General features: G+C 41.8%; 54 protein-coding genes. 36 read left to right on the forward strand and 18 right to left on the reverse strand.

The window, feature by feature from the left end; genetic code table 11:
* The first annotated feature begins 53 nt into the window (after window positions 1-53).
* Window positions 54-641, forward strand: coding sequence for a ribosomal protein S5-alanine N-acetyltransferase (gene rimJ, locus LDO51_RS15155; RefSeq protein WP_036954560.1), 588 nt, complete (start codon window positions 54-56; stop codon window positions 639-641).
* 78 nt (window positions 642-719) lie between these two features.
* Entirely contained in the window at window positions 720-2,258 is a 1,539-nt protein-coding gene (murJ, locus tag LDO51_RS15160) for a murein biosynthesis integral membrane protein MurJ (RefSeq protein ID WP_225575223.1), read from the forward strand.
* A gap of 80 nt (window positions 2,259-2,338) precedes the next feature.
* Here murJ and amtB read toward each other — a convergent pair whose 3' ends face one another.
* The 3 genes from amtB to argS all read right to left on the reverse strand — a co-directional run bounded on the left by amtB (window position 2,339) and on the right by argS (window position 5,971).
* The gene (gene amtB / locus LDO51_RS15165) at window positions 2,339-3,631 is read right to left on the reverse strand and encodes an ammonium transporter AmtB (RefSeq protein ID WP_225575224.1); all 1,293 of its coding nucleotides are present in this window, start codon (window positions 3,629-3,631) and stop codon (window positions 2,339-2,341) included.
* 12 nt (window positions 3,632-3,643) lie between these two features.
* Window positions 3,644-3,982, reverse strand: coding sequence for a P-II family nitrogen regulator (locus LDO51_RS15170; protein WP_225575225.1), 339 nt, complete (start codon window positions 3,980-3,982; stop codon window positions 3,644-3,646).
* Between the two features lie 258 nt (window positions 3,983-4,240).
* On the reverse strand, window positions 4,241-5,971 hold the full coding sequence (argS, locus tag LDO51_RS15175; protein ID WP_225575226.1) for an arginine--tRNA ligase: 1,731 nt from the start codon (window positions 5,969-5,971) through the stop codon (window positions 4,241-4,243).
* A gap of 175 nt (window positions 5,972-6,146) precedes the next feature.
* Here argS and LDO51_RS15180 point away from each other — a divergent pair, with 175 nt between their 5' ends.
* From LDO51_RS15180 to LDO51_RS15190, 3 genes are all read left to right on the forward strand, one after another.
* Window positions 6,147-6,701 carry a VOC family protein gene (locus LDO51_RS15180; RefSeq protein WP_225575227.1) on the forward strand — a complete coding sequence of 185 codons (555 nt, stop codon included), beginning with the start codon at window positions 6,147-6,149 and terminating at the stop codon, window positions 6,699-6,701.
* Window positions 6,702-6,877: 176 nt separating this feature from the next.
* Complete coding sequence (cutC, locus tag LDO51_RS15185; protein WP_225575228.1) at window positions 6,878-7,639, forward strand: copper homeostasis protein CutC; 762 nt, start codon at window positions 6,878-6,880, stop codon at window positions 7,637-7,639.
* 300 nt (window positions 7,640-7,939) lie between these two features.
* Window positions 7,940-8,368 carry a hypothetical protein gene (locus LDO51_RS15190; protein ID WP_225575229.1) on the forward strand — a complete coding sequence of 143 codons (429 nt, stop codon included), beginning with the start codon at window positions 7,940-7,942 and terminating at the stop codon, window positions 8,366-8,368.
* Window positions 8,369-8,469: 101 nt separating this feature from the next.
* Here LDO51_RS15190 and cmoB read toward each other — a convergent pair whose 3' ends face one another.
* From cmoB to LDO51_RS15215, 5 genes are all read right to left on the reverse strand, one after another.
* Window positions 8,470-9,441: a tRNA 5-methoxyuridine(34)/uridine 5-oxyacetic acid(34) synthase CmoB gene (cmoB, locus tag LDO51_RS15195; RefSeq protein WP_225575230.1), complete on the reverse strand. Its 972-nt coding sequence runs from the start codon at window positions 9,439-9,441 to the stop codon at window positions 8,470-8,472.
* Window positions 9,438-10,193, reverse strand: coding sequence for a carboxy-S-adenosyl-L-methionine synthase CmoA (cmoA, locus tag LDO51_RS15200; protein WP_225575231.1), 756 nt, complete (start codon window positions 10,191-10,193; stop codon window positions 9,438-9,440). Before cmoA ends, cmoB begins: the two co-directional genes overlap by 4 nt.
* Window positions 10,194-10,334: 141 nt before the next feature.
* Window positions 10,335-10,733, reverse strand: coding sequence for an MAPEG family protein (locus LDO51_RS15205; RefSeq protein WP_225575232.1), 399 nt, complete (start codon window positions 10,731-10,733; stop codon window positions 10,335-10,337).
* 105 nt (window positions 10,734-10,838) lie between these two features.
* Window positions 10,839-11,243, reverse strand: coding sequence for an NUDIX hydrolase (locus LDO51_RS15210; protein ID WP_225575233.1), 405 nt, complete (start codon window positions 11,241-11,243; stop codon window positions 10,839-10,841).
* A 72-nt stretch (window positions 11,244-11,315) separates the two neighbouring features.
* Window positions 11,316-11,654: a DUF4377 domain-containing protein gene (locus tag LDO51_RS15215; protein WP_224060994.1), complete on the reverse strand. Its 339-nt coding sequence runs from the start codon at window positions 11,652-11,654 to the stop codon at window positions 11,316-11,318.
* A 457-nt stretch (window positions 11,655-12,111) separates the two neighbouring features.
* Between LDO51_RS15215 and aspS the strand changes: the two genes are divergently transcribed.
* From aspS to ruvB, 6 genes are all read left to right on the forward strand, one after another.
* Window positions 12,112-13,881, forward strand: a complete 1,770-nt coding sequence (aspS, locus tag LDO51_RS15220; RefSeq protein WP_225575234.1) for an aspartate--tRNA ligase — start codon at window positions 12,112-12,114, stop codon at window positions 13,879-13,881.
* Window positions 13,881-14,315 carry a dihydroneopterin triphosphate diphosphatase gene (gene nudB / locus LDO51_RS15225; protein ID WP_225575235.1) on the forward strand — a complete coding sequence of 145 codons (435 nt, stop codon included), beginning with the start codon at window positions 13,881-13,883 and terminating at the stop codon, window positions 14,313-14,315. The genes aspS and nudB overlap by 1 nt, the downstream gene beginning before the upstream one ends.
* 30 nt (window positions 14,316-14,345) lie before the next feature.
* Window positions 14,346-15,089 (forward strand): YebC/PmpR family DNA-binding transcriptional regulator, encoded by a 744-nt coding sequence (locus LDO51_RS15230; protein WP_224060997.1) that lies wholly within the window; start codon window positions 14,346-14,348, stop codon window positions 15,087-15,089.
* Between the two features lie 225 nt (window positions 15,090-15,314).
* Window positions 15,315-15,836, forward strand: a complete 522-nt coding sequence (gene ruvC / locus LDO51_RS15235) for a crossover junction endodeoxyribonuclease RuvC (protein ID WP_036948281.1) — start codon at window positions 15,315-15,317, stop codon at window positions 15,834-15,836.
* 84 nt (window positions 15,837-15,920) lie between these two features.
* Window positions 15,921-16,538, forward strand: coding sequence for a Holliday junction branch migration protein RuvA (gene ruvA / locus LDO51_RS15240; RefSeq protein WP_132495865.1), 618 nt, complete (start codon window positions 15,921-15,923; stop codon window positions 16,536-16,538).
* Window positions 16,539-16,554: 16 nt separating this feature from the next.
* Window positions 16,555-17,565: a Holliday junction branch migration DNA helicase RuvB gene (gene ruvB, locus LDO51_RS15245; RefSeq protein WP_225575236.1), complete on the forward strand. Its 1,011-nt coding sequence runs from the start codon at window positions 16,555-16,557 to the stop codon at window positions 17,563-17,565.
* A gap of 134 nt (window positions 17,566-17,699) precedes the next feature.
* On the opposite strand, the gene znuB is transcribed toward ruvB, so the two are convergent.
* A complete protein-coding gene (gene znuB / locus LDO51_RS15250) occupies window positions 17,700-18,485 on the reverse strand; it encodes a zinc ABC transporter permease subunit ZnuB (protein ID WP_225575237.1) in 786 nt (261 codons plus the stop codon).
* The gene (gene znuC, locus LDO51_RS15255) at window positions 18,478-19,245 is read right to left on the reverse strand and encodes a zinc ABC transporter ATP-binding protein ZnuC (RefSeq protein WP_154638204.1); all 768 of its coding nucleotides are present in this window, start codon (window positions 19,243-19,245) and stop codon (window positions 18,478-18,480) included. The genes znuB and znuC overlap by 8 nt, the downstream gene beginning before the upstream one ends.
* Before the next feature lie 73 nt (window positions 19,246-19,318).
* Here znuC and znuA point away from each other — a divergent pair, with 73 nt between their 5' ends.
* The 8 genes from znuA to LDO51_RS19790 all read left to right on the forward strand — a co-directional run bounded on the left by znuA (window position 19,319) and on the right by LDO51_RS19790 (window position 28,729).
* Window positions 19,319-20,278, forward strand: a complete 960-nt coding sequence (gene znuA, locus LDO51_RS15260; protein ID WP_225575238.1) for a zinc ABC transporter substrate-binding protein ZnuA — start codon at window positions 19,319-19,321, stop codon at window positions 20,276-20,278.
* 29 nt (window positions 20,279-20,307) lie between these two features.
* Window positions 20,308-21,627, forward strand: coding sequence for a murein DD-endopeptidase MepM (mepM, locus tag LDO51_RS15265; protein ID WP_225575239.1), 1,320 nt, complete (start codon window positions 20,308-20,310; stop codon window positions 21,625-21,627).
* A gap of 117 nt (window positions 21,628-21,744) precedes the next feature.
* The gene (gene lpxM / locus LDO51_RS15270; RefSeq protein WP_225575240.1) at window positions 21,745-22,719 is read left to right on the forward strand and encodes a lauroyl-Kdo(2)-lipid IV(A) myristoyltransferase; all 975 of its coding nucleotides are present in this window, start codon (window positions 21,745-21,747) and stop codon (window positions 22,717-22,719) included.
* Between the two features lie 167 nt (window positions 22,720-22,886).
* Window positions 22,887-23,744 (forward strand): LysR family transcriptional regulator, encoded by an 858-nt coding sequence (locus LDO51_RS15275; protein WP_225575241.1) that lies wholly within the window; start codon window positions 22,887-22,889, stop codon window positions 23,742-23,744.
* A 186-nt stretch (window positions 23,745-23,930) separates the two neighbouring features.
* Entirely contained in the window at window positions 23,931-24,452 is a 522-nt protein-coding gene (locus LDO51_RS15280; protein ID WP_225575242.1) for a fimbrial protein, read from the forward strand.
* 54 nt (window positions 24,453-24,506) lie between these two features.
* Window positions 24,507-25,181, forward strand: a complete 675-nt coding sequence (locus tag LDO51_RS15285) for a fimbrial biogenesis chaperone (RefSeq protein WP_225575243.1) — start codon at window positions 24,507-24,509, stop codon at window positions 25,179-25,181.
* Between the two features lie 3 nt (window positions 25,182-25,184).
* On the forward strand, window positions 25,185-27,698 hold the full coding sequence (locus LDO51_RS15290) for a fimbria/pilus outer membrane usher protein (protein ID WP_225575244.1): 2,514 nt from the start codon (window positions 25,185-25,187) through the stop codon (window positions 27,696-27,698).
* Window positions 27,699-27,706: 8 nt separating this feature from the next.
* Window positions 27,707-28,729 (forward strand): fimbrial protein, encoded by a 1,023-nt coding sequence (locus tag LDO51_RS19790; RefSeq protein ID WP_225575245.1) that lies wholly within the window; start codon window positions 27,707-27,709, stop codon window positions 28,727-28,729.
* 93 nt (window positions 28,730-28,822) lie between these two features.
* Here the strand turns inward: LDO51_RS19790 and pyk are convergent, their stop codons facing one another.
* On the reverse strand, window positions 28,823-30,265 hold the full coding sequence (gene pyk, locus LDO51_RS15300) for a pyruvate kinase (RefSeq protein WP_225575246.1): 1,443 nt from the start codon (window positions 30,263-30,265) through the stop codon (window positions 28,823-28,825).
* A gap of 201 nt (window positions 30,266-30,466) precedes the next feature.
* On the reverse strand, window positions 30,467-31,312 hold the full coding sequence (locus LDO51_RS15305) for a MurR/RpiR family transcriptional regulator (RefSeq protein WP_224061010.1): 846 nt from the start codon (window positions 31,310-31,312) through the stop codon (window positions 30,467-30,469).
* 458 nt (window positions 31,313-31,770) lie between these two features.
* Between LDO51_RS15305 and zwf the strand changes: the two genes are divergently transcribed.
* On the forward strand, window positions 31,771-33,246 hold the full coding sequence (gene zwf, locus LDO51_RS15310) for a glucose-6-phosphate dehydrogenase (RefSeq protein WP_225575247.1): 1,476 nt from the start codon (window positions 31,771-31,773) through the stop codon (window positions 33,244-33,246).
* 61 nt (window positions 33,247-33,307) lie between these two features.
* Here the strand turns inward: zwf and LDO51_RS15315 are convergent, their stop codons facing one another.
* Both LDO51_RS15315 and pdxK read right to left on the reverse strand, forming a co-directional pair.
* Window positions 33,308-33,571: a hypothetical protein gene (locus LDO51_RS15315; protein WP_225575248.1), complete on the reverse strand. Its 264-nt coding sequence runs from the start codon at window positions 33,569-33,571 to the stop codon at window positions 33,308-33,310.
* Between the two features lie 170 nt (window positions 33,572-33,741).
* Window positions 33,742-34,590 carry a pyridoxine/pyridoxal/pyridoxamine kinase gene (pdxK, locus tag LDO51_RS15320; protein ID WP_225575249.1) on the reverse strand — a complete coding sequence of 283 codons (849 nt, stop codon included), beginning with the start codon at window positions 34,588-34,590 and terminating at the stop codon, window positions 33,742-33,744.
* Between the two features lie 654 nt (window positions 34,591-35,244).
* On the opposite strand from pdxK, the gene mdtJ reads away from it, so the two are divergent.
* The 3 genes from mdtJ (at window position 35,245) to LDO51_RS15335 (ending at window position 38,777) form a co-directional block, all read left to right on the forward strand.
* Window positions 35,245-35,673 (forward strand): multidrug/spermidine efflux SMR transporter subunit MdtJ, encoded by a 429-nt coding sequence (gene mdtJ / locus LDO51_RS15325; RefSeq protein WP_225575250.1) that lies wholly within the window; start codon window positions 35,245-35,247, stop codon window positions 35,671-35,673.
* A gap of 1 nt (window position 35,674) precedes the next feature.
* Window positions 35,675-36,007, forward strand: a complete 333-nt coding sequence (gene mdtI / locus LDO51_RS15330; RefSeq protein ID WP_225575251.1) for a multidrug/spermidine efflux SMR transporter subunit MdtI — start codon at window positions 35,675-35,677, stop codon at window positions 36,005-36,007.
* 538 nt (window positions 36,008-36,545) lie between these two features.
* Entirely contained in the window at window positions 36,546-38,777 is a 2,232-nt protein-coding gene (locus tag LDO51_RS15335) for an autotransporter domain-containing protein (protein ID WP_225575252.1), read from the forward strand.
* A 91-nt stretch (window positions 38,778-38,868) separates the two neighbouring features.
* Here the strand turns inward: LDO51_RS15335 and LDO51_RS15340 are convergent, their stop codons facing one another.
* Window positions 38,869-39,216 (reverse strand): RidA family protein, encoded by a 348-nt coding sequence (locus LDO51_RS15340; RefSeq protein WP_036948225.1) that lies wholly within the window; start codon window positions 39,214-39,216, stop codon window positions 38,869-38,871.
* A 148-nt stretch (window positions 39,217-39,364) separates the two neighbouring features.
* On the opposite strand from LDO51_RS15340, the gene LDO51_RS15345 reads away from it, so the two are divergent.
* The 9 genes from LDO51_RS15345 to LDO51_RS15385 all read left to right on the forward strand — a co-directional run bounded on the left by LDO51_RS15345 (window position 39,365) and on the right by LDO51_RS15385 (window position 52,890).
* Window positions 39,365-41,290, forward strand: coding sequence for an ATP-dependent DNA helicase (locus tag LDO51_RS15345; protein WP_225575253.1), 1,926 nt, complete (start codon window positions 39,365-39,367; stop codon window positions 41,288-41,290).
* A 103-nt stretch (window positions 41,291-41,393) separates the two neighbouring features.
* Complete coding sequence (tsaB, locus tag LDO51_RS15350) at window positions 41,394-42,134, forward strand: tRNA (adenosine(37)-N6)-threonylcarbamoyltransferase complex dimerization subunit type 1 TsaB (RefSeq protein WP_225575254.1); 741 nt, start codon at window positions 41,394-41,396, stop codon at window positions 42,132-42,134.
* Between the two features lie 235 nt (window positions 42,135-42,369).
* Window positions 42,370-42,972, forward strand: coding sequence for a Slp family lipoprotein (locus tag LDO51_RS15355; protein ID WP_225575255.1), 603 nt, complete (start codon window positions 42,370-42,372; stop codon window positions 42,970-42,972).
* A 332-nt stretch (window positions 42,973-43,304) separates the two neighbouring features.
* Window positions 43,305-44,993 carry a long-chain-fatty-acid--CoA ligase FadD gene (gene fadD / locus LDO51_RS15360; RefSeq protein ID WP_225575256.1) on the forward strand — a complete coding sequence of 563 codons (1,689 nt, stop codon included), beginning with the start codon at window positions 43,305-43,307 and terminating at the stop codon, window positions 44,991-44,993.
* Window positions 44,994-45,120: 127 nt separating this feature from the next.
* Window positions 45,121-46,242 carry a ribonuclease D gene (gene rnd / locus LDO51_RS15365; RefSeq protein WP_225575257.1) on the forward strand — a complete coding sequence of 374 codons (1,122 nt, stop codon included), beginning with the start codon at window positions 45,121-45,123 and terminating at the stop codon, window positions 46,240-46,242.
* 518 nt (window positions 46,243-46,760) lie between these two features.
* Window positions 46,761-47,513: a Slam-dependent surface lipoprotein gene (locus LDO51_RS15370; RefSeq protein ID WP_225575258.1), complete on the forward strand. Its 753-nt coding sequence runs from the start codon at window positions 46,761-46,763 to the stop codon at window positions 47,511-47,513.
* Between the two features lie 64 nt (window positions 47,514-47,577).
* The gene (locus LDO51_RS15375) at window positions 47,578-49,011 is read left to right on the forward strand and encodes a surface lipoprotein assembly modifier (protein WP_225575259.1); all 1,434 of its coding nucleotides are present in this window, start codon (window positions 47,578-47,580) and stop codon (window positions 49,009-49,011) included.
* Window positions 49,012-49,029: 18 nt separating this feature from the next.
* Complete coding sequence (locus tag LDO51_RS15380) at window positions 49,030-52,059, forward strand: TonB-dependent receptor domain-containing protein (RefSeq protein ID WP_225575260.1); 3,030 nt, start codon at window positions 49,030-49,032, stop codon at window positions 52,057-52,059.
* Between the two features lie 51 nt (window positions 52,060-52,110).
* The gene (locus LDO51_RS15385) at window positions 52,111-52,890 is read left to right on the forward strand and encodes an energy transducer TonB (RefSeq protein WP_225575261.1); all 780 of its coding nucleotides are present in this window, start codon (window positions 52,111-52,113) and stop codon (window positions 52,888-52,890) included.
* A gap of 73 nt (window positions 52,891-52,963) precedes the next feature.
* Here the strand turns inward: LDO51_RS15385 and minE are convergent, their stop codons facing one another.
* From minE to minC, 3 genes are read right to left on the reverse strand one after another with little or no spacing between them, the layout of a single operon-like run.
* Window positions 52,964-53,260 (reverse strand): cell division topological specificity factor MinE, encoded by a 297-nt coding sequence (minE, locus tag LDO51_RS15390; RefSeq protein ID WP_225575262.1) that lies wholly within the window; start codon window positions 53,258-53,260, stop codon window positions 52,964-52,966.
* A 3-nt stretch (window positions 53,261-53,263) separates the two neighbouring features.
* Complete coding sequence (gene minD, locus LDO51_RS15395; RefSeq protein WP_154603880.1) at window positions 53,264-54,079, reverse strand: septum site-determining protein MinD; 816 nt, start codon at window positions 54,077-54,079, stop codon at window positions 53,264-53,266.
* Window positions 54,080-54,102: 23 nt separating this feature from the next.
* Entirely contained in the window at window positions 54,103-54,828 is a 726-nt protein-coding gene (gene minC / locus LDO51_RS15400; RefSeq protein ID WP_225575263.1) for a septum site-determining protein MinC, read from the reverse strand.
* Window positions 54,829-54,957: 129 nt separating this feature from the next.
* Here minC and LDO51_RS15405 point away from each other — a divergent pair, with 129 nt between their 5' ends.
* The 4 genes from LDO51_RS15405 to LDO51_RS15420 are packed head-to-tail and all read left to right on the forward strand — an operon-like array spanning window position 54,958 to window position 57,518.
* Window positions 54,958-55,227, forward strand: a complete 270-nt coding sequence (locus tag LDO51_RS15405) for a YcgL domain-containing protein (RefSeq protein ID WP_036948197.1) — start codon at window positions 54,958-54,960, stop codon at window positions 55,225-55,227.
* 49 nt (window positions 55,228-55,276) lie between these two features.
* Window positions 55,277-56,380: a lytic murein transglycosylase gene (locus LDO51_RS15410; protein ID WP_225575264.1), complete on the forward strand. Its 1,104-nt coding sequence runs from the start codon at window positions 55,277-55,279 to the stop codon at window positions 56,378-56,380.
* 20 nt (window positions 56,381-56,400) lie between these two features.
* Complete coding sequence (locus LDO51_RS15415) at window positions 56,401-57,057, forward strand: fumarylacetoacetate hydrolase family protein (RefSeq protein ID WP_154603877.1); 657 nt, start codon at window positions 56,401-56,403, stop codon at window positions 57,055-57,057.
* A 20-nt stretch (window positions 57,058-57,077) separates the two neighbouring features.
* Entirely contained in the window at window positions 57,078-57,518 is a 441-nt protein-coding gene (locus LDO51_RS15420) for a YcgN family cysteine cluster protein (RefSeq protein ID WP_225575265.1), read from the forward strand.
* The last annotated feature ends 153 nt before the right edge of the window (window positions 57,519-57,671 follow it).

Here is a 57,671-nt window from a genome sequence, read left to right on the forward strand (position 1 = left end):
ATAATTCAAGCATCGAAAGTAAGACTGGTAACACTACTAATTAAGGGCTAACGATGTTTGGTTATCGTTCAAATGAACCCAAAGTGCGTCTAATGACTGACAGAATGATTATCCGTTTAGCCTATGAACGAGATAATTACCGACTTGCAGACTATTACAGCTTAAACAAAGAATTCCTGACGCCATGGGAACCCACCCGTGACAACTCCCATTTTAACCCTTCAGGCTGGAATAACCGACTACATGCTATGAGCGAAATGCATCGCCAAGGCAGTGCGTTTCATTTCCTTTTACTGGATAAAGATGAAAACGAAGTGATTGGCGTCGCGAATTTTAGCAATATTTTACGTGGCTCCTTCCACGCGTGCTATCTGGGCTATTCGCTGGGTGAAAAATGGCAGGGGCAGGGGCTGATGTATGAAGCTCTAACCCAAATTATTCGTTACATGCAAAAACACCAAGGTATGCATCGCATCATGGCAAATTATATGCCCCATAATATGCGCAGCGGTAACTTGTTAACTCGCCTTGGTTTTGAACGTGAAGGTTATGCAAAGCAGTATCTCGAAATTAATGGAGAATGGCGCGACCACGTATTAACGGCATTGACTGACAACGAATGGAAGTCGACTAAAGCCTAAACATTTACTCTACAATCGTAGTCAGTCTTGCCATCCGCTGTTAAACTGCTGCGATTGTCTTCTTTTAGTCTAGCAATCATGAATTTATTAAAATCTTTAGCGGCAGTCAGCTCGATGACGATGATGTCACGGGTTTTAGGCTTCATTCGTGACGCCATTATTGCCCGTGTATTTGGTGCTGGGGCGGCTTCCGATGCCTTCTTTGTTGCCTTCAAACTCCCTAATTTATTACGCCGAATTTTCGCAGAAGGGGCATTTTCTCAAGCGTTTGTTCCCATTCTTGCCGAATATAAAAACCAGCAAGGCGAAGAAGCTACGCGAACGTTTGTGGCCTATATTTCGGGGATGCTTACGTTGGCATTAGCGATTGTGACGGTTGTCGGCATGTTTGCTGCGCCATGGGTCATTTATGTGACGGCGCCGGGTTTTACCACGGATGCAGATAAATTTGCGCTAACGACAGATTTATTGCGTGTGACGTTCCCTTATATTTTCTTGATTTCATTAGCATCATTAGCGGGTGCGATCCTTAATACGTGGAACCGTTTTTCGGTACCGGCGTTTGCACCGACATTATTAAACGTCAGTATGATTTTCTTTGCAGCGTTTGCTGCGCCATATTTTGACCCGCCGATTATGTCTCTGGCTTGGGCGGTTCTTGTCGGTGGTGTGCTGCAATTGGGTTATCAATTACCGCATTTAAAGAAAATTGGTATGTTGGTGTTACCGCGTTTATCGTTCCACGATAGTGGTGTTTGGCGAGTGATGAAGATGATGGGACCGGCGATTATCGGGGTGTCCGTTGCGCAAATTTCATTAATTATCAATACGATTTTCGCCTCGTTCCTGCAATCAGGTTCGGTATCATGGATGTATTATGCTGACCGCTTAATGGAGTTACCTTCTGGGGTGCTTGGTGTCGCGCTGGGTACTATCTTACTACCCTCACTCTCTAAAAGTTTTACCAGCGGAAATCACCAAGAATATCGCCATTTAATGGATTGGGGATTACGTTTATGTTTATTACTGGCGCTGCCATGTGCGGTGGGGCTAGCGATATTATCTGAAGCGTTAACGGTTTCACTTTTTCAATATGACAAATTTACCGCTCACGATTCTTTGATGACCCAGTATGCATTAATGGCCTATTGTGTGGGCTTAACGGGAATGATCTTAGTGAAGATTTTGGCGCCAGGCTTCTATTCTCGCCAAGATATTCGTACTCCGGTAAGAATTGCGATAGTCACTTTGATCTTGACTCAGTTAATGAACTTAGCGTTTATTGGGCCTCTGCAACATGCAGGTTTAGCGCTGTCTATTGGGCTGGCAGCGTGTTTTAACGCAGGTGTTCTGTATTGGCAATTACGCAAGCAAGATATTTTTCAGCCGTTAGCAGGCTGGCGTGCTTTCTTAGTTAAATTGTTTGTTGCCTTAGCGGTGATGGTGGTGGTGCTATTTGGTGTGCTGTACTTTATGCCTCCGTGGCAAGACGGCAATATGCTGATGCGCATGTTACGTTTGATAGGGGTGGTGATTGTGGGAGCAGGGAGCTACTTTGTGGCGCTGTATCTATTAGGCTTCCGCCCACGTGACTTTATGAAGCGTAGTATTGCGTAGTGCTTAATCTCTGCATCTGAATTTAATGTATTAGCCTTATATCGAACAAACTCCCCCCTCAATCGAGGGGGAGTAGACAATTACGGATGATAAGCGGACTCGCCATGAGTGGTAATATCTAATCCATCGCACTCTTCTTCTGGGGAAACCCGCAGACCAACTAGCTTATCTGCCAGTTTAAAGGCGATAAATGCCACAACACCCGACCAGACAATGGTGACCACAATGCTCTCAAGCTGAACAAAGACTTGGTGGGATAACGTGACGTTGTCACGATAACCGAGTCCCCCAAATAGTGTTGAGGTAAATACGCCTGTGAGTATGCAGCCAACAATACCGCAGGTGCCATGGATACCAAAAACATCACACACATCATCGGCTTTTAACCAACGTTTTAAGACGACAACCCCCCAAAGCCCAATAATTCCCCCGACAATACCAATAATCAGTGCACCAATAGGACCAACTGTACCCGCCGCTGGCGTAATAGCGACTAAGCCTGAGATACAACCGGAGCAGCTTCCGAGCATGGAGGGCTTTCCTCGCAATAACCATTCAGTGAATGTCCATGAAAGGATAGCGCCAGCCGTTGCAATCACCGTGTTGATAAGCGCCAGTGCAGCAATATTATTGGCACTGCCAGCAGAACCTACGTTAAAGCCAAACCACCCAATGTACAGCACGGCGGTACCCATAAAGACCATCGGTAAGTTATGGGGCTTTAGCACCACTTGGCTGTAGTCACTGCGTTTACCCAGTAAATAGGCGCCAACCAGAGCCGCGACAGCGGCATTAATGTGCACTACGGTTCCCCCTGCAAAATCGAGGGCGCCATCATCGAACAGCCATCCGCCTTCAGCCCATACCATATGTGCGATAGGCACATAGGAGAAGGTAAACCAAATCACAGTAAAAATAAGAAGTGCAGAGAAACGTACTCGTTCGCCCAGCGCTCCGACAATTAACGCGAGGGTAATAACCGCAAATGAACCTTGGAAGGCAACATGAATATATCGGTTAATGGAACCCGATAAATCATCGATGGACATCGCACTGAGAAACGTTAAAGAGCCATCCCCAAAGATTTTATTTCCGGCTGTGAAGGCGAGGCTGTAACCAAACACAAACCAAAGAATAATCACCACACTAAAAATCAGCATCACTTGGGTGATCAGCGATAACACGTTTTTGCTGCGTAATAATCCGCCATAAAACAGCGCAATGCCGGGGATGGTCATAAAAAATACCAATGCCGTACAGATCAACATAAAGGCGTTATCGGCTTTATCAACGGCATTCACTTCCGATGCATAGGCGGGAAGTGCGAAATAACTTAAGGCGAAGAGTGCGGCAGGTAACCAGAGTCGTCTCATCGTTTATCTCCCTTAGAGTGCGTCATCGCCGGATTCGCTGGTACGAATGCGAACGGCCTGTAGAAGTTCAAAAACAAATAGCTTTCCATCCCCCACTTTCCCCGTATCTGCGGTACGGATAATCGCATCGAGGACTGGCTCCAGTAGGTCATCGCTGATAGCGATTTCCATTTTGGTTTTGGGTAGAAAACTCACTTCATATTCCGCACCACGGTAAAGCTCTGAATGACCTTTCTGTCTGCCATATCCTTTAACTTCACAGATAGTCATTCCTTGAATTCCTAATTCAGTGAGTGCTTCACGAACATCTTCTAATTTGAACGGTTTAATAATTGCGATGATGTACTTCATAAATTCCCCTGTCTTTTTGAAAAGGCAAAAGAGATAAAGCAAGCATCGTGCCAAATGTTAATCTTTTGTTTTTAGGGAGTAATACATTGAAATGCGAGAAATAATGAGAGGTTGCTCACCAAATAAGTGCAAATCGTATATCAATTACAATAAATTGTTCGAAAATAGTGCAGGCAAGAAAGTGAAAAAGGGAAGTGGGGAGTGGGGAGTGAAAAGCAAAAAGCCCAGCAAAGTGGGCTTTAAGCAAAATAATAAAACTTACATTCTTTCGACGGTTTCGATACCTAACGTATCCAGACCCGCTTTTAACGTTTTTTGCGTTAATAAGGCCAGTTTTAAACGGCTTTGACGTTGTGCATCTGTGTCTGCCGACAAAATAGGGCAATGCTCATAGAAGCTAGAGAACAGACCCGCTAAGTCATACAGATAAGCGCACATAACGTGTGGCGTACCTTCACGTGCAACAGTCAAGATAGTCTCTTCAAACTGCATTAAACGTGTTGCTAATGCCATTTCATGTGGCGCTTCTAACACGATTGGTAAGGTTAAATCCGCTTCGGTAATGTCTGCTTTCTTGAAGATAGAGGCAACGCGGGTATAGGCATATTGCATATATGGCGCGGTGTTACCTTCAAAGGCTAACATATTGTCCCAATCGAAAATGTAGTCAGTAGTACGATTTTTAGACAAGTCAGCATATTTAACTGCACCAATACCCACGACATTCGCAAGATTCAGTAATTCATCTTCAGCCATATCCGGGTTTTTCTCACGGATTAGCGTTTGGGCACGTTCAACGGCTTCATCTAACAGGTCAGACAGACGAACAGTACCCCCTGAACGGGTTTTGAATGGCTTACCATCTTTTCCTAACATCATTCCGAACATATGGTGTTCAAGCGCCATAGATTCTGGGATATAGCCAGCTTTACGGACGATAGTCCAAGCTTGCATTAAATGTTGATGCTGGCGGGAGTCGATGTAATACAAGGAGCGGTCAGCATGTAAGGTTTCATAACGGTATTTAGCGCAGGCGATGTCGGTGGTGGTGTATAGGAAACCGCCATCTTTCTTCTGGACGATAACGCCCATCGGTTCGCCTTCTTTGTTTTTGAATTCATCAAGGAAAACCACCGTTGCGCCTTCACTTTCTACGGCTAAACCTTTGGCTTTCAGGTCGGCAACGATGCCTGGCAGCATACTGTTGTATAGGCTTTCACCCATCACATCGTCTTCCGTCAAGGTGACGTTTAAACGGCGGTAGGTTTCTTGGTTTTGTTGCATGGTGATATCAACCAGTTTACGCCACATTTTACGGCAGTATTCATCACCAGATTGTAATTTCACCACGTAACCACGGGCACGAACGGCAAAGTCTTCGTCTTCGTCGTAATGTTTTTTCGCTTCACGGTAGAATTCTTCGAGGTCTGAAAGTGCCATATCGCTGGCATCTTCATTTTGCACTTTTTCTAAATAAGCAATCAGCATCCCGAACTGTGTGCCCCAGTCACCTACGTGGTTAGCGCGGATCACTTTGTGACCGATAAATTCTTGGGTACGAGCGGCTGCATCACCAATAATCGTGGAGCGTAAATGACCGACGTGCATCTGTTTTGCAACGTTAGGCGCGGAGTAGTCAATAACGATGGTTTCGGCTTTGACAGGTGCTAGCCCTAAACGGTCACTGGTCAGCGCGTTTTCTGCGTGAGTGGCAATCCATGCAGGGTCGATAAAAATATTGATGAAACCGGGACCGGCGATTTCAATTTTTGATGCGATACCTTCGAGATCTAATTGGCTGACAATTTGCTCGGCCAGTTGTCGTGGAGGCAGACCCATTTTTTTCGCAGCTCCCATCACGCCGTTAGCCTGATAGTCACCAAATTGCGCTTTAGCTGATTGACGAACAAGGGCGTCACAGCCTTCTGGAGCTCCCGCTGCTAGCATTGCAGCACTGATTTTATCTGAAAGAATAGCCTGAATATTCACCGGATTACCTTAAATAACGAACATAGTTACCGCATTGTGCCATTTCATGGGCGTAACTAAAAGGTGGAAGAGAAAAAACGGCAGGTTTTATACCATATTTTGGGGGAGTCGTGCTACAGTCTGGCGCTTGTTTCACTTTTTATTATCTTTGTTTTTTATCTATAGAGTTATATGAATGTTAGATTTCGATAAAATCCCTCAGTTAAATGATTTATGGTGTGACCTGCCTAATTTTGAAAAAAACGTGACGGCAATGGCGCATACACTTGGCTTGTCTCTGACAGATTATGTGATTGACCATATTTCCGTGCGTTGCCATCATCAGGCAACGGCGGAGCGTTGGCATGATGGGCTATTACAATGCGCCGAGTTACTTTCTGATAACGTGATCAACGGCCGCCCAATTCGTCTTTATGACCTGAAAAATCCCATTCAAGTCGCTGGGCAAGATGTTTATATTATTGAGCTGCCTTTTCCAAAAGATAAAATCTATCCTCAAGAGAGCTGGGAACATATTGAAATGGTGATTGAGGTCGCGCCAGAATTATTGCCAGAGATAGCCCGCCGTTTATTACCGGATACCTTACCTGAAGGGTACTCTTATAAAGTAAGTCAACCTAAAGGTCAGCAAGAAAGACTGCCAAATCCGACTTTAGCCGTGACAAACGGCTTGATTACCCTCAAATATCATCCATTTTCCCTTAGAAACATCGTTGAAAGCGAAAAATAAGTGATGCGATTAACGTTATTGATCATTATTCAGAGTCAACTCTAAATGGTGTGATATCACGCAGATAACATTTAACAAAAAATGGCATAGTTAGTTGAATGCCTAATAAAAAGCACGTTTTAACCCTCAATTTCAGCTCATATTCTACTGAGCTTATGACCATTTTGGAGATCTTCATGGCGAAACTGGAAATTTGCTGTTTTGGTATAGAATGCGCCCAAGTTGCGCAAGAATATGGTGCAGATCGTATTGAGCTCTGTTCGGGGGCAGCAGATGGAGGGCTAACACCAAGTTACGGCTATTTAAAACGGGCGAGAGAGAAACTTCACATTCCTGTTCATCCTATTATTCGTCCACGTGGTGGCGATTTTTGCTATAACGTGAGTGAATTTGATGTGATCCGTGAAGATTTACAGATGATCAAGGAGATGGGGTTTCCCGGCGCAGTAGTGGGGATCTTAGATACAGAAGGGCGCATTGATATCGAACGGATGCAGACCTTAATGGAAATTGCGAATGGAATGGAAATTACTTTCCATCGTGCTTTTGATATGTGTATCAATCCATTACTGGCATTAGAGCAACTTAAAAACCTTGGAGTGGCGCGTATTTTAACATCCGGTCAGCAGCAAAGTGCTGAATTAGGTTTGCCACTATTGAAAGAGTTACACGAAAAAAGTCGCGAAATTAATGGCCCAATCATTATGGCTGGCGCGGGAGTCCGGTTGGCGAATATAACCAAGTTTATGGAAATTGGTCTAACGGAAGTGCACAGCTCCGCAGGGAAAACCGTCCCTTCCAGTATGAATTACCGCAAAGTCGGTGTCACGATGGCATCGAACAGCGAAACCGATGAGTTCACGCACTACTGTGTAGATGGACCAACGGTGGAAGCGATGATGGACTTTATTTCTATAACGGAAAAAGTACCTGCATAAATCATAAATTCAGAATAGGACTGACTGAATTTATGATAGGGAGAGTTAAGATAGGGAGGCTAAATACCTCCCTGAGGTTGATGACAAAGAGGGATAAAAGCGTGGTTTTTCCCTCTTTGTGTTATCAGGCGAAAATCAATGAATTGATTTTCCTTGTTAATTTTACAACCCCAAAAGAGCCATTTCCAAACCTGATGGGTTTGTCAATGTTCTAAGGGAGGCTAAATACCTCCCTTTGTTTTTAGATTTTTGAACTGAATAAAAACTAAAAACAGCTAAATGAATTTTAAGGAAAAAATCATGCTGAAAAAAATTGTATTAACGTCATCACTTTTGCTCATCACAACTTCCTCGTTTGCGTTTTCATTAGCTGAAAAAGAGAAGCATCAAAAATATGAAACGGAAGTTTCCTCTCAAATCACGACATTAAATAAAACCTGTGGGTCCGACATTAAAGCGAATTTTGACTGGGCTACCTTTTCAAAAGAGCAACTCGAAACCATGGGTATCGATGGTTATAGTAAAGAGATGCTTAAGGGGATAGCGAATGTCTGTGAACACTCTGAACTCGCAAAACAGTCAGTCGGTGAGAAAATCAAAAACATTACCTATTCCTATACCAAGCCTAGAGCGATTGAGTTAAAAGATGGCACGCTATCGTTAGGAATGGATTTTGATTCTGCGAATGATGCAAAAGCCGTTGAAGAGTATTTGATGAGTAATTTGTAGTCGTTATTTTTGTGGCACAACAATGAAACCCCCCGCGAGTTGTCGATGAACTTTTAGGGGGTTTGTCATGTACGGTCTGTGAGAATTGCCGCCTGACAATATTACGGTTTTTTCGCCACTAAAATCGCACGTAGAGGGGCTGGATAGCCTTCGATGGTTTTGGTTTGATCGTTAGGGTCTAAAAATTCCGCTAACGAATCCGTTTGCATCCATTCAGTGCGACGCTGTTCGTCTAACGAGGTCACGGCTTGGTCAACAATGCGTACGTCTACAAAACCGCATTTCTCTAGCCACACTTTGAGCATTTTGGCGGAAGGAATAAAATAAACGTTGCGCATTTGTGCATAGCGGTCGCCGGGGATCAGGCATTGGAATTCATCACCTTCAATCACCAAACTTTCTAACACTAATTCTCCTTCACTGACTAATTGATCTTTTAATTGATATAAATGGTCGAGTGGGGAGCGACGATGATACAGAACGCCCATCGAGAATACGGTATCAAAGGCTTTTAAGGCAGGCAGTTGTTCAATACCTAATGGTAATAAATGTGCGCGTTGGTCATCACCTAACAGTTTTCTAACTGCTTCAAACTGACATAAAAACAGTTCAGTAGGATCGATGCCGACAACAAACTGTGCTTCTTCGCCCAGCATACGCCACATGTGATAACCACTTCCGCAGCCCACATCTAACACATGACGACCTTTTAATGGGGAAATATGTGGCAGAACGCGATCCCATTTCCAATCTGAGCGCCATTCGGTATCGATATTGACGCCATATAGAGAAAATGGGCCTTTACGCCATGGTTTCAATTGCCCCAAGATATTGTTTAAACGGCGAGTTTCGCCTTCGGTTAATTCTGGGTCGCGCGTCGCAGTAACGCTATTTTTAATATCTAACTGGGTCGGCGTCATGACAGGCAGGTTATCTAACATTTTCTCCCATGAAGAGAACCCACCGTGTAGTCCTTCTTTCTTCCAGGCTGCCAGTTGAGCAGGCAAGGTTTCTAACCAATGGCTAAGAGGGCCAACGGCAATTTGTTGATAAAAACGACCGAAATCGATCATTGCAGCCCCTCTTTTAATGCTAATAATGAACCGAAGTTAAAACATTGGAACCAGACTTCACAATGTGTGAATCCGACGCGTTTTAGGCGAGTTTTATGCGCTTCAACAGAGTCGGTGAGCATGACGTTTTCGAGCATGCTGCGTTTTTGGCTGATTTCGAGTTCGCTATACCCATTGGCGCGTTTGAAATCATGGTGCATGTTGAATAGTAACTCACCAATTTGCTTATCTTCAAAATTGAACTTCTCAGATAACACTAAAATCCCGCCGGGTAATAACCCTTGGTAAATTTTAGTGAGTAATTTCTCGCGATCATCGGGGTTTAAAAACTGCAATGTGAAGTTAAGGATAACCATAGACGCATTTTCAATATGAATATCGCGAATATCTCCTTCGATAACCTCGACGGGCGTTTGTGCTTTATACGCATCAATATGACGGCGGCAGCGTTCGACCATGGCGGGTGAATTATCGACAGAAATGATTTTGCAGTTTTCCACTGAAATATTTCGACGAACAGACAGGGTGGCGGCACCAAGGGAACATCCCAGATCATAGACTTGGCTATTTGGTGTCACAAAACGCCCCGCTAGCATCCCAATCATGGTGATGATATTGGAGTAACCCGGTACGGAACGTTGGATCATATCGGGGAAAACTTCAGCTACTTTTTCATCAAACTTCCAGTCACCTAAATTGGCGATTGGCGCGGAGAAAAGGCTGTCTTTATGGTTTGGATCCTGACTTGACATAGACTTGTATTAATTAGCAGAACAAAAGTAGTGGCGGATTGTAGCAGAAAGCCATATAACCTGAAAACAACATAACTTGAAAACAATATAACTTGAAAACAATAGAACCTGAAAACCAATCCGCACAGAAGGAAGGGAAAATTAAAAGGTGAACGACACCATTTGTACCCATGGTAGATAATAGGCATTGGCCATGATCATTAAGGTGAGTGCCAGATACGTTCCCATCATTCCCATTCGTCGTTGTGAATAGTCATGGTTTTTTAAACCGTAAGAGTGGAGCATGCGGCTTACAATCAGTAGAATGCCGCAAACATGGATCATCCAAACTTTGGCGCCATTCATCTCCATTAACAGTAATAAAATTAATGAAACTGGAATGTATTCGATGGCATTGCCATGCACACGGATAGCGGTTTGCAGTTCAGAAAAACCACCATCACCAACAGAAACACGGTACTGATTTCTTAGCTTTACGACATTGAGTGATAGTTTCAGTATCAGTAAGGCCCCTAGTACAGCGTATAAAGAACTGACCATTTTTTATTCTACCTCTATGGAGATAAATTAAATTTTCTAAATTTTAAGACCTAATCAGTAAATCTACAAATAGAAATATATCGCTATTGATAATTCATTTTTGAATTACTTAATGAGGTTATCCGCTTTAAGTTGCGCCAAGACAGCAATGGCGGTGATAGAGCAGCGGTCTGCATCATTGGAATCCAACCACACTAATTCAGCAATTTCAGCCGCAGGTTGAGGGATGCCGTCGTAATCGGCTTGGTAGCAACGAATACAAACTTGCGTACCATCTTGTTTGCCATCAGCCAATCCGGTGAATTCTCCGTAGAACCGGATAGATTCAGGGAGTAAGGTTAATGTGAGTTCCTCATCGATTTCGCGAGAAAGCGCCTGTTGGTCAGTTTCACCCTGCTCACGTTTTCCGCCAGGAATATAAAATAGGGTTTTATTATGGGAACGAACCATGGCAACTTTGCCATTTTGAATGGTAATTAAACCTAATTTATCAATGATTTTAGTGCTCATCTTTTACCTTAACCTGTTAGAGGTTACTGTCAATCATAGAAAAAAGCTGGTGGTTTTACACCTGCGTCGACATTATTTTTTCTCGATAACTTTGACTAACTCATAACGGATGCTTGGGGCATCGGCGGGTGGGTTAGGCACATCAAATTGTTGAACCTCTAACACGTAGTTATAGCCCGGCTCGTAGCTGAATCCTTGAATAGATGAGTAAAAATATTGCCAATCATCAGTTGGTTTTTCTTTAACTTTCATGCATTTCATAGGTGCAACGCCGACACAGTCAGCCAGAGAGGAGTCAATATAAAAGATTTTATTGTTGCTGTTGGTGGGCTTCATCGTGTTGGTATTATTTCCGTTTTGGCATCCTGCAAGCAGAACAAAAAGGGATGATGCGAGTAGAATTTTTTTCATAAAGGTTCCTCTAGTTTCAGGCAAAAGTGTCTGAATGAGAGTAATTATAGCAAAATGAGACGGGTAATTATTCCCAAAAAAATTATGATCTAACAAACAATCAAATTTGAAGTCTCAATTGGGCGTATGATTTTTTTAGATTAGTTGAGATCATTTTAATAGATAAGAACCATTTTTATTGATTGGAGATGGTTTTTTTGTATCAATTTCGCAGTTAAGCTGTATAGCAAACTGTTTGTCTAACAGAATTTCCTATATAATGTCTGCCTTTTTTGACATTCTGAATTTTCAGCTCTGTGTTTTGCAAATTCAATGTTTCTAAACATGAGGTTAAGCAAACACACCGTTTAGCAAATGGGTTCAGCAAAATGCCAAATTCCCGCAGCAAACCACAGCACAGTATGCTGAGTAAATAAATTACGCTGGGTAAACAACAAGCTGAGTAAAAGGATAGAGTATGCGTACTAATTATTGTGGGCAATTAAATATCGCTCATGAAGGCCAGAAGGTCACTCTTTGTGGATGGGTAAACCGCCGTCGTGACTTAGGTGGTTTGATTTTTATCGATATGCGTGACCGCGAAGGCATCGTTCAAGTTTTCTTTGATCCAGAGCGTAAAGACATATTTGAGAAAGCGTCAGAACTGCGTAACGAGTTCTGCATCCAAATCACAGGTACAGTACGTGCGCGCCCAGATAGCCAGAAAAACAAAGATATGGCAACGGGTGAAATTGAAATCTTTGCTGAAGGTCTGGAAGTCTTTAACAAATCTGAACCTCTGCCGCTAGACAGCAACCAAACTAATACAGAAGAGCGTCGCTTAAAATACCGCTATTTAGATTTACGCCGTCCGGAGATGTCAGATCGTCTACGTACGCGTGCGAAAATCACCAGCTTTGTTCGTAATTTTATGGACAAAGAAGGCTTTATGGACGTTGAAACGCCAATGCTAACCAAAGCGACGCCAGAAGGGGCGCGTGACTACTTAGTACCAAGCCGAGTTCATAAAGGTAAGTTCTATGCACTGCCGCAATCCCCACAGCTGTTCAAACAACTGCTGATGATGTCTGGCTTTGATCGTTACTATCAAATCGTAAAATGCTTCCGTGACGAAGATTTACGAGCTGACCGTCAACCTGAATTTACCCAAATCGATGTGGAAACCTCGTTCATGAGCGCGGAACAAGTTCGCGAAGTGATGGAGCGTATGATCCGCAACCTATGGCTTGAGGTGAAAGGCGTTGATTTAGGCGATTTCCCAATCATGACCTTTGCAGAAGCGATGCGTCGTTACGGTTCAGATAAACCAGACCTGCGTAACCCAATGGAATTGGTTGATGTTGCTGATATTGTTAAAGATGTTGAGTTTGCAGTATTTGCGGGTCCAGCAAATGACCCTAAAGGTCGTGTTGCAGCGCTGAAAGTGCCAGGTGGCGCAGCAATGACCCGTAAACAAATTGACGAATACGGCAATTTCGTGGGCATCTATGGTGCGAAAGGCTTAGCGTGGATGAAAATCAACGAACGCGCGAAAGGCTTAGAAGGTATTCAAAGCCCAGTTGCGAAGTTCCTAAGCTTAGACATTATCGAGCAAATTATTGAACGTACTGGCGCAGCTGATGGCGATATCATCTTGTTTGGTGCGGGTGCAAAAAATGTGGTGACTGACTCAATGGGCGCATTACGCCTGAAAGTGGGTCGTGACTTCGAGCTGACAAACTTAAATAGCTGGCAGCCACTATGGGTTATCGACTTCCCAATGTTTGAAGAAAATGGCGAAGGTGGTTTAACAGCAATGCACCACCCATTTACTTCACCGAAAGATTTTACACCGGAAGATCTGGCGAAGAACCCTGAAGATGCTGTTGCGAATGCCTACGATATGGTTATTAATGGCTACGAAGTAGGTGGTGGTTCTGTCCGTATTCACCGTAGCGAAATGCAACAAACCGTATTCGGTATTTTAGGTATTAATGAAGAAGAACAACGTGAGAAGTTCGGCTTCCTGTTAGATGCACTGAAATACGGTACGCCACCACATGCAGGTTTAGCATTTGGTTTAGACCGCTTAGTCATGTTGTTAACTGGAACTGATAACATCCGTGATGTTATTGCATTCCCGAAAACCACCGCAGCGGCATGTTTAATGACCAATGCACCAAGTCATGCAAACCCTGATTCACTGACTGAATTAGCGATTGCAGTTGTGGCGAAAGAAGAAGAGTAATGAAAAGTTATAAGCGCCCAGAATCGATATTAGTCATTATGGTGGCTGAAAAAACGGGGCGGGTGCTTATGATGCGGCGTAAAGATGATCCAGACTTCTGGCAATCAGTAACTGGAAGTTTGGAACTTCATGAAACCAGTGCTGCGGATGCAGCGCTTCGCGAAATCAAAGAAGAGACGGGGTTTAACCCGCAACCAAGTCAGTTACATGATTTGTCGAAAAGTATCATCTTTGAAATTTTCCCGCATTTCAGGCATCGTTATGCACCAGATGTAACCCACTGTAAAGAACATTGGTTTAAATTGGTGCTGAGTGATGAACAAACGCCATTACTGACTGAACACACTGAATTTTGTTGGCTTGAACCGCAACAGGCAGCAGAGCTGACAAAATCGTGGAGCAACAGCCAGGCTATTTTAGAATTTGCTGTTTAATTATTTTATTGACGTTTTTGGAGATATTTCATGGCAGGTCATAGTAAATGGGCCAACACCAAACACCGTAAAGCGGCGCAAGACGCAAAGCGCGGTAAGATTTTCACTAAAATTATTCGTGAGCTGGTCACTGCAGCGCGTTTAGGCGGCGGCGATGTCGCAACTAACCCACGTTTGCGTGCTGCTGTGGATAAAGCATTATCAAACAACATGACTCGCGATACATTAAACCGTGCGATTGCGCGTGGTGTGGGTAATGATGACAACGATAATATGGAAACCATCATTTATGAAGGTTACGGTCCTGGCGGTACAGCTGTTATGGTTGAATGTTTAAGTGACAACCGTAACCGTACCGTTTCTGAAGTTCGCCACGCGTTTACTAAAACGGGCGGTAACTTAGGGACTGATGGCTCTGTATCTTATTTATTCACCAAACGTGGCGTGATCACTTACGCACCGGGCGTGGATGAAGATGCGCTGATGGAAGCTGCACTTGAAGCGGGTGCTGACGACGTTGAAACGTACGATGATGGTGCAATAGATGTTTACACCACCTTTGAAACGTTCGGTGCGGTTAAAGACGCATTAGATGCTGCAGGTTTCACTAGCGAAGCCGCTGAAGTTTCTATGATCCCATCGATTACGGCAGAGCTTGATGTTGAAACGGCACCAAAATTAATGCGCCTGATCGACATGTTAGAAGACTCAGACGACGTTCAAGAAGTTTATCATAACGGTGATATCTCTGATGAAGTTGCTGAGCAACTGTAATTAAGACGATGTCTGCGTAGAGAAAGCAGGCTGTGTCCAGCCTGTTTTCTCTAACGCCTCTCCCATCTTCATCTTCTCTTTTATTTGCTATATTTATGATGGCAGGAATGCTATTTACACTGAAATTCCGGTGGAAACGCTGATATTCCCTTGTTGCCATTGTGGCTGTCATTAGATGGGGATAAGATGATATGAAAATTAATAAAGGGCAACTATAGGTTTTATATGGCGATTATTCTGGGTATCGACCCTGGTTCACGGATCACAGGATACGGTGTTATTCGCCAACAAGGTAGGCAATTACTCTATCTCGGAAGTGGGTGTATTCGTACTCAAGTTGATGATTTACCAAGCCGTCTGCAGCGTATTTATGCGGGAGTCTCGGAAATTATCACCCAGTACCAACCTGATGTTTTATCTATCGAACAAGTCTTTATGGCGAAGAATGCGGACTCGGCTCTGAAACTGGGGCAAGCGCGTGGTGTGGCGATTGTCGCGGCAGCAAACCAAAATATTCCCGTTTTTGAATATGCGGCTCGTCAAGTTAAACAAACCGTAGTGGGAACGGGAGCTGCAGAAAAAAGCCAAGTCCAGCATATGGTGAAATCTATTCTAAAATTATCGGCTAGCCCTCAAGCGGATGCCGCAGATGCGCTGGCAATTGCCATCACCCATTGCCATTTTAATCAAAACTTGCTGAAAGTCGGTGATCCGCGTTTAGTGTTAACCCGCGGAAGATTAAGATGAAGACTGGATATGCATCCAGCATTTTTTGTGGTATAAACAGCAGAGTCAAAATTTAAGACGCTAATCAAATTTAAGGGGTTTAGTGTGATAGGTCGTTTACGTGGCATCGTATTAGAAAAGCAACCACCCATTGTGTTACTTGAGCTACAAGGTGTTGGCTATGAAGTTCATATGCCAATGACCTGTTTCTATGAATTACCTGAAATTGGCCAAGAAGCTATTGTTTTCACCCACTTTGTGGTGCGAGAAGATGCTCAATTACTGTATGGCTTCAATGACAAACAAGAGCGCGCACTATTTAAAGAACTGATTAAAGTTAATGGCGTGGGCCCTAAACTGGCACTTGCGATTTTATCCGGTATGTCGGCTCAACAATTTGTATCTGCCATTGAGCAAGAAGCGATTTCTTCGTTGGTGAAATTGCCGGGTATCGGCAAGAAAACTGCCGAGCGTTTAGTGGTCGAAATGAAAGACCGTTTCAAAGGCCTGAATGGGGATCTTTTCAACCCTGTGAGCGATATTGATTTACCAAGTGTGAAGAGCCAAGGACCAAGCCAAGCAGATATCGAAGCCGAAGCTGCTGCTGCCTTGATTGCTTTGGGATATAAGCCGCAAGAAGCCAGCCGTATGGTGAGTAAAGTCGCGAAACCTGATAGCGATTCTGAAACTCTGATCCGTGATGCCTTACGCGCAGCACTTTAATTGAGAGATTATTACGATGATTGAAGCTGATCGCCTAATTACTGCTGAAGTGCTGCATTCTGAAGAAGAAGCCATTGATCGCGCGATCCGCCCTAAATTACTGGATGAGTATATTGGGCAACCGCAAGTTAAGCATCAAATGGAAATATTTATTCAGGCAGCCAAAATGCGAGGGGATGCGCTCGACCATCTGTTAATTTTTGGGCCCCCAGGGTTAGGAAAAACTACATTAGCGGGTATTGTTGCCAACGAGCTTGGGGTTAATTTGCGGACAACGTCAGGGCCAGTGTTAGAAAAGGCCGGGGATTTGGCTGCGATGCTGACTAACCTTGAACCCCATGATGTCCTTTTTATTGATGAAATTCATCGACTTTCACCAGTAGTCGAAGAGATTTTATATCCTGCCATGGAAGACTATCAATTAGATATTATGATAGGCGAAGGTCCTGCGGCACGTTCCATTAAAATCGATTTACCGCCATTTACGTTGATCGGTGCCACTACGCGAGCGGGCTCCTTAACGTCGCCACTGCGTGACCGTTTTGGAATTGTACAACGATTAGAGTTTTACCAAGTTGATGATTTGCAACATATTGTGAAGCGTAGCGCTCAGTATATGGGGCTGGATATCACGGAAGAAGGGGCCTTGCAGGTCGCAATGCGCTCTCGTGGAACACCACGGATCACTAACCGTTTATTACGGCGCGTGCGTGACTTTGCCCAAGTGAAAGGCAATGGCAGTATTGATGAGTTGATTGCGAGCCAAGCGCTGGATATGTTGAATGTGGATGCGGCGGGTTTTGACTATCTTGATCGTAAACTGCTGGTGGCCATCATCGATAAGTTTATGGGCGGACCGGTGGGGGTTGATAACCTTGCCGCAGCGATTGGAGAGGAACGCGAAACCATCGAAGATGTGCTTGAGCCTTATCTTATTCAGCAAGGGTTTATCCAACGAACGCCTAGAGGGCGTATGGCAACATCCCATGCCTATTCTCACTTTGGTTTAACGCCAAAAGAGGTTTAAACCCGAAAAAATCCTTTTAATACAAAGATAATTGAATGTGGTATCACGAAAAAGCCCTTGAGCATGAAAAATGACTCAAGGGCTTTTTGTTTTAGGCTAACTTGTATTGGTTGATCTGTAATTTGCAGTCGCGATTAGTTTTTTGTTTTTATGCACAAACTTAAGATAAACAAAATAGCGGAGGTGAGCACAACGGATGGGCCTGCAGGAGTATCATAAAAGGCGGACAACGTTAACCCGCCAGTAACGGAAATCATGCCAATACCAATCGCAGTGAGTGCCATTTGTTCAGGGGTTTTGGCAAAACGTCGGGCGGTGGCAGCAGGAATGATCAGCAAAGAGGTAATGATCAGCGCTCCAACAAATTTCATTGCAATCCCGATAGTTAATGCCGTTACCATCATCAATAATAAACGGGAGCGTTGGAGATTAATTCCATCCACAAAAGCCAGTTCTGAGCTGACAGTCATTGATAAAAGCGCCCGCCATCGATAAAAAAGCAACCCACAAACGACAACCACGCCAATTAAAATCGTTATAATATCTTCGTATGTTACTGATAACAAATCACCAAATAGATAGGCCATCAGGTCGACGCGGACATTCGCCATTAGGCTGACGACAACCAGCCCTAAAGAGAGGGAGCTGTGAGCCATAATGCCGAGTAACGTATCGACGGCGAGTTGAGGACGTTTTTCCAACCACACGAGGATCAGGGCCAATAATAAAGTCACTGCGATCACCGCGTAAAAGGGATTAATATTTAGCAGCAAACCGAAGGCAACACCTAGCAAAGATGCGTGGGCGAGGGTATCTCCAAAATAGGACATACGGCGCCAAACCACAAAGGAACCTAAAGGGCCGGCAGCAATCGCGAGTAACATACCTGCAATCCAACCAGGTAGCAGTAACTCAATCATGATGGCAATCCTTACTGTGTTGGTGGGATGTGATCACATTACCTTCTAAATCATGTTGGTGATTGTGTTGATGACGGTAAACCCCCAGTTGCTGTGCGCCTCGATAGCCAAACATCGCGACGAATTCAGGGTGATTAGAGACAACGTCAGGGGTACCAGAGCAACAAATATGTCCGTTAATACATAAAACTTGGTCTGTTTTTGCCATGACTAAATGCAGGTCATGGGAGACCATGAGAACTGCGCAACCAAGTTCAGTTCTTAATTGATTGATTAAGTCATACAACGCAACTTGGCCATTAATATCGACGCCTTGGGCGGGTTCATCGAGAACCAACAAATCAGGTTTATTAAGTAAGGCACGCGCAAGCAGAACGCGCTGGGTTTCACCGCCTGAGAGTTTCTGCATTGGCTGGTCAATAAGGTGCGTGGCTTTAACCCGTTCGAGGGCGGGTAATAAATGTTCCGTACGGACACCTTGCTTTAACATCATAAACCGCTTCACGGTTAGAGGCAGGGTGGTATCTAAATGTAGTTTTTGTGGAACATAACCAATAGAGAGTGACGAGGCTCTGCTGATAGTGCCTGATGTGGGAGCTAATAGCCCCAATACCACGCGAACAATCGTGGATTTACCGGCACCATTAGGCCCCAACAACGTCACGATATCACCTTTGTTAAGCGCAAAAGTGACATCCTTTAATACAGGTTTATCGCCAAATGAGACGGAGATTTTATTTAAAGATAGTAGTGGTTGCATATGAAAACATCTTGCAGAAATCAAGTTGTGTTATATTATAACATTTCAATTTTAAGATCACGGAAAAATGTTCATGATACACAAATCGAAACTTATTACCCGTAAATTCATCTGCAAAGCTACGTTAGCCTCAGTTTTAACCGCATCGATGTTGCCAATAGCCAATGCCGATGTCGTTACATCGATTCGACCTTTAGCCTTCATTGCGGCGGGGATCGCTGATGGTGTCACTGATACACAAGTTTTACTTCCTGATGGTGCTTCGCCGCATGATTATGCACTGAAACCTTCGGATTTAAAAAAGATAAAACAGGCTGATTTATTTGTTTGGGTTGGTCCTGAATTAGAAATGTTTTTAGAGAAGCCAATCAATGTGTTAGACCAGAATAAACGTCTAGCATTGGCTGAACAGAAAAATATTCATAACTTATTAATGGCTGAAAACCACGAGGAGGAAGATAGCCATCAACATGCCGATGAACCTAACCATGATGCGGATCACGAACATCATCACCATGGTGAGTATAATATGCACATCTGGTTGTCTCCAGATATTGCAAATTTGGCAGCCGATGATATTTACGCGCGTTTAGTAGAGGTTTATCCTGCTCAGAAAGATAAGCTGGACGTAAACCTTCGTAAATTCAAAGAAAACATGGCGCAAAACAATAAGAAAATTGCTAGTATTTTAAAACCGGCTCAAAATAAAGGGTATTTTGTTTTTCACGATGCTTATGGCTACTTTGAAAAACACTATCAGCTCGCTCCATTAGGGCATTTTACGATAAACCCTGAGATTCAGCCCGGTGCCCAAAAATTGCATCAAATACGAACACAACTGGTTGAGCATAAAGCGCAATGCGTTTTTGCTGAGCCACAATTCAGACCTGCGGTTATTGAAAGCGTAGCGAAAAATACGGGAGTCAAAATGGGTACTCTCGACCCACTCGGTAGTGGGCTGGCAATTGGACCAGATAGCTACATGAAGTTTCTGACTCAACTATCAGAACAATACGCAAGCTGCCTGAATTAAGCATAGAGGAATAGTTTAAAGTGCAGCAAATGGCAAATGGTATTGTGCAGGCATTTAATGGCTTGTCCAAGACCCATAAAATTGTGTTGAGCACGCTCACTGTAGCCACCATGGCTGTCGCGATTTGGCGGCCAGTGCATATCCCTATCACACATGAAGGTGATGGCTCTCCTGATACGGTTATTCCTTTTGCTCAATCAGCGATTGAAGCCGAAGGTAATGATTTAATTCAAGATAGTAGTGAACAGTTACCGGATGAAGGCGTTGCAGACAGCGACGCATCAGATGCGGATGGTACACCGCTCGCACATGAATATGTTGTCTCAAGTGGCGATAACTTATCGTCTATCTTGACCCAGTTTGGTATTGAAGCTGGTGATGTTGCGACACTTTCAAACCAACATAAATCATTACGTAACTTAAAAATCGGTCAAACCCTTAGCTGGACACTGAATACTGATGGCGAATTAGAGTCCTTAACGTGGGATGTTTCTCGCCGTGAAACGCGTATCTTCAAACGCGTTGGAGCAACCAACAAATTTGAAGAAACGAAAGAGATCCGTAAAGGCGATTGGACAAACAGCGTGATGACGGGTTCTATCGATGGAACGTTTGCTCAAAGCACGAAGAAAGCGGGTTTGACTCGTACAGAAGGCCGTGAAGTTACCAAAGCATTACAGTGGCAGGTGGACTTTAACAAGCTGAAAAAAGGCGATAAGTTTACCGTTTTAATGGGGCGAGAGATGCTCAATGGGACTCATGAACAGAGCCAACTAGTTGGTGTGCGTTTACAGTCTGGCGGTAAAAATTACTACGCTTTTCGTGCTGAAGATGGTCGCTATTATGACAGTGAAGGTAATGGTTTAGAACGCGGTTTCTTGCGTTTTCCAACGGTTAAACAGTTCAGGGTTTCATCACACTTCAACCCACGCCGTGTTAACCCTGTAACTGGCCGTGTTGCACCACATAAAGGGGTCGACTTTTCCATGCCAGTGGGTACGCCTGTATTAGCGGTTGGTGATGGTGAAGTGATTGTGGCGAAATACAGTGGTGCAGCAGGAAACTTTATTGCGATTCGCCATGGTCGCCAATATACGACGCGTTATATGCATTTACGTCAATTGCTGGTGAAACCAGGGCAAAAAGTGAAGCGTGGTGATCGCATTGCGTTATCGGGTAATACTGGACGTTCGACAGGACCACATCTCCATTTTGAAATGTGGGTTAACCAGCAAGCTGTCAACCCACTGACTGCGAAATTACCAAGCTCAGGTGGTTTAACAGGTAAAGAACGTAAAGAGTATTTAGAGCTGGTCAAAGAGACCAAATCCCAGCTTAAATTGAAATAACCATTTCAGTTTCTTCATCCAACAACTGGCAGATACTTGTGTCTGCCAGTTTTTTTTGTAATGCTCTTACACATTCATTTTTGGTTATCAAAATAGCCGTGATTTCTTGGGTATAACATGAATAAAGAACAAGATACCGATAGCAAAAAGGGCTATGTGCCAACGTTTCATAAATCCTATTTATTACCTAAATATTGGGGCGTTTGGTTAGGTGCGGGACTCTTCGTTGCGCTTGCTTATATTCCCGTTAAAGTTCGCGACCCTATGCTGGCAAAAATAGGTAAATGGGTTGGACGATTAGCAAAGAGCGCCCGTCGCCGAGCGAAAATTAACTTACTCTATTGTTTTCCTAATATGAAAGAGCAACAAAGAGAAGAGTTGGTTGATCGGATGTTTGAAACTGCACCTCAATCTTTTGTCATGTTGGCTGAATTGTGTGTACGTGGTGCGGAACGTACATTAGCGCGTACCCAGTGGCATAACAAACAGATTATTGACCAGTTGCAGGAACAGCAAAGCAATGTGATTTTTATGGTTCCTCACGGTTGGGCTGTAGATGCTCCTGCCATGCTATTAGCTGCGATGGGGCAGAATATGGCCGCTATGTTCCATCACCAGAAAAATCCCGTTGCAGATTATTTATGGAATAAGGCTCGTTACCATTTTGGTGGAAGGCTTCATTCCCGCGAAGCAGGCATTAAACCTTTTATTGCATCTGTCAGACAAGGTTACTGGGGTTTTTATCTACCGGATCAAGATCATGGGGAAGAGCATAGTGAGTTTGTTGATTTTTTTGGCACATACAAAGCGACCTTACCCGCTATCGGTAGATTAATGAAAGTGTGTAAAGCGAAAATTGTTCCTTTATTTCCGGTGTACGATCACGTTAATCATCAATTGCATATCTATGTTCGTGAACCAATGGATGATATTGATGGTCAAGATGATAACTATATTGCACGTAGAATGAATGAAGAGTTAGAGTTTTTAGTTGAACCTAATCCAGAGCAATATACGTGGATCCTTAAGCTCTTGAAAACGCGCAAGGAAGGTGAGATAGAGCCCTATCAACGAAAGGATTTATATCGCTAGATATCTTTTTAGCATCATAACAAGCCACGGTAATAATTATCCGTGGCTTTTGTTTTTTATATAGATATAAATAATACTGAAAATGCAAAACGGAGAAGCGATATTATAAATACATTGTTATATTCTTCGCAGAATAAAAATAGAGAATACGATGGATTGGAGAAAATATGGATAAAACAAGAACAACACTAGATCAATGGGTAACATTACAGGCTGTAGTTGACTATGGGGGGTTTGCTCAAGCAGCAGAAGTATTACATAAAACACAGTCATCTATTAGTTATACGATTAACAAATTAGAACAAGTGTTGGATATGGAAATTTTTGTAGTGGAAAAAAGGCGTGCAGTCTTAACCTCTCAAGGAGAAAAATTATTAGCATTATCAAGAGAAGTGACGAATAAAGCAATTGCGTTGGAAATAGCCGCCAAAATCATAACAAAGAAAATAAATAATAAAATAAAAATAGTGATAGATTCATTGTATGATAGTGATGATCTATTAAATAAAATCGAGAGGTTAATAAAAAATAGAAAGGATTACGATATTGAATTAACTAAAACATTACTTAATAGAGATGAAATTCTTTCATTCAAGGAGTTTGATTTATTAATCTCTCATCATTATATAGGTTCATTAAACCCTATATTTATTGGGGAGGTGAGTGCAATATTAGTCACAGAGCCCAATCATTATCTTCAAAAATGCACTCAAAATGAAATAGAAAGCAAGTTAAAAATAACACCTCATATTTTGCTATCTTCAACATTTCAAGAAAAAACAAAAAGTCGTCAAATAGTTAAAGTTACAAATACAGAAATAGCTATTAAGTTAACGAGGAACTCAGTGGGGTACTCTTGGCTTCCTAAGAATATTATTCATGAATTAATAGATGACAACTTGCTGAAGGAAGTTGAAAATGATATTTATAATGAAAAATATCAATTTTATATGTATAAAAATAAAAACCAAATAATAAACGATATAATCATAAGTTACCTATTTAATGATTACCAAACTAATTGATTTCAGTTTTAAATTTATCCTGTAAAGTTAATAAGTAATTTTGATTTTAATTTTAAAATTTCAATATAACCATTCATTAACTTAATTAAGTTAAAGTGTTATATTTCTGGCTAACGAGAAATATCAGTTACATTTCTTTTATGAAATTCAAGTCAAGAAATATATATTTTATTTATAGGAAAACCCATGCGTATTTTAAATAAAAAATTTAATTTATTAGTCGTAAGCTTATCGATGGTCATAGTATCAACAGCATCTGCTTCAGGAGTGATTAATTTTACAGGAGAGGTCATCGAGCAAGCTTGTACAGTTGACAGTAAATCACGTACTTTAAATGTTGATCTTGGTCGTGTATCAACGAAAAGTTTATCTTCACAGGGTGAGGTCGCGGGGGTAACTAATTTCATTATTAAGTTAGTAGATTGCCCTAATGATACCAAAGTCACGGTTAATTTTGCTGGAACTCGTGATGCGGTCGACCATAATATTCTTGCATTACACGAAGGTAATGGAATGGCAAAAAATATCGGTATTGCATTATATGAAAAAAATGCGGTTACCCCGATAAAACTGTATGAAGATGCTCAAGAGGTTGCTTTAGATGGAAAGTCAGCAGAGTTAGAATATGTCGCGGCATATAAAGCAACAGGTGTCGCAATAGCTGGCCAAGCAAACAGTAGTGCAGTTTATAGTATTCAGTATCAGTAATAATAATTAGGGTGATTTTAATCATCCTAATTTCCTTTCTATTTTGGCATTTATATGAAAATTTTTTTTGCTATTCTTTTTCTATTTTTTCATTTGGTTTCTTCATCTAGTTTATCTTTAGCTACAGGAATTAGCGTTGGCGGAACTCGTTTTGTTTATATGGATAATAAACGAGAAGTTTCAGTTCCAATATTTAATAGTAATGAAAAAAAACCTTTTTTAATTCAAAGTTGGGTGACGGGGTTTAATGAAAATATTAAAGCGCCATTTATTGCAACTCCTGCTTTATTTCGTATTGAACCGAATAGTTACGGGGCGGCAAGAATTGCATATTTAGGTCAGCCTCTTTCATCTAATCAAGAAAAAATATTTTTATTAAATATAAAGTCAATACCTCCTAAAGATGAGAGTATTGAAAATGAATTGCAAATCATTATCAATTCCCAGTTTAAACTTTTCCTACGTTCAAACGATATTGAACCATTTAATTTGGAAAATGTAATATTAACAAAGGAGCGTGATGGTATAAAAATAAACAATAAGACACCGTATCATTTATCAATTAAAAGCATTTTAATTAATGGGGAATCCATAAAAGGAACAAAAATGGTCTACCCATGGGTAGATGATTATATTTTAAAAAAAAGAATGGATAAGGGGCATGCAGTTACTGTCGAATTTATTAATGACTATGGTGCTATTGTAGAAAAGAAAATAACCAAGAGCTAGTGTATGGGAAAACACCATTTAATTAAAAATTGGTTTTATAGTAAAAAAATCGCTTTTATTAATATTACATTTTTTTCATCCGTTGGATTTTCATCAATCCTCTATGCGAGTGAGGTTTTCGATATCAATGCAATTAATACAGGAATTGAAAATCAGCTATCTGACCCTTCATTATTAAATTATCTATCTAAAACAGAAGGGCAACTTCCCGGTAACTACCAGGTTAATATTTATGTTAATGGAAATAAAATCGCCGACGAATGGATTGAATTTATTTACGATAATGAAGAGGGGAAACTAAAACCTAAGATAAAAAAAGAACAGCTAATTAGTTGGGGTGTAAAACCCTCAATGTTATTAGAAGAAAATGAAATCTCCTCAACCAACAAATTTTTCGATATTAAGCATTCAATTGATGGTAGTGACATTCGCCATGATTTCTTTTCAAACAGATTGAATATTAGCATTCCTCAAATTGCTATGAAAATGGCGAGCAGAGGCTATATTGACGTCACTGAATGGGACGATGGGATCAACGGGATGTTTGTTAACTATTCCGCACGGTTTAACCGAGCTTGGGGAAGGCCAAACAGCCAAAAAAATATTTATGTAGGCCTACGAAATGGAATTAACTGGGGTGCTTGGAGGTTACGTAATCACAGTTATTACAATGATACGAGTGAAAAGGTTATGTTGCATAGCTTGCAAACTTTCTTAGAACGGGATATTCGAGATTTTAAAAGCCATTTAATTATTGGAGAAACTGCGTCTGATAACGGGATCATGGATGCTTTTCAATATCGCGGTATAAAGCTGATGTCTGAAGAAAGCATGTTACCGCAAAGTCGCCGTGGATTTGCTCCAGTAGTTAATGGGGTTGCAAATACCAATGCTGTGGTCACTGTTCATCAAAATGGCCAGATTATTTATCAAACGTCGGTACCTGCTGGTGAGTTTATATTGAATGATCTTTATCCTACGTCGTTCAGTGGAGATTTACAGGTTACGGTCGCTGAAGCAAATGGAACAACAAGAACATTTATCCAACCTTTTTCCAATGCCCCCATTATGCAAAGGGACGGTTCATTAAAATACAGCATTGAACTTGGAAAATATCGGGAAGAAGAAGGAGGGCAACAGCCTTATTTTATTCAATTTTCTGGGATCTATGGTCTGCCAATCAATTTAGCTAATTATGGCAATGTGTCGTTATTAGGTGGCACGCTTATTTCAGAAGATAAACAAGTTTATGTTTTAGGAACTGGACTGAGTTTAGGTTATTTAGGAGGTATTTCACTGGATATGAAATACTCACAAGCACAATGGCAGAAATATGCAAAGATGACTGAGCAAACCTACCGTTTTCAATATATTAAATATATTCAAAATACAGCGACGGGACTGAATTTATCAGCTCAATACGCTTTAGAGCCAGATATAAACCATGCTTTTTTTCAAGCCATTGGCGTTGATCGAATACCCAAGAAACAACGGTTACAGATTGCTTTGAGTCAAGCTTTAGGGAAATGGGGATCTTTAAATATTAATGGATACCAGCAAAAGTATTGGGGGCAGTCAGGCTCCGATAATAACCTTACAGTCAGTTTTGGCTCTCAGTATCAATCTATTAATTACAGCTTTTCCTATTCCCATTCTGAGCAAAATAATCCCCATAGGGTGGATAGGTTGTTTTCCTTTAATTGCAGTATGCCATTTCGTTGGAAAGAAAATGCTTATTGGGGTGTTTATAGCTACAACACGAGCGACAATGCCGGGGGAATAAGTACATTTAGCCTGAATGGCTCAGCCTTCAATTCCAACCAATTACAATATGATATCACTCAACAATATCATCATAAAAATCAACAGCTCAGTCATGGTATTCGTGGTAATTACTTAACCTCTTATGGTGAATTTGGCGCTGGTTGGGATTATGCCTCTGAATATCAAACTACCCATGCTGCGGCGACAGGAGCACTGTTATTTCATCAAGATGGTGTGACTGCTTCACGGGCATTTTCTGATGCCATTGGACTGATTAAAGCCCAAGATATTGGTCATTTGAAAGTGAATAACGTGCCTTCATTGCATACCAATGGGCAAGGGTATGCAGTGGTCCCCATGTTAACGCGCTATGAACGTAATAAAGTGAGCGTGGATACTTCGACGTTAAAGGGTAATGATGATGTGGAATTGAGCTCAGCGACCGTTATTCCCACAAGCGGTGCAATTGTTTTGGTGGATCTTAAAGCGAAGCGTGGTGGGCGAGTGTTATTAAAACTGAAAAAAAATAACCAGTTACTGGGGTTTGGCACCCAAGTTAATATTCTCGCACAGCAGCATATTGTCTCATCGGGCATTGTCGCGAATGAAGGTGAAGTCTACTTAAGTGGTGTTCCTGAGCAGAGCATCGTTCAAGTTAAGTGGGGAGATGTGTATACGCAGCAGTGCAAATTTCCTCTTCAGATTGATTTGAATAATCCAAATATCCAATTTATTGAAGGGACTTGCCAATAAGGAGGCTTATGAAACAGTTTGCTATCTCCGGCACCATCTACGCTATCATGTTGCTGTTCTCACCAAGACTTCTCGCAGATTACCGAGCAGAATTTTCATCTTACACGGTACCTATCTCTCAAGCACTGTATGTCCCCAAAAGTATGCCCGTCAACACACATATTGCGACAATAGAGCTGGGAACTTATACGCCCTGGGTGTGGTGGAATGAGTCGGGGACAACTCGAGTGGGGATTAATTTACCTGGTATATTTGACGACCATTATCAGATTGCTGGGGTCGGTGCTATTAAGGAAATTGGCTTATCAGGTATCGGCTTTGCATTACACGGTTCAGTTAATAGCCCGTGTTCAGCGAGGGGATATGTGAATGGTAAAAATCACCGTGATGGGAATCCAGCGAATCGCTTACTGTGCCCAAGTAGCGAATCAAGTGGTAATTACAGTGTTACCTTGAAAGCGGCATTCTATAAAATCCGTCCTCAAGTGAATACTCAATTATTACAAGCAACTAGTGCTGCGATGTTTATTGTATTTAATAACAAGTTTATTACTCAGGATGTGTTTGGAAATGTTGAGCCAAAAATTTGGTTGTCACCTATCAATGTGATTGCCAATGGGTGTGAAGTTAAAAATCGGGTGATCAATGTCGCGTTTGGTCAGGTGGAAAAGTCAGGTGCAAATGAGGTGGGGGTGACAGTGGCGAATAGCCGTAAACGATTCAAAATTGAGCTTGAATGCGATGAGTCTTCACCAATAAAGATCCATTTTATGGGAACGGCTGACGCCAGTGGGCTAGAAGGAACGATTGCACTCAATAATCCGAATCATCAAGAAACGGCGAAAGGCTTCGGTATTCAAATTAAACACAGAGGAAAGCCGATTAAACTCAATCAAATGATGCAAATTTCCCGTTCCAATAAGGCGCAACACTATATTATTCCGCTAGAAGCGTCCTATATTCAAACGGCAGAGAAAACACGCGGTGGAAAGGCGGATGGAACGCTGCAATTTAATCTGCAATATCATTGAGATGCCAAAATAAAAGGGAGCCTTAGCTCCCTCAATGAATAGAACGCTTACACAATCATTCAACGGCTAAACGATCATTCAACGGCTAAACGATCACTCAACCACTAAAATACGGCAGGTATTGGTGCTGCCGATGGTGCCCATTTGGTCACCTTGTGTCACGATAACTGTATCGCCAACCATTAAATAACCATTGTCTCGTAGACGTGCGATAGCTTCACTTGCTGCTGCAATTCCATCGGTATGTGTGCTACATAATACTGGCGTAACACCACGGTATAGTGAACACTGATTGAGCGTTTTTTCATGGCGAGACATCGCAAAAATCGGCAAACCTGAGCTGATTCGCGACATAATGCGTGCGGTACGACCTGATTCAGTCATCGCAATGATGGCTTTTACACCTTTCAGATGGTTAGCAGCGTACATGGTAGACATTGCGATAGCATCTTCAGAGTTTTCAAACTCTGTATCTAAACGGTGTTTAGAAATATTTAGTCCTGGCATTTTTTCTGCGCCGAAGCAGACTTGCGCCATTGCGGCAACGGTTTCAGCTGGGTATTGCCCTGCTGCTGTTTCTGCCGACAACATCACTGCATCAGTGCCATCTAAGACCGCGTTTGCGACGTCCATCACTTCTGCGCGGGTTGGCATCGGGTTGGTGATCATGGATTCCATCATTTGAGTTGCAGTGATCACCACGCGGTTCAATTGACGGGAACGACGAATTAATTTTTTCTGTACAGCGACTAGTTCAGGGTCACCAATTTCAACCCCTAAGTCACCACGAGCGACCATCACAACGTCGGACTCAAGGATCACTTCGTCCATGATCTCGTCAGTTGCGACTGCTTCAGCACGTTCAACTTTGGCGACGATTTGGCATTCGCAGCCTGCATCACGTGCTAAACGGCGAGCATAAGCCAGATCTTCACCAGAGCGAGGGAAAGAGACAGCTAAGAAATCCACATTGATTTTAGCGGCGGTAATTATGTCGGCTTTGTCTTTTTCTGTCAGCGCCTCTGCGGACAAACCACCACCGAGTTTGTTGATGCCTTTATTGTTGGAAAGTTGCCCACCGACAGTCACTTCGGTGAAGACTTGTAAGCCTTGCACTTCACGAACTTTTAACTGCACGCGACCATCATCCAGTAGGAGAATATCGCCAGGCACTACGTCAGCAGGCAGACCTTTATAGTCGATACCCACTTTATGTTGGTCGCCTTCACCTTTACCTAATGAGGCATCCAGCGTGAATTTATCACCAACATTGAGGAAAACTTTACCGTCTTTAAAAGTAGAAACACGAATTTTCGGACCTTGTAGATCCCCAAGAATAGCGACGTGACGCCCTAATCGAGCCGCAATCTCACGCACTTTATTTGCGCGAGCCATGTGGTCTTCAGGAGTTCCGTGAGAGAAGTTAAGGCGAACAACGTTAGCCCCAGCATTGATAATTTTTTCTAGATTATTATCACGATCGGTTGCTGGGCCAAGGGTTGTAACAATTTTAGTTCTTCTAAGCCGTCTAGACATGTATTACTCCGTGACCTGTAATGGTACAAATATAAGTGAAACCATTTCACTCCATTTCGAAACCTATTTACTGCAAATAGGGGTGCTGACACGAGCACAGCTATTATATACAGCAAATTTCTTAAAGCCATCGGGAGAATAAAAACTCTTTGGAGCCCGGTAGAATTAAGAAACCTCTTTTAACATTGTCATTTTCATCTTTCAGACATTATCAAACCGCGAATCGCGTAATGCTTCTTTGACCCGTTTCAAGTTATCTCTAAATTTTTCACCTCTACGCAAAGTAAATCCAGTGGTTAATACATCAATGACGGCAAGCTGCGCCATTCTGGAGACCATTGGCATGTACATATCCGTATCTTCAGGGACATCAATAATAATGGATAAACTGGCTTCTTTGGCGAGAGGAGAGCCTTCCGAGGTAATTGCGATGACCGTCGCATCATTATGGCGAGCGAGTTGCGCCATATCGACTAAGGCTTTTGTGCGTCCTGTGTGAGAAATCAACACAATCACATCCCCCTCACTACTATTGATGCAGCTCATGCGTTGCATGACAATATCATCAAAGTATATGACTGGAATATTAAAACGGAAAAATTTATTCATCGCATCGTGGGCTACTGCCGCAGAAGCACCAAACCCAAAAAAGCTGATTTTTCGCGCTTGAGTGAGTAAATCAACCGCGCGATTAATGGCATGAGTATCGAGGGTATGTTTGACATTATCTAACCCTGCCATCGCGGACTCGAAAATTTTGTGGGTATAAGTATTGACGGTGTCAGTCTCTTCGATATGGCGATTAACATAAGGCGTGCCATTGGCGAGATTTTGAGCTAGTTTTAATTTAAAGTCAGGAAACCCTTTGGTTTCCATTTTTCGACAAAATCGGTTGACGGTAGGCTCGCTGACATCAGCCAGTTGGGCTAACGCCGCTATACTGAGATGAATAGCACTTTGGGGCATGCCTAAAATGACTTCCGCCACTTTTTTTTCTGATTTACTCAAAAAATCGAGGCTAGTTTTCATTTGTTCTAAAATATTCATATAGCAAAAGTGCCTATTTCAACAAAAGGAGAAATATTTCTGCCATCAGAGTATGGTGGCATTAACATCCGGATATGACTGAAAATATACTACGTGTTGGCTGTAAGCTATCTATCCACTGAGCGTAACTAATGGCTTTTTTACGAAAATATGACCCGTATCTAATTTTCAACTTGGTAAACTCACTACATAAACCGTGATTTTCTAACAAAGCTGGAAGCATTCAGTGATAAAAAATTTTATTGATGTCTGGGTATGCTGTATTTTTCATCATAAAAACTGTGACCAGCGTCATCAATATTTACTGAGCAGTAGCAAACGGGTACATTAGCGGGCAACCGATTGTATTTTTATAAAACGACATTCAGAACCTATCTCATTAGAGTGAATTACTCCCTTATTTTTCTCTGGGCTCTAATCAGATAGTTTCTAAATTCCGCAGATTGAGGAGAACCAACATGGCGGTACATAATGCTGCTCAAGCTTGTGACCTGATTATTTTCGGCACTAAAGGTGACCTAGCACGTCGCAAGTTACTTCCATCACTGTATCAATTGGAAAAAGCAGGTTATATCCATCCAGATACTCGTATTATCGGCGTTGGTCGTGCCCAATGGGAACGGAGCGATTATGTAGAATTTGTGCAAAAAGCATTAAATGACTTTTTGAAAGAAGAGTTAGATCCTGCTTTGTGGGAGCGTTTAAGTGCACGTTTAGATTTCTGCAATTTAGATGTCAGTGAAACAGATAACTTCGTCCGTTTAGCCGATATGCTTAAGCAAGATACCCAACCGGCTATCCACTATTTCGCAATGCCACCAAGCACATTTGGTGAAATGTGTCAGGGACTGGGTCATGCAGGGCTGAATAAGCAACCTAACCGCGTGGTAATGGAAAAGCCATTAGGCACCGATTTAGCCTCATCCCAGCAGATCAACAACGAAGTGGCTAAATATTTCGATGAAAGCCAAGTTTACCGAATTGACCACTATCTGGGTAAAGAAACGGTTTTAAATTTACTGGCACTGCGTTTTGCAAACTCCCTGTTTATCAATAACTGGGATAATCGTACCATTGATCATGTGCAGATCACCGTTGCGGAAGAGGTAGGTATCGAAGGTCGTTGGGGTTACTTTGACCAAGCTGGCCAGATGCGTGATATGGTGCAAAACCATTTACTGCAGATCTTAACGATGATCGCCATGTCACCGCCGGCAGACTTAACCACTGACCGTATTCGTGATGAAAAAGTGAAAGTGCTACGTTCTTTACGTCGTATTGACCACACAAACGTGCGTGAGAAAGCGGTACGCGGTCAATATACCGCGGGCTTTGTGCAAGGTAAGAAAGTACCGGGCTACTTAGAAGAAGAGGGCGCGAATAAGCAGAGCCAAACGGAGTCTTTCGTGGCTTTGCGTGTGGATATTGATGATTGGCGCTGGGCAGGTGTCCCATTCTACCTGCGCACTGGTAAGCGTTTACCTGCAAAATGTTCAGAAGTTGTGGTCTATTTTAAAAAGCCAGCACTGAATATTTTCTCTGAAAGCTACCAAGATTTACCACAAAACAAATTGACCATTCGTTTACAGCCAGATGAAGGGATCGATATTGAAATTATGAACAAGGCGCCGGGCTTGGATCATAAACACCGTTTACAGACCACTAAACTGGACTTGAGTTTCTCCGAAACCTTCAACCAAACGCATCTTGCGGATGCTTACGAGCGTTTATTATTAGAAGCCATGCGCGGTATTCAGGCATTGTTTGTGCGTCGTGATGAGGTGGAAGAAGCATGGAAATGGGTAGATTCTATTATGGAAGCATGGGCAATGGATAACGACGCGCCTAAGCCGTACCAAGCGGGAACCTGGGGGCCAATTGCGTCGGTAGCAATGATTGCTCGTGATGGTCGCTCGTGGAATGAGTTTGAGTAATATTTTATCTTTATAAAATAGAATCATGAAATGGCGGGGAGGCTGAATCCCCGCCATTTTTTTAGCTAATATTTTCTTCTTTATCTTTTTTTATTCTTTCCGCGATAGAAATTTCTGCTAACCACTTCACTTCATGTTGATTAAATACTAACGTTTTTCCACCCTGTTTTAATTCAAATGAAAGCGATGAGTTTGTGATTTTAAGCATCGGATAACTCTTTAATTCATTTATGATTTTGAGGTCGACTAGTTTGATGCTTGAGTGACATATCGTTGGGTTATTTGAGGTTGTTTTTTGTTTTGAAAAACAGGAGGTCAATGGCATTTTAAATCCCTTCATTATGGTGTTATTGAATGAAGAGTCTGCCGTGTATCGTGATATATTTCTTTAATAATGTGATGGTTATCGAGAAGAGTATTCATGATAACCATCGATTTTGTTCAGACTAACGCATTTGTTTAATGGCGCGTTGATTTAATAAAGCACCTTTTCAATTAAAGCACTAATTCACTTCGACCCGTCGCAGCCATATGAATGATACCTTGCTCGATACGCAAACATGCCATTTTGGCTGCATCAGGAACCGATAAGCCGGATAATAATTGAGCAGTAAGCTCAGCACCGAATAGGTCGCCAGTTCCTTTTGGTGTGACAGGGTAACGTTTGTGACGAATAACGGCAACATCCTGTTTAGTGACACAAACCACTTCAATGCTTTCATCATCAGGTTGGAAAGCACTCGTAATAATGACCCACTGAGTGTGGCCTTTGAGCAATGAACGCGCTGCACGGGTGGCATCGTCTAGGTTGTTGATCTCTTGCCCGCTGAGTGTGGAAAGTTCAAATTTGTTCGGGATAATCCCCGTCGCGAGTGGGATGACTTCATGACGATAAACATCGGCAATTGCTGGAGGAATATAAAAGCCACTATCTTCATCTCCCATGACAGGGTCGACAATAACCGGCATTTTAGAGTGTTGCTCACGCACAGAGGCGAGCCAATTTGCAAGGTCGTGAGCTTTATCTGGGGAGCCTAAATAACCCGTTAAAATGGCTTTCACGCTGTTTAAGCTACCGCGCTCAACGAAGCCTTGTAAATAACCGCGAAACCATTCACCGGGTAATTCTCCACCATAACAAGTGGCATAGTGGGGAGTGTTGCTTAGAATAACGGTGGGAACGGCAGCAACGCGTAATCCCTGTTTGGTCAATGCCGGCACAGCGATGCTATTACCCACACTGCCATACACAACTTGTGATTGAATGGAGACGACATCATAAGGTAATGGGGTGGCATCGGCGGCGTTTTGAAAGCTATTTGACGTGAGCGTAAAGGTATCCATGACTCTCTCTTATTGGTGTTCATTATTGCTATTTTTTAACGGATAACACGATAAGAAGCGTGTTGGCGTTGATTGTCAATGGTAACCGAAAAAATTCATATTGAATGGGATGCTAACAGCATAAAAAAGGGTAATAAAAAATTTTTTTGCTTAGATCTTCTAAAAATAAATGCGAGGAAAATAACGGAATTATTCGCAAAATAGACGCTACCACTGTATTACTTAGCATATTAATGAATATTTATGCATAAAGATGAGTGATTTAAAAAACGTTTGCATTCATTGACTTAATAATTTTAGCGTGGTAGAAATAGCTTGAAACTAACAATTATATGAGGGTTCGGAGTAACTTGGATGGATGTCCATCCGATGAAATGAATGAGATATCATGCTTAGCGTGACTAGCATAAAGATCAGTAAGTCCCAAAGAAGATCAACACACAAGCTTTTCCTTTCCGCTATTCTTTCCAGTGAGCATCACTGGTGTGGCGCATTATAGCGTCCTTCTAGATTATTCAATCTGCTGAATAAAATCAGCATTCTTTTGTTTTTATTTGAATTTAAACAGCTTAAAGCTTAACCACTAAGCTAATTGCCTTTCTATCTTGTTCAAAAAACAGGCTATGGCGAAGCTGTATCTAGAGGGATACTATAATGATTTATTGGATATTTTTAGCATTTGCTATCGTGACTGAAGTCATTGGTACATTATCAATGAAACATGCCAGTGTCAGCGGTGATTTCACGGGTATGGCGGTGATGTATGTGATGATTGCGACTTCCTATATTTTACTGGCGGTTGCGGTAAAAAAAGTGGCATTGGGTGTTGCTTATGCCATGTGGGAAGGTGTCGGTGTTCTGTTAATTACGACGTTCAGCGTATTGTGGTTTGGGGAATCGCTGTCACCGATGAAAGTTGGTGGATTAGTTTTCCTGATCACGGGTATTGCTTTGATCAAATCAGGGACCAAAAAAGCGACTGTTAGCCAGTCAGCTCAGAAAGTCAAACAAGCTGCAAAAAACGCGGTTGATTCCGCCAAAGCCCGAGCTTTAGTGACAAATACCGCTAAATCGGAGGTGTAATATGGCCAGTCAATTTGAGTGGTGGCATGCGGCATTTTTGATCCTCGCAGTGGTACTGGAAATTCTTGCCAACGTATTTTTAAAAATGTCGGATGGTTTTAGACGTTATTGGTTAGGGATTTTGTCTCTCGTCGCTGTATTAGGGGCATTTAGTGCATTGGCGCAGGCAGTGAAGGGAATCGAACTGTCAGTGGCTTATGCATTATGGGGAGCATTCGGTTTAATCGCTACAGTCGCTGCCGGCTGGATCCTGTTTAATCAACGCCTAAACTATAAAGGCTGGAGTGGGTTAGTATTGCTGCTTATCGGTATGGTGCTGATTAAAATGTCGTAACGGATAATTTGCTCAACAAAGGCATACTGTTAACGAAGTCATTAGGTATATTTAATTATATTCAGCCTAATGACTTCACTTAATTTTCCTCTCTTTAATTTAATACACTTAGTAACCGTACATTTATAGAATATTACACTTCAAACAAACGTATAACATTCCACGATCAATCAATTATTTTATTTCAATTTTATAGTTATATTGGATTTATATAGAGAATGATGGATTGTATATTTTGCGGAAAATTCTTAAAATCAGAATATATTTTAATTCAACTTATTCAATAATTAATTAAAATTGAATAATAAAATAAAAAATTATTATATTTCAAATGGATAGTTGTGATTTAAAGAGTGTTGTTCGTTGTGTTAATCATCGTTCTATTTAATTTCAATTTTTGATTTTGATAATATATTTAATCCTTCTTAAGTGATACTATTCTCTCTGATTTAAAAATGGGTGGTTTCAATTGAATTTCATGGTGAGAATTGATAATTAATTTAAATTCTCATAATAACAAAATTATGCGAAAAATATTATGAAGTTAAATAAATTAAGTCTGGCAGTAGCTGTTGGAATTTCATTATTAACGTTTCAAGGATATTCTGCGAATAATAAGCTCGAAATTGAGAAAAAGATTGATATCGGTCTTGGTTCTGGTGTTGATTCTGAAGATCTTTCGATTTCAGGCGACGGAAAGGTTATTGCGGGAAATAAACGCTCTAAAAATGAATTCGGAGGAGGTGTTTTCCGTTGGTCACAAGATAAAGGCGTTATTTATTTAGGTACGCTACGAGCTGATAACAGCGGTCACGCGTCAACCAATGGTGTTTCAAAGGATGGTTCTACGATTATTGGTTATTCGAGTACAGATGATGGGCGAGGAAGTGCATATATCTGGACTGAAAGTGGCGGAATGGAAGGCTTAGGTAGTTTACGTACGGATGGTATTAACGGTTCGTATGCCCAAGCCGTTTCTGATGATGGGAAGGTAGTTACTGGGCAAGCGTCAGTGGACGATAAGCGCTCTGTCGCGTTTATCTGGACTCGAGAGTCAGGTATGGTCGGGCTGGGAACATTAAAAGGCGATAATACAGGAACTTCCGATCCTAATGGATTATCCGCTGATGGTTCAACTGTGGTGGGCGATGCAAGTACCCATTCAGGAAATACGCATGCTTTCAGATGGCGTAAAGAAACGGGCATGACTGACTTGGGGATACTAACGTCGGATAATTCAGGAATTTCATCAGCAAATGGCGTATCTGCTAATGGTTCAGTCGTCGTGGGTTCTTCTGATACAGACAGTGGGGATGGTCATGCTTTCCGTTGGACTGAAAAAACAGGAATGGTGGGTTTAGGCACGTTACGCGCCGATAACTCTGGGCATTCAGGTGCTGACTATGTATCCAGAGATGGCTCCGTTGTTGTTGGGGATTCTGATTCTGATTATGACAGCAATTCCACAATGGCATTCCGTTGGACGGAAAAAGAAGGTATGAAAGGTCTGGGAACATTAAAGTCAGACAATTCAGGTCATTCAGAAGCTTATGATCTCTCAAGTGATGGTTCAGTGATTGTTGGGGAGTCGTATACGGATTCTAATCAATATATGCAGGCTTTCCGCTGGACTGAAGCAACCGGTATGGTGAATTTGGGCACATTGCAATCCGATAACCTTGGTAATGCAACGGCGTATTCGGTATCGGATGATGGCTTGGTGGTAGCTGGAACTTCAATCACAGACAGTGGTGAAAGCCATGCTGTTTTGTGGAAAATTAAAGGTACACCAACAAAACCAGTCGACCCAACTAAGCCAATCGACCCGACCAAACCGACGATTGTGACGGTAGATGCGACCAATAGCAGCCGCGCAATGTCTCGTACCGCGAGTCGTGGATTTGAAGTGCTCGATCTCTACCAGAATAGCTTAGAGACACTCAGCTCAAGTCGCTGTCAATTAGGGCAGGACGACTACTGTGTCGGGCTATTTACTCAATATGACACCGTATCAAGCAACCATCGCGTGGCTACGGGACTGAATGGAACACTGCGTTTACCAGCAGAAAACTGGACTGTTGGTGTGGCGATGAACTTTGCCAATAACACAACACTCACTAGCAATTATGATACTCGTGGTAGCAATCATCCTGCGGTGGGCGGTTATATTCGCTATCAAGAAAACCGTAATAATGAAGGTCTCTATGCAGATTTGTCGGCATCATACCTGAGCCAAGGCTTAGTGATCACGCGTGATACCTTGCAAAATACGGAAGGTGGGGAAGGCAACGCGACTATCAAAGGCTATCAAGCACGCTTAAGTGCAGGTTACGGAATTTCCGTTGCACCTCAGACTCAATTGCTACCTGAAGTGGCATTGACCTATAAAGATATTAATCGCAGTGGGTATTCTGAAGCGAAAAAAGCGGAATTTGCTGCGCAATATGGGCGTATGGGCAACAAGCGTACAGATATCGACCTTGGTATTCGAGTGGATCACCATTTCAATGACGTAGTCACGTTAGATGGAAAAGTGGGTAGCGCATTTAAATTGAATAGCGACCGTGATGCGTTTACTGGGTATATACCGTACATCGGCGCTTATGCCTATGATAAAGGCTCAGAGAAAAGTGTTACGCCATATGTGACAGCAGGGGTTAATGTGAATGTAACGAAAAACTCCACATTACGCGCCGATGCAGGATGGCAAAAAACGGATTATAACCATGATGGTGTTCAAGCAGGGTTAAGCTATTCGTACCATTGGTGATAAATAAGCTCAAAATAAATAAGTAAAAAAAGAGGGCATTTAGCCCTCTTTCTTCAAGTCTTAATCAAGCTTCAAATATTTATCAAATACATCAATCAATCGCCGCAACGATTTTGATCTCAACTTTATATTCTGGTTTCATCAGAGCCGCTTGCACCGTGCAACGAACAGGCGCGCTACCCGCAACAACCCATGCATCCCACGCTTGGTTCATGCCAGCAAAATCCGCTTTATCGGCAAGGAAGATAGTCGCATCTAAAATTTTACTTTTATCAGAACCTACTCGGCCTAACATAACATCAATAGCGGCTAAGGTATCTGCGGTTTGAATAATAATGTCGCCATCCAGTTTTTCTGGGACGCTAGTGTAATAGACCACGTTATTGTGGATAACAGCTTCAGACCAACGGGTATCTGGGTCAATGCGTTCAATAGTCATAATTGTTCCTTATTATCAATGCTGACCAAGGATATCAGTTTGCTACTATGATGAAAATCAGTTCATTGATGAAACGATAATTAGCTCAGCAGCCATCTTGAACTCATGGTAAAGTGTGCCTATCAACGGTAAGCAATATAGGTTCGTAGTGTCTAACGACTTTTCAGCAGATGGCTTTCTAGCAAAAACAATTCCCGGTTTCCAACCTCGCGCTGCGCAGGTCACCATGTCTGACGCGGTCACTCAATCCATTGAACAGCAGCATGTGCTGGTGGCTGAAGCGGGGACAGGAACAGGAAAAACCTACGCGTACCTCGTCCCTGCATTACGTAGCGGCAAAAAAGTGATTGTCTCTACGGGGTCGAAAGCCCTGCAAGACCAACTCTATCACCGCGACCTACCTACGATTATCGATGCGATGAACTACAGGGGTAAAACGGCGCTTCTAAAAGGTCGCTCAAATTATCTGTGTCTTGAACGGTTAGATCAGCAATCCCTCGGCGGAGGTAGTCTTGAACCTGAGATCCTTGCTGCGGTTGTGAGATTACGCAGTTGGTCCATTGAATCAGAACTGGGGGATACCAGTACCTGCCATGATATTGCTGAAGATAGCCCCGTTTGGCCGTTAGTCACTAGCACCAACGATAACTGTTTAGGCAGTGATTGCCCCCGCTATCAAGAGTGCTTTGTACTCAAAGCACGTCGTAAAGCCCTTGATGCAGATGTAGTGGTCGTTAACCACCATCTTTTTATGGCAGACAGGGTAGTGAAAGATACCGGTTTTGGGGAATTAATCCCTCAAGCGGATGTGATGATCTTCGATGAAGCCCATCAAATCCCTGATATTGCAAGCCAATATTTTGGTCAGCAACTCAGTAGCCGGCAGCTGTTAGATTTAGCTCGCGATATGATAATGACGTATCGGACAGAGCTAAAAGACCAAGCCCAACTGCAAAAAAGTGCCGATAGGCTGACGCAAAGTACACTGGATTTTCGCCTTAACTTAGGGGAAAACAGCTTTAGAGGGAATTTACGGGAATTATTGAAGTTATCTGAGGTTCAACGGGCGCTAACGTTACTGGATGATGCACTGGAACTTTGTTATGAAGTTATCAAAACGTCATTAGGGCGTTCCCAAAGTTTGGATTCTATTTTCGAGCGCGTGACGATTTACCGCAACCGTCTTAACCGCTTAAAGGATGTCACCATTCCGGGTTATAGTTACTGGTTTGAGAGCTACGGACGTCACTTTTTATTAGCCTTAACGCCACTCACTGTGGCTGATAAATTCAGTGAAATGATTGCGAGTACACCAGCTAGTTGGGTATTCACGTCAGCAACCCTTTCTGTTAACGAAAAATTGAGCCACTTTACTGACCGTTTAGGGCTCAGCTTTGCGAAAACGTTATTGCTCGCGAGCCCGTTTGATTATGAAAGCCAAACCTTGCTGTGTGTACCCCGCTTTCTACCGGAACCTAATCAACGGGGTAGCGCTCAAAAGCTTGCCAGTATGTTGCGCCCGTTAATTGAAAAAAACCGAGGTCGCTGCTTCTTTTTATGTACCTCTCATTTAATGATGAGGGAGCTAGCCGAAGAGTTTAAAGCGTCGCTGACATTGCCTGTTCTTATGCAGGGGGAAAGCAGTAAAAATAAATTGTTGGCACAGTTTATTGCGGCAGGAAATGCCGTTTTGGTCGCTACAAGCAGTTTCTGGGAAGGGGTCGATGTCCGAGGCGATGAACTGACCTGCGTGATCATCGATAAACTCCCGTTTACTGCGCCGGATGACCCGCTATTACGGGCTAGGATTGAAGACTGCGAACTCCGAGGTGGAGACCCATTTGCCGACGTTCAATTACCCGATGCTGTCATCACATTAAAGCAAGGGGTTGGACGCTTGATCCGCGACACAAAAGATTACGGTGTAATTGTGATTTGTGACAATCGACTCGTGACACGCCCTTATGGAGAGGTGTTTCTGCGAAGCTTGCCCCCTTCACCACGTACGCGAGATCTGAATAAAGCGATTGAATTTTTGGCAACAAAGCGCGCGGAAGCGATTGAGAAACACTAATTTTATGCAATCCTGTGGGCGGTTTATGTTAAGATACCGCCCATCTTTCAGGTTGCCGTCATAAGGCGACAACAAAAAACCTAATATTTGCCGGAGTTTAGGCATGTCGAGTCGTATTCTAGCTGTTGATACAGCCACTGAAGCTTGTTCTGTCGCATTACTGTGCGACGGTGAAATTATTTCGCGTTTTGCCATCTCTCCTCGCGAACATACTCAAAAAGTATTACCGATGGTGGAAGAGGTACTGACGCAAGCGGGCATTAAACTAAATCAATTGGATGCATTAGCATTTGGACGTGGACCGGGTAGTTTTACTGGGGTTCGAATTGGTGTGGGTATTGCTCAAGGCTTAGCTCTGGGTGCCGATTTACCCATGGTCGGTGTTTCCTCGCTGATGACGCTGGCACAAGGGGTATATCGAACAACGAATAGTTCCCGCGTGTTGGTGGCGATTGATGCACGCATGTCAGAAATATATTGCGCTCAATATCAACGTGATGAACGCGGTTTTTGGTTAGGTGAAGACACTGAAGCTGTGATGCTCCCCGCTGATTTCAAAGCAAAATTTACCGAAGTACAATTTACCGAAGTACAATTTACCGAAGTACAATTTACCGAAGTGCAAGAGCAGTGGAGTTATGCTGGAACGGGTTGGGCTGCCTATCCTGAATTATTAGAAGGCTCATCCTTAAATGACAGTTTAATCACACTACCTGCCGCACAAGATATGCTACCCATTGCAGAGCAACTGTGGCTGGCAGGGAAAGTGACAGCGGTCGAAAATGTCGAACCGACTTATTTGCGTAATGAAGTGACTTGGAAAAAATTACCAGGTCGCGAATAACCCGATTGCGAATAAATAGAATTGACATCATTTTGTCGAATGAAATAAATAGCTATCAGAGTAAAACCGATAGCTATTTTTTTAATCTAAGATATAGAATCGGTGTTTAATTGAGCTATTATTGAATAAATAAGCGTTAATAAAAATTGGATTGCACATATAATGTGATCAGGAATACCAGTAGTTTTAATACGCACTATCTCACTTTATAATGACTGCTAATTGGAGGTGGTAAATGAAAATTCAATTTAGCTACCGCTCAGCAATGAAAACGGTGTTACTTGCGGGCATATTAGCGTTGGCAGGTTGTGTATCTATCCCTCAGTCTATTAAAGGGTCGGTACCTAATCCTGCAGATAATCTTAAGTCGGTACAAAATGCGCCGGAGATGTATATTGGCCAAGAAGCGCGTTTTGGCGGTAAAGTGCTGTCTGTCTTTAATGAGCCGAAAAAAACGCGGATTGAGATAGCCGTCATGACGTTAAATAAATATGACGCTGCCCCTGAATTAAACTCTCCGTCTCTTGGTCGTATCTATGCTTATATCAACGGATTTGTTGAGCCAAGTGATTTTCAAAACCGCTATGTCACTGTTGTGGGTAACATAACTGGGGAACAAGCTGGGAAAATTGGAGAGGTACCTTATCAGTATGTGACAATGAATGTCACTGGCTTCCAACGTTGGAGTATTGCACAAAGCGTGATGATGCCACCGCCTGCAGGTCCATGGGGTTACGGTTATTATGGCTCCCCATATTACTATAATCACCCTTGGGGATGGGGCTATGGATACCCAGTGGGACCAGCTCAAGTGCAGACGTATTTAACGGAAGATTAAGCCGTAGTATTATTTTACTAAAAATCCTAGTTAAGCTAGGATTTTTTTTATAAAAATCTGAGCGGAAGTGGACTATTAACTGCTTAATTCTCCAAAAGTTCCTGTCAACGGTGTATAATTACGGGTTATAAACAGATTATAGTTCTGATGAATTAATCATAAGTAGAATAGGGCGGCATTGACCGCCTTATTTTTATCTCGAAGGAATGAAATTTATTTAGTGATATAGCTCTCAACCTTAACATTGTCTAATTTTCAAACTGGTACAATGAGTTAATAATTTGTTAAAGGGTTGTGTAAAGTAATAACTCACTAAATTCAGGAGTAACATTTTGGAAAAAATCTGGCTAAAAAACTATCCTGCTGATGTACCTGAAGAAATAAGTCCTGATGACTTCGCGTCATTAGCAGAGTTACTTGAAAATGCCGTTTCTCAATATGCGGATCAGCCTGCGTTCATTAATATGGGCGCTGTGATGACCTACCGTAAACTTGAAGAGAGAAGCCGTGCATTTGCCGCATACCTACAAAATGGATTAGGTCTTAAAAAAGGTGACCGAGTTGCTTTAATGATGCCAAACTTGCTGCAGTATCCTATTGCGCTGTTTGGGATCTTACGTGCAGGTATGGTGGCGGTTAATGTTAACCCACTGTACACCCCTCGAGAGTTAGAGCATCAGTTAAATGATAGCGGGACGACAGCGATTGTCATCGTTTCTAACTTTGCGCATACGTTAGAGAAAATCGTTTTTAATACCAAAGTTAAACACGTTATTTTAACCCGCTTAGGGGATCAGCTACCGCGCCCGAAAGCCACAATTGTGGATTTTGTGGTGAAATATGTAAAACGGTTGGTTCCAAAATACAATTTACCGGATGCCATTTCGTTTCGTCGCGCCATGCATCAAGGTTATCGAATGCAATATATTAAGCCGAATATTAGTGGCGAAGATTTAGCATTCTTACAATATACCGGTGGCACGACTGGGGTAGCCAAAGGTGCGATGTTAACGCATCGGAATATGCTAGCTAATATTGCCCAAGCTAGAGCCGCTTATGGGCCTGTTTTACATTTTGGTCATGAATATGTGGTAACGGCACTGCCGCTTTATCACGTCTTTGCGCTTACCGTAAACTGCTTATTGTTTATTAGTGTGGGGGGAGTGAATCTGCTTATCACCAACCCGCGAGATGTGCCAGATACGGTAAAACAATTATCCCGCTATCCATTTACATCGATCACGGGTGTTAACACACTCTTTAATGCATGGTTGCAAAACCCTGAGTTTCAGAAGCTTGATTTTTCCCGTTTAAGGCTGTCTGTTGGAGGCGGAATGCCTGTCCATAAAGCGGTTGCTCAGAAGTGGCAAGCGCTAACTGGGCGGCATTTACTTGAAGGTTATGGCTTAACGGAATGTTCGCCATTAGTTTCTGGTAACCCATATAATTTAACAGCTTATAGTGGTAGTATCGGGATACCTGTTCCATCAACTGATGTGAAGTTTTTAGATGATGATGGGTATGAAGTTCCTCATGGTACTCCTGGGGAAATGTGGGTAAAAGGCCCGCAGGTGATGAAAGGGTATTGGAATCGCCCTGATGCGACCAGTGAAACTATCGTCGATGGTTGGTTAGCCACTGGCGATATCGCCGAAATAGATGACGAAGGCTATATTCGTATTGTTGATCGCAAAAAAGATATGATTATTGTCTCTGGTTTTAATGTCTACCCGAATGAAATCGAAGATGTCATCTCCATGCATCCTGATGTTATCGAATGTGCTGCAATTGGGGTGCCAAGCGAAAATACTGGGGAAGCCGTGAAGGTTTTTGTAGTCACCAAAAATTCAGCATTGACTGCTGCAGACCTAAAAACATTTTGCCGTCGTTCATTAACGGCGTATAAAGTACCGAAAATTTTTGAGTTTCGCGATGAGCTACCGAAATCTAATGTAGGAAAAATTCTGCGAAAAGAATTACGGGCCGAAGAGCAGCAAGCACGAGAAAAATCACCGTCATAGCGAGTAAGCGATGAATAGCTAATTAGGCGATGAATTAACAAAAGCAATGTGTGTAACGCCGGTTTTTACCGGCGTTACTGTGTCAATCAGATACACTTAACCAAATTATAATAAAGAGAAACTTGTTTTGAATTACCGTTTAGTCACAACAGATAGCGAATTAGCCCAAATCTGCCAAGAGGCCAGTGATGCGCCGTGGTTAGCATTAGATACTGAGTTTGTTCGCACTAGAACCTATTACCCACAGCTGGGTTTATTGCAGTTGTATGATGGAAAGCAGGTTTCACTGATTGATCCGTTATTAATGACGGATTTTAGCCCATTTAAGGCGCTGTTAACCAATCCAAACCAATTGAAATTTTTACATGCAGGCAGTGAAGATTTAGAAGTGTTTATACATGATTTTGGTTGCGTGCCAGAGCCGATGATAGATACCCAGGTAGTTGCTGCATTTTTAGGTTATCCAATTTCTTGTGGTTTTGCTACGTTAGTGGCGGAACATCTGGGTGTCGAGTTAGATAAAAGCGAATCGCGAACAGACTGGCTTGCCCGTCCTTTAAGTTCGAAGCAGTGTGATTATGCGATGGCGGATGTGCTTTATTTACTGCCGCTGGCTAAAATTCTGATGGAAAAAGTGACGGAAGCAGGTTATTTAGCGGATGCCCAAGATGAGTGCCAGCGTGTGGTTGCTCGTCGTCAAAAAACAGTCAAACCGGAAAAAGCCTACTTAAATATCACCAATGCGTGGCAATTACGTGATGAACAGCTTGCTTGCTTACAGCTGCTGGCGGCATGGCGTTTGGATCAAGCAAAAGCGCGGGATATGGCGATCAATTTCGTGATTAAAGAAGAAAATCTGTGGAAAGTGGCGCGCTATTTACCGAGTTCTTTAGGTGAGTTGGATGCCCTTGGTTTATCTGGACAAGAAATTCGTTGCCATGGTCGTCGTTTATTAAGTATTGTCGAAGAAGCGAAGAAACTGGATGCCAGCCAGTATCCAGCACCGGTTGCGAATATTACTGAGCAGAGCCAATACAAAAGTATTTTTAAAGAGATCAAAGGGGTGGTGAAAGAGATCGCCGAGAATGAAAAATTCAACCCAGAGTTATTAGCCTCTCGTCGACAAATTAACCAGTTATTAGCGGTACATTGGGGGCTAAAAGAGAAATCCTGTCAGCCTGAACTGCTTGCTGGTTGGCGAGGCCGGTTACTGGAGGCCCCATTAACCCAATTACTTAGCCAAGCGTAATCATAATAAAGGCGCAAAATAGCGATAATTTTGCGCCTTTATGCCATTCTCAACGTGTTTTTTTCTTGTGTATTTTGTTACTCATTTCAATAAGTTTTATTCTCATCCCGCCAATATTCAATATTTATTCTTCTTTAAATAATAAAGATTATTATTTAGCACCAATCTAAAAATAACACCGATATTTAATCTTAATGGCATTATTTAATGCATTTCAATTCTGTAATCACTCTTAAAAAATAGCCAATATAAGTAAAAATAGAACTTAAAATAACCCATTACAGCGATGATTAACATTTGTAGGGGGAGGGTTATTTTATAGTTTATTGAAAAATAAAAAGAAAAATATCATTCTAATACAATGATTTTTAATTGAATTATAAAACCCCTATTTGTAAATAAAACTCATTCTCATAAAATCATTTCCAGTTTGTGGGCCCGCAAATACGTCCAAGAGTACCGGGTAAAAAAGCATCATCTCCTTTTTAATTTTTATTTTCAAAATAAGGAAATTGAATATGAATAAAAGCACTAAATTTACATTAATTGCTATGTTGGTGGGGGTTTCTACTTGTGCGAGTGCGGTAACGGAATCTGCACAGAGTCAAACATATGAAACAGAAAGATCAGATATAACAATAGGGGAAACTCAAGTAGCCCACGGGCCGTTTGGTGGAGAGGAAGGCTCACCTGGTGTTGGCTATCGTTATAAATCCGAAGGGAAACGAATATCATTTTCTGGCTTAACTAAAATGATCATGTTCCCAAAAGAGGGGAATGTTTATGTTATTAACGGGACTCCACACCGTGATGTCGATATGGGTAAATTTCAATTTTCTAAGGTAGCAGATGCTGAAGTTTACTACGGTGATTGGTCACAAACTGGAAAGGAAGACGATGCTAAACATACGGCATTCTTTTCTGGTCTCGACGCTACAACGGCAGTCCCTACCGAAGGTAAAGCAACTTACACTATTGCTGGTATCAACCAATATGATGGCGAGAAACAACTCTCTGGTGTATTTGAGGCCGACTTCGGTGATAAGGATTACACCGGTTCATTACAGGGCGAAGATCTAAAAATTGCTCTTGAGGGGAAAATACAGGATGCAGGCTCATTCTCAGGTTCAGCAATTGCCAATGATACCGTAACGGGTATGAACTATGGCCGCTTCTTTGGTGAGAATGCAGAGCATGTGGCGGGGGTCGCGGTGTTTAACAGTGACCATCAATATGATACTGCATTTGGTGGTAGTCAGAACCAAGAGTAATCTTTTAATTTAGCGCTGTATATTGATCAGGTAGGCAAAAGTGATTTTGCCTACCTGTATTTTTATGAAAAAAGAACAGGAAAGAGAAATGAAAAAAATAATAAACAATATTGAGGTATTAATTCTATTATTGTTTTCTGCAAATTCATTTTCTGAACAAAATTATGGGCATCAACAATATGAACAGATAATTGAAGTTTTAACAGAAATAAATAACACAAGAAATAAATCACCCATTATAATCCCACTTAAAATTGATAAAACTGTCGACGACCTGGGCTTTATTCTTTATGATTTAACCAATCGGCAGCGATTTGAACAAATCGATGAGTTATTACCTGATTATCTAAATGATGAAAATCACGATAAAGGTCTGGTGGATTATATTTCCGCAGAAAGAGCTTATTTTAATGGGGATTACCCATTGTCACTTAAGTTTTACTTAAAAATAGTTAATGAAAGCCCTAACTCTATATTTTCTGAAATGAAATTGGCTCATGTCTATATAAAAAATAACTATCACTGTGAAGCATTAATTTTATATAAAGAGATAAAAGATAAATACCGAGTAAATCTATCTGAAGAGCGAATAAAACAGATAGATAATGAAATTACAGCATTAGAAAATCGCACTCATTGGCAGGGAAATTTCAATGCTGATTTAAAATATGATACGAACTATACCGAGGCTCATGGCAATGGTGAACAGCAATGTAGTGCAATGTGGTGTATGCAAGGTAGCGAAATTAAATCCGGTTTGGTGTATGGCTTTTCAGGAAATGCCAATAAAGTCCTTTGGCAGAATCGAGGACATTCACTGTTAGCCAGCCTTGGTGGACATGTATGGGAATACCCACATCGCTCAGCAAAACGGCGCTTTTCAAGTTATTCATCAGTAAGCTATCAGTATCTTTATGGGAATAAAAAGGTCACGTTTTCACCGATTGTAGATATTAATTGGCGAGGACATTTGTTTGACCATTACAGTGTCGGCGCGAGTATTACGGGGGCATATTCTCCTAATAATAAGCTTTATTTGCTATCCAACCTAACGTATAAAAATCAAACTTTCTTCGGAAAACGAGCATCGCGTTCAGGTTACGATATTAATTACAGTATGACAGCAATTTATTCGGTTAATCCACAATGGAGCGTATTCTCAAATTTATATGGTGGCAAAAATATTGAGCAATATAAAAGTGACAGCTATCAAGTGTCAGGGTTAACTGTGGGTTCAATCAATGTATTTGGCTCGAATAAATTAATCAATAAATTAACAAGCAGCAATCATTATTTTCTTGATTTTGACAGTGCACTTAATACAAAACGACACGATGAGTCATGGGTGTTAAATAGCCAAATAACCCTATTAGGACACAAGTTTTTATCATTAACACCAACACTTTATGTTAATTACAAATTCAATGATAGCAGTGCAAAAATAAGCTATTCCTATAATAAAAGCGAAGTGGGTTTAAATTTAAGTAAAACGTTTTAGTTCGTATTGAGATTTCATATGAAAGTAACAGCAGTGGTGGCAATGCAAGTTGTCACAGGGTTAACTATGGGTGTCATTTCACTTTCGTCTTATGCCAGCTCAAGGGAACAGGTGGGCAATATACAAGTAAAAGATAGAACAGACACTATTAAGCAACGTGACCAAAAAGGTACGGATGACCAATATGATAAAGATGAATCCAATATTTATATAAGTAAAGAAGCGGTAGAACGTTACAAAGGAACGAATCCCGCAGATGTTCTTAATCACGGTATTGGCGTGTATAGCGGGGATGCGCGTAATAGCGGCGCGTTAGACCCGAATGTTCGCGGTATTCAAGGGCAAGGACGTGTACCCGTCACGGTAGATGGTACAGAGCAAGCTATCACTGTGTGGCGTGGCTACAGTGGGGCTAATAACCGAAACTATATAGACCCTAATATGATCAGCAGTATTACCGTAGTAAAAAGCCCGATGCTAGATCGTGATATTCGCACTTCAGTTGGTGGCGGCGTTGCGGTTAAAACTCTTAGTATTGATGATGTTGTGCCATTCGATGAACGCTTCGCAATAGATATTAAATTAGAAACACGGACTAACTCAACCAAACCAAGAATTAACCAACTGCATTTAGGTACGGATTACCGTGATGATTCTCAGTTAATGGAAAGTTTTAAAAAATATAATGAAAGAATGTCATTGATGATGTTTCGAGATCCGGAAGTTTCAGTTGAGCCGGATCAACGGGGAAGTTCAAATTTTTTTAATTTAAAAGACAGTGCAATGCGAGTGGCACTAGGATTGCGCCAAGAAAAATTTAATCTACTGTTTGCCTATAGTCATCGAGATCAGGGAAATTACTTTGCGGGACGTCATGGCGCAGGCTACTTCCGCGAACCAATGATTACTCGTAACAGTAACTATCCTCAAAAAACGGTAGACCCAAACATTCCTTTTGTTGCAAATGTGTATTTACCAACCAAAGAGGTTGGAAATACTTCCAGCAATATCGAAACTTTTCTGCAAAAAATGAATTTACAATTATCTGAATCACAAAAAATATCCCTTGGTTATGTACACACAAAAAGCCATTACGGGGAAATTATGCCTTCACAAATTCGTTTTCATGATTTGGCTGGTGAAATTCCTCAATGGCCTTTAGCCAATATTAGCTTAAGTTCTTTCTATGCAAATTATGGGTTTAAACCCAACGACCAGTCATTATTGGATTTTAAATTGAGTTATTGGCTAACAAAAACAGATTTAAATTCCAATACGGCGGGTGGTGCTCCTAGGCAACCATTAGAGGAAGATTGGACAATTGAAACTAATGGAAAAAATCCTTATATGAACGGAAAATTGGTGGATGCTATTAAATTAAATCAACTTAATGACCGACAAGGTATTTCTTTATCGAATAAATCACAGTTAACTCCTAATTTTGATATTACGTTTATTGGTAATTTTATCCATGAAAGAATTAATAGTCATGAAGATTTATATGCGCCAAATGCAGAAATTCCTAAACGTAATGTATTTCGAGCTATTCCACGAGAAGGTAAGCGTCAAGAATACAGCGGAGCAATTAAACTGGATTGGCGTCCCACTGATTGGTTAAATGTAAATGCGGGTCTACAGTACCAAAACTATTGGTCACGAGATTTATTAAGAGAACGTCGATTAAAAGTCAAAGACTCACGATTTGCTGTGCATCGAATTCAGAAAGCTATGAATTTCGAGTATTCGAGACCATTTACTGAAGAGGAAGCGCGTAAAGTGAGAGAGTATGTGGACAGCAAAGGGCGTACTTTTGATGGCTACGATAAGGCTGGCAATTGGCATGACTATAGCATTGGCACTTCTAGAATTGAGTGGTTTGTCGCCGAAGCGTTATCACTCCCTGCATACTCCCTAAAAAGTGCGGAACACTATTATACAATCAAAGAAGAATATGAAGGATTTCGAATCATAGGCTTTGAGTATATTAAATGGCAAGTGGATGAAGATGGTAAGTTCACGACAGAGAATAACCCATTTTATAATGGAGAGATTGATCTCTCAGAAGAAGTGATTGACCCGATTAGCCAGAAAAAAGTAAAAGCAATCATAGCATACCGTTCCCCGCATAAAGAATCTGAATATATTTTAGTCAACGAGGACGAAAAGTATAAAAACCCCGGTAAACGTATTAATTCCGCATGGAGCCCATCGCTTGGTGGGTCAGTCTACCTCTCCGAGAATGACCGTGTTTTTGCGCGCTACGCCGAAACCGTCAGAATGCCCAGCATTTTTGAAGATACGATTGGGTTTTCAGGGGCTGGTGAGGGTTCCATAAGAACACGTCCATTTAAACCGGAACGTAGTCACACTTTTGAAATCGGTTATGTGCGTAATTTGCAAAGTTGGTTAAACGCTGAAAATGCCGCCGATTTTAGAATCAACTATTACCATAATATTATCGACAACGCGTTTGATCGTGATGGTAATTTGGTCTTTTCACAAATGGATCAGCACCGAACTGCCGGATTAGAAGTGTTAGCTCGTTATGATAATGGGCGTTTCTTTGGGGATTTAGGAATCGATTACCGATTAAAAAATGAAGTTTGTGATAACGCCTCTATGGCACGGTTAGATCCACTCAATAAGTTCAACGCTTCAGTCTGTACAGAAGGTGGATTCCCTCAAGGTTACCTTCGCACTCAGTTGCAACCTAAGTACAGTATTCACACTAATTTGGGAATGCGCTTCTTTAATGAAAGCTTGGAAGTCGGTGGGCGTATACGCTACCACGCTAAAACAGAAAATAAAGATGAAGCTCGCATGATTCATCGATTTGGACCGTCTTATGCGCCTCTAAACAATAATCCGATGAGTTGGAATGCGGTATTTGTCACGGATGCTTATGTCGCTTATCAAGTGAATAAGAACCTGTTAGTGGAATTGTTGGCCTCTAACATATTAAACGAATATTACATTGACCCGCTGACACGTAGCATGATGCCAGCACCGGGGAGATCCCTTCGTTTAAGTGTGACTAGTCACTTCTAAGGCTCAGCCCCAGCAAAGCAATTTTTGCTGGGGTTGATTAGGAATATCGCCATGAATTATTTTCGAATTTATTATGGGTTACCGCTTTCCGGCTTATTACACTGCGCCATCATTTATTTTTGTTTTTTTGCATTCAATTCATTGTCATTCAAAATGACAGCACCGTTAATTTCACCAGTGGTGACCGTCGCGTTAACCCAGTTTTTAGTTGAGCAACAAGTGAGCATTCCCCAAGAAACCGAATCAGTAGTTGGAGGTGAGCTAAATGCCATAGAGGAGTTTGAATACGCGAATATCAAAGTGAGTAAGCAGCGTAGTCATCAAAACAATGCAGCAAATACAGTCGCTGAAAAAACACTTAAAGAAGTGAAATCTGAAAAGCGTAATCCTGTAAAAAACAAAGCTAAATCAGAAGAAAAAGCCAAGAAAGAAAGCTCTCGGGATGATTTGCAAACCCAAAGAGCAAAAGAAGGAGAAAGCAAAGTAAATTCCTTAGCTGCAGGGCAGCAAGGAGATCTCTCTCATTTTTCTGATGGCGAAAATAACACCAATACCAAACAGCGTTATCTAGACCAGATCAAACGGGAAATTGATAGCCATAAACAGTATCCGCGACGAGCACGCAAAATGCGTATGCAAGGTGATATTCAAGTTCAGTTTGATGTCACAGAGAAAGGCGAGTTGGTCAATGTGAAAGTGGTGGATTCAGAAAAAAGCCAGTTTTTCGAACAAGCGATATTGGATGCGATTAAGCGTTGCAAGCCACTCGGTAAGCCACCTGAAAATATGAACAGAAAAATGATATTAAAAATCAATTTCAAATTAGACTGATACTGAAATCGATAACAAAATCAAGCCGCTATGGCGTTATATAAATATAGCGATATAGCGGCATTGTACAATATTACTGTTCTGTTGGTTTTGCTTCTTTAACGTCTTTACCTTCTTCCGCTTCAGGAAGGGTGACGTTTAATTCGAGAACAGAAATATCATCATCTTTTTGTTCAAATTGTACGGATAACATTTCTGGGTCAACTTGAACATACTTGCAAATAACTTGCAAAATATCTCGCTTCATATCAGCAAGATAAGCTGGCTCACTATCACCGCGGCGACGTTCAGCAACGATGATCTGCAGTCGCTCTTTTGCGATATTTGCTGTCGTCTTTTTTCTCGACAGAAAGAAATCCAATAAAGCCATTATTTATCCCCCAAATAGACGCTTTAAGAAGCCTTTTTTCTCTTCTTCAATGAAACGCATAGGGCGATCTTCACCTAAAATACGTTCTACACAGTCGCTATATGCTTGTCCTGCTTCAGAGTCAGAGTCCAGAATGACAGGTTCACCTTGGTTAGAAGAACGTAAAACAGACTGATCTTCTGGGATCACACCCACTAATGGAATGCACAGAATTTCCAAAACGTCTTCCATACTCAGCATATCACCACGAGTCACTCGACCTGGGTTATAGCGAGTTAACAATAAACGCTCTTTAATTGGGTCTTGACCTTTTTCTGCTCGGCGTGATTTAGAGGATAAAATTCCTAAAATACGGTCTGAGTCACGAACAGAAGAGACTTCCGGGTTAGTTGTGATAATGGCTTCATCAGCGAAATACAGCGCCATTAAGGCACCACTTTCAATACCGGCAGGAGAGTCACAGATAATAAAGTCAAACGCCATTTCGTTGCTAAGTTCATCCAGAATTTTTTCAACACCTTCACGGGTCAGCGCGTCTTTATCACGAGTTTGTGATGCAGGAAGAATATAAAGGTTTTCAGTACGTTTATCTTTGATTAACGCCTGATTAAGAGTTGCATCACCTTGGATAACGTTAACGAAGTCATAGACTACTCGACGTTCACACCCCATGATTAGGTCAAGGTTACGCAGACCGATATCGAAATCGATAACTACGGTTTTCTTCCCTTTTTGAGCTAGGCCGGTAGCTATGGCCGCGCTTGAAGTGGTTTTACCAACGCCACCTTTACCAGAAGTAACAACAATTATGCGTGCCATGAATAATTCCTTGTAAATAAGGTCTAATTTAAGTATTCAATATTAAGTTTGTTATCAACTAAACAAAGTTTAGCTGCTTTGGCGAGAAATTCAGTAGGTATCTGATCACTCAACCAATACTCGCCTGCAATGGACACTAGCTCTGCTTGCAAATGAGTACAATAAATCTGGCTTTCCATATCACCAGAGGCACCAGCAAGGGCACGACCTCTCATAACGCCATAGATATGAATATTACCATCTGCTAATAATTCTGCACCTGCACTAACATTACTTGTGACGATGAGATCACTATTTGGTGCATAAATACGCTGACCTGAACGAACAGGCGTATTGATAATACGGGTTTTGCGATAAGCAGATTCGATAGGAGCAGGTTGCGGGGCAATATCAGATTTCGCAAAAGTGACGTCATCCGTTGATGGCTCCGGCGCTTTTTTGCTTTTACCTTCATTAAGCACCGGTAAGCCCGCTTCATTGATCTTTTGTCTTAATAGTGGGTCAGTACAGCCGCTGACGCCCACAATTCGAAGACCTGCAGAAACAATCGCTTTATGAATGCTGTACATATCTGCGTGGTGAGTTAATTCTGCAACATTAATAACAACTGGGGCATTTTTAAGAAAATCAGGAGCCTGATTGACCTTGTCTTGCAGCGCTTTTTTGATGAGTTTAGGCTCTTCACTGTGTAAGTGAATGACTGAAAGAGTAAAACTGCTGCCTTTAAGTTCTATTGGCGATTGTGGCATCTATCTAGACTCAGCAAATTAAAATTTCCGAAACAATCCTCGGGTGAAGATACTCAGTAAAACAATAGCATGTTATAGTTACTGCATACTTCAAGCAAGCATACGAACCAAGAAAAAGAGTTAAATATAATGATTTGTGCAATTTATAGAAGCCCGAACCGTGATCAAACTTATTTATATGTTGAAAAGAAAGATGACTTTTCACGCGTTCCAGAAGAACTCCTTAAGCAATTTGGCAAACCACAGTTTTCAATGTTAATTTCATTAGATAAACGTGAAAAACTAGCAAATGCGGACATTGAGCGAGTTCGAGCTGACCTTCAAGACGTTGGTTATTACTTACAATTCCCGCCTCCGGTTGAAAATTTACTTTCTGAATATCGCGAATTAAACGACTAAGATAATTTAGGATTATCCTTAAAAAGCCATTATCGTCAGGAGGATAAAAATGAAGCCAACGTTATTATATACATTAGTCGCTGGTGTACTTTTAGCAAGTTGTAGTGCACCACAGACTCAAAAAGCGGCAACTCAAGCAAAGGAAACTCGAATTCTGACAACGGCACAAGAAGCTGCGATTGAGAAAGAAGTTGTCGCACTAGATAAAGCTTTTCCAATTGAACAACGTGAACCTTCACAATTTCCAGCTTATGTGGAATTACTGAAACAACATGCTGTGGCTCAAGGCATCAAACAATCTACGATTGATCGTGGCTTTGCAAACATTTATTTCCTTGAACGTGTCGTAAAAGCAGATAAAGGGCAACCTGAAAAACGCGCAACAGTGACGTTAGCCAGTTATTTAAAGAATGTCTTACCACAATCCCGCATTAATGCGGGTGTTGAAAAGTACTATGAAAACCAAGCGGTATTGAACGCGATTAGCCAGAAATATGGTGTACCGCCACAATATATTGTCTCTTTATGGGGACTCGAAAGTGGTTTTGGTCGCTCACAGGGTAAGGAAGATGTAATTTCAGCGCTTGCCACACTCTCTTTTGAAGGGCGTCGTGAAGCACTGTTTAGTAAGCAATTATTAGCGGCCTTGGAAATCATGGATAAAGGCTATATCCCAGAAGATCAGCAACTGAAAGGTTCATGGGCTGGTGCGATGGGGCAGAGTCAATTTATGCCAACGTCTTATTTATCCTATGCCGAAGATGGCGATGGTGACGGCAAAATGGACATTTGGAATAACAAAGCCGATGTTTTTGCTTCAGTTGCCAACTATTTATCTACAGAAGGATGGCAATCTGCATTACCATGGGGTTATCAAGTTTCATTGCCTGCTGATTTTAACCGTAGTTTAGAAGGGGTTAAAACGGAACAAGGGAAAACTGTTCGGGAGTGGGAAAAATTAGGGGTTAAATTACCTGCATTTTCTCAACTATCGCCAGATGTGAAAACATGGGTGGTTATTCCTGATGATCCTGAAGGTCGAACGTTCTTAGTGACCCAAAACTTCCGTACGATTATGCATTGGAATCGTTCATATTATTTTGCATTAAGTGTTTGTATGATGGCGGATGGCATCGCTGCAAAAATACAATAATGATAATAGGAGTTACCGACATGTATCAACATCGCGACTGGCAAGGTGCTTTATTAGATTTTCCTGCCAATAAAGTAGTTTGTGTGGGCAGTAACTATGCCAAACATATTAAAGAAATGGGTTCAGCATTACCTGAGGAGCCTGTCTTATTTATTAAACCGGAAACCGCACTGTGTGATGTCAACCAGCCAATTGTTATTCCTAAAGAGTTGGGCTCTGTTCACCATGAGGTTGAGATGGCGATTTTGATCGGTATGCCGCTTAAAAATGCAGATGAAGATAGGGTCGCTCGTGCAATTGCTGGTTATGCAGTAGCACTTGATTTAACCCTAAGGGATTTACAGGCAAAATTTAAAAAAGCAGGGCAGCCATGGGAAAAAAGCAAAGCTTTTGATGGCTCATGTCCGATTTCTGGATTTATTCCCGTCAGTGGTACCAGTGATCTGCAAAATATGTCACTGAGTTTAGAAATCAACGGCGAGGTTCGTCAGTCTGGCTCTACCCGTGATATGATCACGCCAGTTTTACCGCTAATTAGCTATATGTCCCGTTTCTTTACCTTACGTCCTGGGGACGTTATTTTAACCGGAACACCGGAAGGTGTGGGGCCATTGGCTTCTGGGGATATGTTAAAGCTAACAATTAATGATAATTCACTGACCACTAGGGTCATTTAAGTATAGGATTTTGCAGTATTATGTCTCAGTTTTTCTGGCAGGTTAAAACCTTAGATGAAATGACCGATGAAGAGTGGGAGTCTCTCTGTGATGGATGTGGGCAATGCTGCTTGCATAAATTAATGGATGAAGACACCGATGAGATCTATTTCACTAATGTGGCTTGCAACCAGTTAAATATTAAAACCTGTCAGTGCAGACATTATGCAGATCGTTTCAAATATGAAGCAGATTGTATAAAACTGACTCGGGATAATCTGGAAACATTTGCTTGGTTACCAAGTACCTGCGCATACCGTTTGTTAATGGAAGGGAAGTCACTTCCTGCGTGGCATCCATTGAAAACCGGTTCAAAAGCTGCAATGCATAATGAAGGTATCTCAGTCCGCCATATCGCAGTGCGAGAAATTGATGTGGTAGAGTGGGAAGATCATATTATGAACCGACCAAGCGCCAGATAATGTATCATTAATGGACTCTTCTAAAAACCCGCTTCATTTATACTGAGCGGGTTTTTTTATCTCCAGCCTTCAACTAGATTCAAAGTCATCAATTCGATTAAAAATGATGAATCGAACGAAAAATAATCAGCTTAGCCCGCCAGTCAAGATCCT

Source organism: Providencia alcalifaciens (assembly GCF_020271745.1).
Lineage (GTDB): Bacteria > Pseudomonadota > Gammaproteobacteria > Enterobacterales > Enterobacteriaceae > Providencia > Providencia alcalifaciens_B.

Bases quoted from the DNA above. Each gene is read 5' to 3' on its own strand.
- LDO51_RS15305 (WP_224061010.1), bottom strand. From the start codon at position 31,312: ATGAATATTTTAGAACAAATGAAAACTAGCCTCGATTTTTTGAGTAAA.
- LDO51_RS15315 (WP_225575248.1), bottom strand. From the start codon at position 33,571: ATGCCATTGACCTCCTGTTTTTCAAAACAAAAAACAACCTCAAATAAC.
- murJ (WP_225575223.1), top strand. From the start codon at position 720: ATGAATTTATTAAAATCTTTAGCGGCAGTCAGCTCGATGACGATGATG.
- minE (WP_225575262.1), bottom strand. From the start codon at position 53,260: ATGGCTTTATTGGATTTCTTTCTGTCGAGAAAAAAGACGACAGCAAAT.
- LDO51_RS15230 (WP_224060997.1), top strand. From the start codon at position 14,346: ATGGCAGGTCATAGTAAATGGGCCAACACCAAACACCGTAAAGCGGCG.
- tsaB (WP_225575254.1), top strand. From the start codon at position 41,394: ATGTCGAGTCGTATTCTAGCTGTTGATACAGCCACTGAAGCTTGTTCT.
- lpxM (WP_225575240.1), top strand. From the start codon at position 21,745: ATGAATAAAGAACAAGATACCGATAGCAAAAAGGGCTATGTGCCAACG.
- LDO51_RS15210 (WP_225575233.1), bottom strand. From the start codon at position 11,243: ATGAGCACTAAAATCATTGATAAATTAGGTTTAATTACCATTCAAAAT.
- LDO51_RS15370 (WP_225575258.1), top strand. From the start codon at position 46,761: ATGAATAAAAGCACTAAATTTACATTAATTGCTATGTTGGTGGGGGTT.
- znuB (WP_225575237.1), bottom strand. From the start codon at position 18,485: ATGATTGAGTTACTGCTACCTGGTTGGATTGCAGGTATGTTACTCGCG.
- cutC (WP_225575228.1), top strand. From the start codon at position 6,878: ATGGCGAAACTGGAAATTTGCTGTTTTGGTATAGAATGCGCCCAAGTT.
- LDO51_RS15215 (WP_224060994.1), bottom strand. From the start codon at position 11,654: ATGAAAAAAATTCTACTCGCATCATCCCTTTTTGTTCTGCTTGCAGGA.
- ruvB (WP_225575236.1), top strand. From the start codon at position 16,555: ATGATTGAAGCTGATCGCCTAATTACTGCTGAAGTGCTGCATTCTGAA.
- znuC (WP_154638204.1), bottom strand. From the start codon at position 19,245: ATGCAACCACTACTATCTTTAAATAAAATCTCCGTCTCATTTGGCGAT.
- LDO51_RS15340 (WP_036948225.1), bottom strand. From the start codon at position 39,216: ATGACTATTGAACGCATTGACCCAGATACCCGTTGGTCTGAAGCTGTT.
- rimJ (WP_036954560.1), top strand. From the start codon at position 54: ATGTTTGGTTATCGTTCAAATGAACCCAAAGTGCGTCTAATGACTGAC.
- mdtJ (WP_225575250.1), top strand. From the start codon at position 35,245: ATGATTTATTGGATATTTTTAGCATTTGCTATCGTGACTGAAGTCATT.
- LDO51_RS15275 (WP_225575241.1), top strand. From the start codon at position 22,887: ATGGATAAAACAAGAACAACACTAGATCAATGGGTAACATTACAGGCT.
- nudB (WP_225575235.1), top strand. From the start codon at position 13,881: ATGAAAAGTTATAAGCGCCCAGAATCGATATTAGTCATTATGGTGGCT.
- zwf (WP_225575247.1), top strand. From the start codon at position 31,771: ATGGCGGTACATAATGCTGCTCAAGCTTGTGACCTGATTATTTTCGGC.
- LDO51_RS15280 (WP_225575242.1), top strand. From the start codon at position 23,931: ATGCGTATTTTAAATAAAAAATTTAATTTATTAGTCGTAAGCTTATCG.
- pyk (WP_225575246.1), bottom strand. From the start codon at position 30,265: ATGTCTAGACGGCTTAGAAGAACTAAAATTGTTACAACCCTTGGCCCA.
- LDO51_RS15335 (WP_225575252.1), top strand. From the start codon at position 36,546: ATGAAGTTAAATAAATTAAGTCTGGCAGTAGCTGTTGGAATTTCATTA.
- LDO51_RS15420 (WP_225575265.1), top strand. From the start codon at position 57,078: ATGTCTCAGTTTTTCTGGCAGGTTAAAACCTTAGATGAAATGACCGAT.
- ruvC (WP_036948281.1), top strand. From the start codon at position 15,315: ATGGCGATTATTCTGGGTATCGACCCTGGTTCACGGATCACAGGATAC.
- LDO51_RS15375 (WP_225575259.1), top strand. From the start codon at position 47,578: ATGAAAAAAGAACAGGAAAGAGAAATGAAAAAAATAATAAACAATATT.
- LDO51_RS15405 (WP_036948197.1), top strand. From the start codon at position 54,958: ATGATTTGTGCAATTTATAGAAGCCCGAACCGTGATCAAACTTATTTA.
- minD (WP_154603880.1), bottom strand. From the start codon at position 54,079: ATGGCACGCATAATTGTTGTTACTTCTGGTAAAGGTGGCGTTGGTAAA.
- LDO51_RS15385 (WP_225575261.1), top strand. From the start codon at position 52,111: ATGAATTATTTTCGAATTTATTATGGGTTACCGCTTTCCGGCTTATTA.
- LDO51_RS15355 (WP_225575255.1), top strand. From the start codon at position 42,370: ATGAAAATTCAATTTAGCTACCGCTCAGCAATGAAAACGGTGTTACTT.
- LDO51_RS15380 (WP_225575260.1), top strand. From the start codon at position 49,030: ATGAAAGTAACAGCAGTGGTGGCAATGCAAGTTGTCACAGGGTTAACT.
- minC (WP_225575263.1), bottom strand. From the start codon at position 54,828: ATGCCACAATCGCCAATAGAACTTAAAGGCAGCAGTTTTACTCTTTCA.
- LDO51_RS15410 (WP_225575264.1), top strand. From the start codon at position 55,277: ATGAAGCCAACGTTATTATATACATTAGTCGCTGGTGTACTTTTAGCA.
- LDO51_RS15415 (WP_154603877.1), top strand. From the start codon at position 56,401: ATGTATCAACATCGCGACTGGCAAGGTGCTTTATTAGATTTTCCTGCC.
- LDO51_RS15290 (WP_225575244.1), top strand. From the start codon at position 25,185: ATGGGAAAACACCATTTAATTAAAAATTGGTTTTATAGTAAAAAAATC.
- mepM (WP_225575239.1), top strand. From the start codon at position 20,308: ATGGCAAATGGTATTGTGCAGGCATTTAATGGCTTGTCCAAGACCCAT.
- LDO51_RS19790 (WP_225575245.1), top strand. From the start codon at position 27,707: ATGAAACAGTTTGCTATCTCCGGCACCATCTACGCTATCATGTTGCTG.
- znuA (WP_225575238.1), top strand. From the start codon at position 19,319: ATGATACACAAATCGAAACTTATTACCCGTAAATTCATCTGCAAAGCT.
- aspS (WP_225575234.1), top strand. From the start codon at position 12,112: ATGCGTACTAATTATTGTGGGCAATTAAATATCGCTCATGAAGGCCAG.
- pdxK (WP_225575249.1), bottom strand. From the start codon at position 34,590: ATGGATACCTTTACGCTCACGTCAAATAGCTTTCAAAACGCCGCCGAT.
- LDO51_RS15180 (WP_225575227.1), top strand. From the start codon at position 6,147: ATGTTAGATTTCGATAAAATCCCTCAGTTAAATGATTTATGGTGTGAC.
- amtB (WP_225575224.1), bottom strand. From the start codon at position 3,631: ATGAGACGACTCTGGTTACCTGCCGCACTCTTCGCCTTAAGTTATTTC.
- cmoA (WP_225575231.1), bottom strand. From the start codon at position 10,193: ATGTCAAGTCAGGATCCAAACCATAAAGACAGCCTTTTCTCCGCGCCA.
- LDO51_RS15205 (WP_225575232.1), bottom strand. From the start codon at position 10,733: ATGGTCAGTTCTTTATACGCTGTACTAGGGGCCTTACTGATACTGAAA.
- LDO51_RS15170 (WP_225575225.1), bottom strand. From the start codon at position 3,982: ATGAAGTACATCATCGCAATTATTAAACCGTTCAAATTAGAAGATGTT.
- mdtI (WP_225575251.1), top strand. From the start codon at position 35,675: ATGGCCAGTCAATTTGAGTGGTGGCATGCGGCATTTTTGATCCTCGCA.
- LDO51_RS15285 (WP_225575243.1), top strand. From the start codon at position 24,507: ATGAAAATTTTTTTTGCTATTCTTTTTCTATTTTTTCATTTGGTTTCT.
- LDO51_RS15190 (WP_225575229.1), top strand. From the start codon at position 7,940: ATGCTGAAAAAAATTGTATTAACGTCATCACTTTTGCTCATCACAACT.
- cmoB (WP_225575230.1), bottom strand. From the start codon at position 9,441: ATGATCGATTTCGGTCGTTTTTATCAACAAATTGCCGTTGGCCCTCTT.